The organism is Streptomyces sp. NRRL S-31 (genome assembly GCF_000718775.1).
Taxonomy (GTDB): Bacteria; Actinomycetota; Actinomycetes; order Streptomycetales; family Streptomycetaceae; genus Streptomyces.
Genome location: NZ_JOCB01000025.1, coordinates 1 through 57671 on the forward strand (window position 1 = coordinate 1; position 57671 = coordinate 57671).

The following is a 57671-nucleotide window of genomic DNA, read 5'->3' on the forward strand; positions in this document are numbered from 1 at the left end:
CTCCCCCGCCGACCCGACCCAGCCCGAGGACGCCCGATGAGCACCCACCAGCCCCCGATGCCGCAGGCCCCGGCAGCCTCCCCCGACTGGCAGGCGGCGCCCGGCGGGCCGTACCCCGGCTACACCTCGCCCATCCCGGTCGTGCGCACCCACCTCGGCCACGCGCTGGCCTCCGAGTGGACGAAGATCAGGTCGGTGCGCTCCACGATCTGGACGCTCGGCGTGTTCGTGCTGCTGGTCGTCGGCATCGGCCTGCTGGCCGGCGCGGTGGTCAGCCGGTCCTCCTCGGAGATGGACGGCCAGAGCCCGCTCCAGCTGGGCTTCTTCGGGCTGCTCCTCGGCAGCATGTGCATCATGACCCTCGGCGTGCTGACCACGGCGTCCGAGTACGGCACCGGCATGATCCGCACGACGATGACGGCGTGCCCGTCCCGCGGCCGGGTGCTGGCGGCGAAGGCGATCGTGTTCTTCGCCGTCGCCTTCGTGATCACGCTGGCCGCCGTCTCCTTCGTGGCGATGGTGCAGAACTCCATGGTGCGGGGCAACGGCGCCGGCACGCCGACCGGCGCCGAGTGGTTCAAGGCCACCGTCGGGGTGAGCCTCTACATCGCCCTGCTCGGGCTGCTCTCGCTGCTCATCGGGTCGGTGATCCGGCACTCGGCGGGCGCCATCACCATCATGATCGGCGCGCTGCTCGCTCCTCTGGTGATCGCCCTGTTCATGTTCTCCGAGTCGCTGAACAAGGTCCGCGAGTGGCTGCTGGAGTACTCGATCCCCAACCAGCTGAGCGTCTTCTACGCGAACTCCCTCAGCGACTCCGGCCCGTCCGGCTGGGACCCGCTGTGGATCATGATCGGCCTGACGGCGGTGGCCTACGCCGGCGCCTACGCGCTCCTGCGCAGCCGGGACGTCTAGCGGCCGGGGCGTCCGGGGGCCGGGACATCCGGGGCGTCCGGGCGTCCGTGCCCGCAGAGCCCCCAGAGCCCCCAGAGCCCCCAGAGCCCTCAGAGCCCTCAGAATCTCGGCGCGTTACGGGACCGCTGCACCCGCGTGGTGCGGCGGTCCTTCGCGTTCCAGCACGCCTTGTGCCAGTGCCGGCGGTCGTCGACGCCCGCGTGCTCCGGCCAGGCCACCACGTGCGGGACGCCGGAGGGGATCAGCTGGTCGCAGCCCGGGCAGCGGTAGGTCTTGCCCTCCGCGCCGGCCCCGGCGACGTGCCGCACGCTCCAGTCCTCGCCCTGCCAGCTCTCCGTGGACTGCCAGCCGCCGTACCGGCCGGCGCGGTCCTCCTCCGCGCTCCGGTCCGGTGATCCGGCTGCCTTCGGTCGGTTGCGGCGCGGGGACACGGGACACCTCTCGGGGCTATACAGGGGGCACGGGACGCATCCAGCCTACGCGCCGCCGAGCGGGGTACGCGTAGGGGACCAACCCTCCCAAGTCCCCCACCGCCGCGAGCCATTCTGTAGACAATCCGCCAATCCCTCCGCCCGACCGTGTCCTGGGCACGTGTCAGACGGTTATGCCGGGCGGGGAGCTCCGGGTCGGAGCCAAGGAAGCAGGAAGAACGCGATGGACGTAGGAAGTTTTGTGCTGGCCGCCCAGTTCCCGGGCCAGGGCCCGGGCGAGGCGCTGCACCGGGCGGTCCGCGCGGCCGAGGTCACCGAGCAGGCCGGCCTGGACGCGGTGTGGCTGGCCGAGCACCACTTCGTGCCCTACGGCACCTGCCCGTCCGCGGTCACCCTGGCCGCGCTGCTGCTCGGCCGCACCCGCCGCGTCCGGGTCGGCACGGCGGTCAGCGTGCTGCCCACCGCCCACCCCGTCGCCCTCGGCGAGCAGGCGGCGCTGCTCCACCTGACCAGCGGCGGACGGTTCACGCTCGGCGTGGGGCGCGGCGGTCCCTGGGTGGACCTGGAGGTGTTCGGCGCGGGCCTGGCGGCGTACGAACACGGGTTCCCGGAGTCACTCGATCTGCTGCTGCGCTGGCTGGGCGAGCCGTCCGTGGCGGCCTCCGGCGAGCGGTACGCCTTCCGCGAGGTGCCGGTCGTACCCCGCCCGTCGGAGGCCCTGACGGAGACGCCCGGCCCCGAGGTCGTGCTCGCCTGCACCTCACCGGCGAGCGTCCGGCTGGCCGCCGAGCGCGGACTGCCGATGCTGCTCGGCATGCACGTCGGGGACGAGGAGAAGGCCGAGATGATCGCCCTGTGGCGGCGCTGGGCCCGCACGGCGGGCCGGCCGGCCGAGGAGATCGCGGACGCCGCCCATGTCTCGGCCGGGGTCTGCCAGCTCGCCGACCGGCGCACCGACGCGGCCGAGACCCTGCTGAAGGCGATGCCGGGCTGGCTGAAGCAGGGCCTGGAGGCGCATGTGACGGTGGACGGACGGGCGCGGGCCATGCGCGACCCGCACGCCTACACCGAACTGCTCTGCGGACTGCACCCGGTGGGCACCCCGCGGCTCGCCGCCGACCGGCTCGCGGCCACCTCGGAGCGCACCGGCATCTCCCGGTTCGCCCTCCTGGTGGAGGGCTCGGGCGACCTCGCGGCCACCGAGGAGAACCTGCGGCGGCTCGGCGCCGAGGTGCTGCCCCAGCTCCGCTGACCGCGCCCCCCCCGCGCGCGAGCCGGCCGGGGGCTTGCCGCCCCGGTGACGAACGCCACCTCCCGTCCGTGGAGCGGCAAGCCGACGGCTTCGTGTCCCGGTCCCGGGCGTACCCGGCCGGGCCTCAGCAGTCCCGGAGCTCCGGCGACTGGTTCAGCAACTGGTTGCGCGCCGACGTGAAGCGGGCCAACGTCTCGTCCACCGAGGCGTCCAGCGGGAACACCGCCACGCGGTGGCAGTTCTGGAAGGCCAGCCGCACACCGAAGTGCCGCTGAAGCGCGCCGCGTATCGCGTCACTCGCGAGCGCACGCAGCAGCTGACCGCGTGCCTGCTCGTCCGGCGGGGGCGTCTGGTTGTCGGCGAAGGGTCCGCCGTCCACCTTCAGCCGGGCCACCAGGGAGCTGATCATCTCCCATGCGTAGGGCAGGGAGGTCCGGACGCAGTCGACGAAGGCTGCTTCGTCGACCTCGCCTCGCTCGGCCTGTTCGAGTAGGGCCGGTGAGACGTCGAGCGACATGGGTTCTCCTCTCGCACCCCCGAGGCGCAGGGGTTGCCGGACAGATAGGGGAGTTCGCGGCGCCGGACACGCTCGGTACCGAGGCCGCAACCTCCCGTTCTCTACGGTAGGCAACGGTCGGTGACCACACCAGCAGAATGCGTATATGGAACGGTCGCCTCATGCTCACTATCGGCCAGGGATGAACAAGAGTTTCCATGGACAATTGGGACGATTCATGGGGAGCGTGATGGGCGGATCGCGGGCACCCGCGCGCGTCGAGTAGCGTTGCCGACCATGCGTCTCGTCATTGCCCGGTGCTCGGTCGACTACGCCGGCCGGCTCACCGCCCACCTGCCCTCGGCGCCCCGCCTGATCCTGGTCAAGGCGGACGGCAGCGTCTCCATCCACGCCGACGACCGGGCCTACAAGCCGCTCAACTGGATGTCGCCGCCCTGCACCCTGAAGGAGGGGACGGGCGAGGACGCGGGCGTGTGGACCGTCGTCAACAAGGCGGGCGAGAAACTGATCATCACGATGGAGGAGATCCTCCACGACTCGTCGCACGAACTCGGCGTGGACCCCGGCCTGATCAAGGACGGCGTGGAAGCACACCTCCAGGAACTGCTCGCCGACCGCATCGAGACGCTGGGCGAGGGGTACAGCCTCATCCGCCGTGAGTACATGACCGCGATCGGCCCCGTGGACATCCTGTGCCGGGACGCCGACGGCCGGACGGTCGCGGTGGAGATCAAGCGCCGGGGCGAGATCGACGGCGTCGAACAGCTCACCCGTTACCTGGAACTGCTCAACCGCGACCCGCACCTGGCGCCGGTCCGCGGTGTCTTCGCCGCGCAGGAGATCAAGCCCCAGGCCCGCGTCCTCGCCACCGACCGGGGCATCGACTGCCAGATCCTCGACTACGACGCCCTGCGCGGCATCGAGGACGACAAACTCCGCCTGTTCTGACGGCACCGCACCACGGCGGGACGATCCGCCCGGCCTGATCCGGCGACCGCCGCCGTGGTGCCCGCGGTCGTCAGATCAGCCCGCCGGCCGTTCCCGGAGGGCTCTGCGGGGCCGACGCGCTGCTCGACGTCCCCCCGGCGGAGCCGTCCGTGGTGCCGGTGTCGCCGCCCGTCGTACCGGTGTCGCCACCCGTGGTGCCGGCGTCCGTCGTGCCGCCGGCCGGGTCGGTGGAGCCGCCGGTGTCGGTGCCCGTCGAGGTGCCCGTGGAGGCGCCCCCCGTGGACGTGCCGCCGGTCGGGCCGCCGTTCGTCGTGCCGCCGGTGGTGCCGCCCGTCGAACCGCCGGTGGTGCCCCCGGTGGTGGTGCCGCCCCCGGTGGAGCCGCCCGATGTGCCCCCCGTCGTCCCGCCGCCGGACGAGCCGCTCGACCCGCCCGGCTTCGGCGACTTGGACGGCGTGGCGGAGGACGAGCCGGAGCCGGACGGTTCGGCGGTCTCCGACGGGCCGGAGGGGTCCGCGGAGGGTTCCGGGTCGTCCGCCGTGCCGTACGTGCCGTCGGGCCCCGGCGAGGTGGGCAGGACCACGGCCGCGCCGGCGCCGCCGTCCCCGTCGCCGGTGTCGGTCGGGCCCACGCCCTCGTCCCCGTCGTCCAGCCCCTGGCTCGCGGACGGGTTGGCGTCGACCTTGCCGGCCGGGTTGCGGTCGGCGTCGTCGGGGGAGGTCATGCCGAGCGCGACCACCGTACCGAGTACGGCGGCGAGCAGGGCACCGGAACCGGCCGCCACCAGGTTGCGCCGGACCGGCCGCCGGACGCCTCCGCCGGGCTTGGCCGGCCGCGGGAGCTGCCGGGTGGCGGCGGTGTCGTACGGCGAGGGCACCCGCACCTCCAGCCGTTCCGTCGGCGGCTCCTGACCCGCCGGCACCGGCGGCCCGGGCACCTCGCCGGCGCGGTCGGCGAGCAGGGCGAGGGCCCGGCGGCCGGCCACCGTGCCGCGCTTGTCGGCGAGGGCGCCGCGCAGCCCGCCCGACGCCTCCAGTTCGGCCCGGGCCCGGTCGAGCTGTCCGGTGCAGAGCGCCAGGATGCCCAACTCGTGGTGGAAGTAAGCCTGTTCGGGCACGTCACCGGCCAGCCGCGAGGCTTCCGTGCCGGACCGCAGGGCCCGTTCCCAGGCGCTCCAGTGGAGTCCGGCGGCGAAGGCGGGCGCGGCCGTGCGGGCCAGCCGCACCGCGCCGCTCTCCTCGCCCTCGACCGGCGGGGACGTCCGCGGCGCGAGGGTGGTCAGCGCGGCCAGCACCGCGTCGGCCTCCGCGCACACCCGTTCCGGGGTGACCGAGGGGTGCCCGGCCCACCAGGCGTAGTGCCGGGCGGCGGTGAGGGCGTGGTCGGGGGCGTCGTCGGCGTATCCGGCGGCCTCCAGCTGGGCGAGCACGCCCGCCGCGAGCCGGTAGCGGGCGCCGGCCGGGGAGATCAGGCCGCAGTCCGCCAGCTCGCCGAGGGCGGCGTCGGCGTGGGTGTCCCCGACCAGGGCGGGCAGGTGCGCCTGGTGGGGCAGCTCACCGCCGAGGGCGACCGCGAAGCGCAGGGTGGTCCGGGCGGAGGAGCTGAGCCGGGAGGCGAGCAGCGGGGCGGGGGCCGCGGCCTCGCCGAGGCTGGGCAGCGGCACGCCGTCCTCGGGGTCCAGGGGTGCCTCCGCCGGGCGGCGCACGTCCTCGAAGACGCCGTACTCGTCCACCGCCTCGGTGCCCGCCCGCGACTCGTCGCGCTGCCGGAGCAGGGCGCCGGCCTGGACGAACCGCAGGGGCAGCCCCTCGGACTCGAACCACAGGTCGCCGGCCCAGTTGGCCTCCTCCTCGGTGAGCACCCGGCCGACGGCGCGCTCCAGGATCTCGGCGCCGGCGGCGCGGTCGAGCCCGGCGAGGAAGACCTCCTCCACGTCCGCCCCGGCCGAGGGGGCGGGCACGTCGGGGGTGGCGCCGAGGAGGAACGCGCACTCGGGACCGGCGTCGAGCAGTTCGTCCAGGGCGGCGCCGCCGAACTCCAGGTCGTCCAGGACGACGACCGCGCCGATCTCCCTGGTGCGGGCGAGGAGTTCGTCCCGGTCCGGGCGCCGGCGGGGGGCGTCGTAGACCGTGTGGAACAGCTCGTGGAGCAGGTCGTCGGCGGTGCGGTGCAGGCCGTTCAGGCGGACCACGCCGTCGGGGGCGAGGTCCGCGCAGTCCTCGGCGACCAGGTCGAGCAGGGCGGTGCGGCCGGAGCCGGCCGGGCCGGTGAGGCGGACGGAACGCCCGCGGGCGAGGAGGCGGACCAGGCGTTCGCGTATCTCCTGGCGTTCCAGCAGGGCGGTCGCGGGCCGGTCGGGGCCGGGCGGTACCGGCGGCCGGGCGGCGCGTTCGGCCTCGGCGCGCTCGTCGGCGGCGCGCTTGGACGGGGTGCCGGGGTGCCGGGCGGGCGGGCAGGGCTCTATCTCGCTGCCGTCGACCGGGTTGACGGTCAGCTGGAGGTCGCCGCAGACGATCCGCGCCATGCGTGCGGGTGCGGGCGTGCCCGGAGTGAAGTCGGAGGTGAGCAGGTCCCGGGGCGGGCGTCGGCTGTGCGCCTGGCCGTGCTGCTCGGGACCGGGGTTGATCGGGTCCATGGGTTCAAGCCCCCAAAAGCGTCGTGTGCCCGCGTAGCGGCCCTCCCGGCCTTGTCGCACACCGCGCTGTCGCTTCTGGTCCGGGCCCGCTCGGTCGAGGGTTGCGAGGTGGCGGGCGACCGCACCCTAAACCGTCACCCTGGGTCCGCGACAGGGCGGGGTGCCCCGTGGTCCGAGACGTCACGGTCTTGTGAGGATTGCCCCCGACGTGCGCCCCGATCCCGTACGGCGTCCCGGTCCCCCCTCCGCGCACACCTTCAGACCCGGGGCAGCGACTCCACGCCGATGCCGCCCTCGATGGCGAGGATGCGGTGCAGTCGGGTGGCCACCAGCAGGCGCTGCATCTGCGGGGGCACGCGGCGCAGCACCAGCCGCCGCCCGCAGCGGCCGGCCCTCCGGTGGGCACCCATGATCACCCCGAGCCCGGTGGCGTCCCAGGAATCGAGTTCGGACAGGTCGAGCACCAGGTCGCCGACTCCGGTGTCGACGGCCGAGTGCAGGGCTGTACGGGCGTCCGCCGCGCTGCGGACGTCGAGGCGGCCCCCGACGACCAGCTCGGCGTGGTCGCCCCTGATGTGCATATGCGCTCCCCGTTGAGTGCGGTTGGCGTACTCGGTGACGGTGCTGTGCATCGTCTGACTGTGCGGGTGGCGGTGCGGTTGCTGTTTGTGAGCGAACCGATACCTGATTCACCCCGGGGGGTGATGTTCCCGGGGTGAGGGTGCCTGGACGGTCGGGTCAGGCGGGTCAGTACCTGTAGAAGCCCTGCCCGCTCTTGCGGCCGATGTCACCGGCGTCCACCATCCGGCGCATCAGCTCCGGCGGGGCGAACTTCTCGTCCTGGGACTCGGTGTAGATGTTGCCGGTGGCGTGCAGCAGGATGTCCACACCGGTGAGGTCGGCGGTGGCGAGCGGGCCCATGGCGTGACCGAAGCCCAGCTTGCAGGCGAGGTCGATGTCCTCGGCGGTCGCGACGCCGGACTCGTAGAGCTTGGTCGCCTCCACCACGAGGGCGGAGATCAGCCGGGTGGTGACGAAGCCGGCCACGTCGCGGTTGACGACGATGCAGGTCTTGCCGACGGACTCGGCGAACTCCCGGGCGGTGGCGAGGGCTTCGTCGCTGGTCTTGTAGCCGCGGACGAGCTCGACGAGCCGCATCATCGGCACCGGCGAGAAGAAGTGCACGCCGACGACCCGCTCCGGGCGCTCGGTGGCGGCGGCGATCTTGGTGATCGGGATGGCGGAGGTGTTGGAGGCGAGCACGGCGTCCTCGCGCACGAGCTTGTCGAGCGCCCGGAAGATCTCGTGCTTGACCTCCAGCTTCTCGAAGACGGCCTCCACCACGAGGTCGGCGTCGGCGGCGGCGTCCAGGTCGGTGGTCGGGGTGATGCGCGCGAGGGCGGCCTCGGCGTCCCCGGCCGCCAGCTTGCCCTTGCTCACGAACTTGTCGTACGAGGCCTTGATGCCGTCGGTGCCGCGCGTCAGCGCCTCGTCGGTGACGTCCCGCAGGGTGACCTCCCAGCCCGCCTGCGCGGCGACCTGAGCGATGCCGGACCCCATGAGACCGGCCCCGATGACGGCGAGCTTCCCTGCCACTCCGACTCCCTGAAGGCTATGGACATATGCTTCTCCGGCGGACCATAGCGCTCCGGCGCCGCTGTGTGACCGGTAAGTAACGCGCGTCACGTCTCATTTGACGGACATCACACCGGCAGGGGTCATTGCACGCCTCGGACGGCGTAGTTGAGCACCTTTTCGCTCAACAGGTCCTCGATGTCCTCCGCCAGGACGAGTACCTCTCGTGACACTTCGGCCGGTTTGCGACCGGCGAGCATCTCGCGGCCGATGCCGAGGAAGACGGTCTGGTGGGTCCAGCGGATCTGACCGGTCGCCAGACCGGGCGGCGGGCCCCCGGCGGCGCCGGTCTCCTCGCGCAGGGCCGTCTCCAGGCTGTCGTGATCTCCTGCCGGGGGCTCCACGGCCGGGAGCGCGGCGGCGGGGCCTCGTCGATGACGCGCATGAAGCGGTCGCAGCCCTCCATCGGGCCGAGCCGGGGCAGACGGCCTCGACCTCGCCGCACGGTTCCCGCAGGACGGCTCCGGCGGACTCGCCCGCGTCCCGGCCCCGGACCCGGCGGGGCGAGCCGGTCGGTCACTCCGGCCGGGCGGCCGGAGAGTGCCTCGCCCGCGCCTTCCGGACGAGTACCGGTCCCGTCGACGCTGTCCGCGGCATCGACCTCACCGTCCGCGAGGACGAGATCCTCGGCTCCCTCGGCCCCGACGACATCGGTGGGACGAGCACCCTGCGGATGCTCACCACCTTGGCGGCGCCGACCGGCGTCGACCCGGGGCGCCGTCGCCGCCGGGGGCACCCCGAGCGTGCCCGAGCCGCGCCACGGCGGCTCGCTCGACGCCCCCCTCCAGGACACCTACCTCGCCGTCACCGGCCGCCGGCCCGCCCCCGCCGACTCCGCCCCCGTAGCCGTAGGGACACACACATCGCCCTCGCGCCGGCCGTGACGGCGGGCACACGGGTGTTCCGGACGGCCGGGGCGTAACTACGCTGGCCGTATGGTCAATCTGACACGTATCTACACCAGGACCGGCGACCAGGGCACCACCAGCCTCGGTGACATGAGCCGGGTGGCCAAGACGGACCTCAGGATCTCCGCCTACGCGGACGCCAACGAGGCCAACGCGGTGATCGGCACCGCGCTCGCGCTGGGCTCTCTGGCCGAGGAGGTCGTCGCCGTCCTCACCCGCGTCCAGAACGACCTGTTCGACGTGGGCGCGGACCTGTCGACGCCGGTGGTGGAGGACCCCGAATACCCGCCGCTGCGGATCGAGCAGTTCTACATCGACCGGCTGGAGGCGGACTGCGACCGCTTCAACGAGCGGCTGGAGAAACTGCGCTCCTTCATCCTGCCGGGCGGCACGCCGGGCGCCGCCCTGCTGCACCAGGCGTGCACGGTGGTCCGCCGGGCCGAGCGCTCCACCTGGGCGGCCCTTCAGGCGCACGGCGAGACGATGAACCCGCTCACCGCGACCTATCTGAACCGCCTCTCGGACCTGCTGTTCATCCTCGCCCGCACGGCCAACCAGGACACCGGCGACGTGCTGTGGGTGCCGGGCGGGGAGCGCTGAGCCCGGCTCCCGGCCGGGTCAGGAGCCGGTGCGGCCGTCGGCCATCTCGCGCAGGATGTCGAGGTGGCCGTTGTGCCGGGCCGTCTCCTCGATCAGGTGCAGCAGGATCCAGCGCAGGTCGAACACGCTGCCGTCGGCCCGCTCGCGCCGCGCCTTGGTGTCCAGGTCGTGTGCGGCGATCAGCTCGTTGTGCCGCGCGCTCTCCTCGGCGTACTCCTCCAGCAGCCGCGACACCGGGAAGTCGACGGCGATCCGCATCTCGCGGTCGGGGTCCTCGTCGGTCCAGGGACCCTCGTCCTCCTCGCCGAGGAAGACGACCCGGAACCAGTAGTACTCCACCCAGCGCAGATGGTTGATCAGGCCGCTCAGGGTCATCAGCGGCGAGCCGGGCAGGGGCGCCTTGCGGGCGTCCTCGTCGGAGAGTTCCTCGCACTTGGCCCGCGCGGTGGCGCGGACGTAGTCGAGGAAGGTGGTCAGCTGTGTCCGCTCGTCCCAGGCGGGAGGCGTGTCGGTGCGCGTCATCGCCGGGATCGTCTCCCGGTGTCCGCCCCGGTGTCGAGCGATTTACCGGGGGCCCCGCCCTCGGGCACCCGTTCGGGGAAGAGGATGCAGCTCGCGGCGATGACCAGGTCGAGGCCGGCCACCCAGAGCACACGGCTCCGCCCCGCGCGCAGCGAGCCGTGTCCCCGTGGCCGCCGACGTACCGGACGGCGGCCTGGAGCAGGGCGAGGGCGACGGCCGAGGCCGGGATCAAGCGGCCGGCGACCTTCCACTCGTGGACCGCGCGGGCCCGGCCGTACCTGGGCGGGCGCACCGGGGGCGGGCCGCCGCGCTGAAGAACACCGAGGCGGTCGATCCGCTCCGGGCGGTGCGGACCGTGGCGCGCGGGGAGGGAATCGTCGCGCCGGCCGTGACCCGGCGGCTGATCGCGGAGTTCGCCGCGGCGCCGGCGCGGGCGGGCGGGGCCGATCCGGCGGTGCAGGAGGGTCTCACCCCGCGGGAGCGGGGGTGCTCGGCCGGGTCGGCGAGGGGCTGTCGAACGCGGAGATCGCGGACCGGCCGGACATGGCGGAGGGCACGGTGAAGACGCACGTCAGCCGGTTGCCGGCCAAGCCGGGGCTGCGCAGCCGGGTGCAAGCCGCGGTGCCGGCTCGCGAGTTGGGGCGGCAGCCGGACCGCTCCCCAGAATGGTCCAGACCTATTGACCTGTGGTCCAGACCTTTCTACCCTCGCAGCACCGTGGGGCGTGAAGGCTCAGTCACACCCCAGACACCCCCGATGACGAGGGAGGCGCAGCATGCGCTTCAGACACAGAGCCGCGGCGGCGTTCGCGACCCTGTTGCTCCCCATGGCCGGCGCGGTCGGTCTCGCGAGCCCCGCCCAGGCCGCGGGCAACGCCACGGCCACCTTCACCAAGACCAGCGACTGGGGCAGCGGCTTCGGCGGCCAGTGGACCGTAAAGAACACCGGCACCAGCAGCATCAGCTCCTGGACCATCGAGTGGGACTTCCCCTCCGGCACCAAGGCCACCTCGGCCTGGGACGCCACCGTCACCAACTCCGGTGACCACTGGACCGCCAAGAACGTCGGCTGGAACGGCACCATCGCCCCCGGCGCCTCCGTCTCCTTCGGCTTCAACGGCTCGGGGCCCGGCGCCCCGTCCAACTGCAAGCTCAACGGCGACAGCTGCGACGGCGCCACCGTCCCGGGCGACGCCGCCCCGTCGGCCCCCGGCACCCCGACCGCCTCCGCCGTCACCGACACCTCGGTGAAGCTCTCCTGGAGCGCGGCCACCGACGACAAGGGCGTCAAGAACTACGACGTCCTGCGCGACGGCAAGAAGGTCTCGACGGTCACCACCACGTCGTACACCGACACCGGTCTGACCGCCGGCACGGACTACTCCTACACCGTGCAGGCCCGCGACACCGCCGACCAGACCGGTCCGGTCAGCGGCGCCGTCAAGGTGCACACCACCGGTGGCGGCGGCACCCAGCCGCCCACCGGCGACAAGGTCAAGCTCGGCTACTTCACCGAGTGGGGCATCTACGGCCGGAACTACAACGTCAAGAACCTGGTGACGTCCGGTTCCGCCGCGAAGATCACGCACATCAACTACGCCTTCGGCAACGTCACCGGCGGCAAGTGCGCGATCGGCGACTCCTACGCCGACTACGACAAGGCATTCACCGCCGACCAGTCGGTCAGCGGCGTCGCCGACAACTGGGACCAGCCGCTGCGCGGCAACTTCAACCAGCTGCGCCAGCTGAAGGCCAAGTACCCGAACATCAAGGTGCTGTGGTCCTTCGGCGGCTGGACCTGGTCCGGCGGCTTCGCGGACGCCGCCAAGAACCCGGCGGCCTTCGCCCAGTCCTGCTACGACCTGGTCGAGGACCCGCGCTGGGCCGATGTCTTCGACGGCATCGACATCGACTGGGAGTACCCGAACGCCTGCGGTCTCACCTGTGACACCAGCGGTGCCGCGGCCTACAAGAACCTGATGGCCGCACTGCGCGCCAAGTTCGGTTCCAACAACCTGGTCACCGCCGCCACCACGGCCGACGGCTCCGCCGGCGGCAAGATCGAGGCCGCGGACTACGCGGGCGCCGCCCAGTACGTCGACTGGTACAACGTGATGACGTACGACTTCTTCGGTGCCTGGGACGCCAAGGGCCCGACCGCCCCGCACTCCCCGCTCACCTCGTACAGCGGCATCCCGAAGGAGGGCTTCACCACCGCCGACGCGCTGGCGAAGTTCAAGGCCATCGGGGTTCCCGCCAAGAAGCTGCTCATCGGCATCGGCTTCTACGGCCGCGGCTGGACCGGCGTCACCCAGGACGCCCCCGGCGGCACCGCCACCGGCCCCGCGGCCGGCACCTACGAGCAGGGCATCGAGGACTACAAGGTCCTGAAGACGTCCTGCCCCGCCAACGGCACCGTCGCCGGCACGGCGTACGCGCACTGCGGCAGCAACTGGTGGTCGTACGACACCCCCGCCACCATCAAGTCGAAGATGGCCTGGGCCAACAGCCAGGGCCTCGGCGGCGCGTTCTTCTGGGAGTTCTCCGGTGACACCGGCAACGGTGAACTGGTGAGCGCCATCAGCGACAACCTGTAGGAGAACGCCTAAGCGACATTGACGCGCTGACCGGGCGGGGCTGCCTCAAGCCACGCGAGGAATCCGGTCAGCGCGTCTTCGCTCATGGCCAGTTCCAGGCGCGTCCCCCGGTGCACACAGGTCAGCACCATCGCGTCGGACAGCAGCGCCAGCTCCTCCTCGCCCTCGGGCGGCCGGCGTCCGGCCACCTCGATCTGCGCCCGCTCCAGGACGCGGCGGGGGCGGACGGCGTACGAGAAGACGCGGTACCACTCGATGCGGTCGCCGTTGTAGCGGGCGACGCCGTAGGACCAGCCCTTGCCGCCCGCGTCCGGTTTCTCCGGCACGTCCCAGCGCAGCGAACAGTCGAAGGTGCCGCCCGAACGCTGGATCAGCCTGCGCCGCAGGCCGAACAGGAACAGCCCCACCACCACGAGCGCCACCACGATCCCGCACACAGTCAGAGCGAGGACCATCGGCACCGACCTCCTCGTCTCCTAGGTAGGGGAACTGCTTCTGCCACTGGGTAATGAAACGGAAAAGACACCCACATCTGCCTCAGCCGCGACCAGCACCGGATTGCTCCGGGCCGGCCGCGGCTGAGTGACGTCAACGTACCGCGCGGCTGGTTCAGCGCGCCGTCGCAGCACGCAGTCGGACGTCCGCGCGGCGCTCGGCGGCGGCGTCGCCCTCCGCCTTCGCGCGCTCCAGCTCCCGCTCCGTGCGCTGGACGTCGATCTCGTCCGACAGCTCGGCGATCTCGGCCAGCAGGGAGAGCTTGTTGTCCGCGAACGAGATGAAACCGCCGTGCACCGCGGCGACGACCGTTCCACCTTCACTCGTACGGATGGTCACCGGGCCCGACTCCAGCACACCGAGCAGCGGCTGGTGACCGGGCATGACGCCGATGTCGCCGGACGTGGTGCGCGCGACGACCAGGGTGGCCTCGCCGGACCAGACCTGGCGGTCGGCGGCGACCAGCTCGACGTGCAGCTCAGCAGCCAAGGGTGGCTCCTCGGGTCACCACCCGGCAGGGGCGCCGGGTGTTGGGGTCAATTCTAAGGGGCGTGGGTGAGGGGGCGGGACCGCGCCCGCCCCCTCGGTCAGAGCACGGGGCTCAGGAGACGCCCAGCTCCTTCGCGTTCTTCTTCAGGTCCTCGAGACCACCGCACATGAAGAACGCCTGCTCCGGGAAGTGGTCGTACTCGCCGTCGCAGATCGCGTTGAACGCCGCGATCGACTCGTCCAGCGGCACGTCCGAACCGTCCACGCCGGTGAACTGCTTGGCGACGTGGGTGTTCTGGGACAGGAAGCGCTCCACGCGACGGGCACGGTGGACGACGATCTTGTCCTCCTCGCCCAGCTCGTCGATACCGAGGATCGCGATGATGTCCTGGAGGTCCTTGTACTTCTGGAGGATCGTCTTCACGCGCATGGCCGCGTTGTAGTGGTCCTGCGCGATGTAGCGCGGGTCCAGGATCCGGGACGTGGAGTCCAGCGGGTCCACGGCCGGGTAGATGCCCTTCTCGGAGATCGGACGGGACAGAACCGTCGTCGCGTCGAGGTGGGCGAAGGTGGTGGCCGGGGCCGGGTCGGTCAGGTCGTCGGCGGGGACGTAGATCGCCTGCATCGAGGTGATCGAGTGACCGCGGGTCGAGGTGATGCGCTCCTGGAGGAGACCCATCTCGTCGGCCAGGTTCGGCTGGTAACCCACCGCGGACGGCATGCGGCCGAGCAGGGTGGAGACCTCGGAACCGGCCTGCGTGAAGCGGAAGATGTTGTCGATGAAGAACAGCACGTCCTGCTTCTGGACGTCACGGAAGTACTCGGCCATCGTGAGGCCGGCCAGCGCGACGCGCAGACGGGTGCCCGGGGGCTCGTCCATCTGACCGAAGACCAGCGCGGTCTTGTCGATGACGCCCGAGTCGGTCATCTCCTCGATGAGGTCGTTGCCCTCACGGGTGCGCTCACCGACACCGGCGAACACGGAGACACCGTCGTGGTTGTTGGCGACACGGTAGATCATCTCCTGGATGAGCACCGTCTTGCCGACGCCGGCACCACCGAACAGACCGATCTTGCCGCCCTTGACGTACGGGGTCAGCAGGTCGATGACCTTGACGCCGGTCTCGAACATCTCGGTCTTGGACTCGAGCTCGTCGAAGTTGGGCGCCTTGCGGTGGATGGACCAGCGCTCGCCCTCGTAGGACTCGTCGACGTTCAGCACCTCACCGAGGGTGTTGAACACCTTGCCCTTGGTGAAGTCGCCGACCGGCACGGTGATGCCGTCGCCGGTGTCGGTGACCGGGGCCTGGCGGACCAGACCGTCGGTCGGCTGCATGGAGATGGTGCGGACCAGGCCGTCACCCAGGTGCTGGGCGACCTCCAGGGTCAGCGTCTTCTTCTCGCCCGCGTTGGCCGGGTCGGCGACCTCGACGTGGAGGGCGTTGTAGATGTCCGGCATCGCGTCGACGGGGAACTCCACGTCGACGACCGGGCCGATGACCCGGGCGACGCGGCCCGTAGCCGTCGCGGTCTCAACAGTGGTGGTCATTTATCGGTCACTCCCCGCGGTCGCGTCGGCCAGGGCGCTCGCGCCACCGACGATCTCGCTGATTTCCTGGGTGATTTCGGCCTGGCGGGCCGCGTTGGCAAGACGGGAGAGCGTGTTGATCAGCTCGCCCGCGTTGTCGGTGGCCGACTTCATCGCGCGCCGCGTGGCGGCGTGCTTCGAAGCGGCCGACTGGAGCAGCGCGTTGTAGATGCGGCTCTCCACGTAGCGCGGCAGCAGGGCGTCGAGGACGTCCTCCGCCGAGGGCTCGAAGTCGTACAGCGGAAGGATCTCGCCCTGGGGGGCGGTCTCCTCCGCGACCTCGTCGAGGCGCAGCGGCAGCAGCCGGGCATCCAGCGCCGTCTGCGTCATCATCGAGACGAACTCGGTGAAGACGATGTGGAGTTCGTCCACACCACCCTCGGCCGTGTCCTTCTCGATGGCCTCGATCAGGGGCGCCGCGACCTTCTTGGCGTCCGCGTACGTCGGCTCGTCGGTGAAGCCCGTCCACGACTCCGTGACCGTGCGCTCACGGAAGTTGTAGTGGGCGACACCGCGCCGGCCGACGATGTACGTGTCGACCTGCTTGCCCTCGCGCTCCAGGCGCGCGGTCAGCTGCTCCGCGGCCTTGATGGCGTTGGAGTTGAAGGCGCCGGCCAGACCGCGGTCGCTCGTGAGGAGCAGAACCGCGGCGCGGGCCGGGTTCTCCGCCTCCGTGGTGAGCGGGTGCTTGGTGTTCGAACCCGTGCCCACCGCCGTGACCGCGCGCGTCAGCTCGGTCGCGTACGGCGTGGAGGCCGCCACCTTGCGTTGCGCCTTGACGACGCGCGAGGCGGCGATCATCTCCATCGCCTTGGTGATCTTCTTGGTCGCGGTGACGGATCGGATGCGACGCTTGTAGACCCGGAGCTGGGCTCCCATGAGTCAGGTCCCTTCCTTACGTCACTTGGCGGCAGCGGCCGGAGTGTCCTCGCCGAGCAGCTTGCCGTCCGAGGTCTCGAACTGCTTCTTGAAGTCCGCGATCGCGTCGGCGACGGCCGTCAGCGTGTCGTCGGACATCTTGCCGCCCTCGCGGATGGAGGTCATGAGGCCCTGCTCCTTGCGGTGCAGGTACTCCAGCAGCTCCTTCTCGAAGCGGCGGATGTCGACGACCGGAACGTCGTCCATCTTGCCGGTGGTGCCGGCCCAGACGGAGACGACCTGGTCCTCGGTGGACATCGGCTGGTACTGGTCCTGCTTCAGCAGCTCGACCATGCGCTGACCGCGCTCCAGCTGGGACTTGGAGGCGGCGTCCAGGTCGGAACCGAAGGCGGCGAACGCCTCCAGCTCACGGAACTGGGCGAGGTCGACGCGGAGGCGGCCGGAGACCTGCTTCATCGCCTTGTGCTGGGCGGAACCACCGACTCGGGAGACGGAGATACCGACGTTCAGCGCGGGGCGCTGACCGGCGTTGAACAGGTCCGACTCCAGGAAGCACTGGCCGTCGGTGATGGAGATGACGTTGGTCGGGATGAACGCCGAGACGTCGTTGGCCTTGGTCTCGACGATCGGCAGACCGGTCATCGAGCCGGCACCCATGTCGTCGGAGAGCTTGGCGCAGCGCTCCAGCAGACGGGAGTGCAGGTAGAAGACGTCACCCGGGTAGGCCTCACGGCCCGGCGGGCGGCGCAGCAGCAGCGACACGGCGCGGTAGGCGTCGGCCTGCTTCGACAGGTCGTCGAAGATGATGAGGACGTGCTTGCCCTCGTACATCCACTGCTGACCGATGGCCGAACCGGTGTACGGCGCCAGGTACTTGAAGCCGGCCGGGTCGGACGCCGGGGCGGCGACGATGGTCGTGTACTCCAGGGCGCCGTTCTCCTCCAGCGAGCGGCGCACGCCGGCGATGGTGGAGCCCTTCTGGCCGATGGCGACGTAGATGCAGCGGACCTGCTTCTTCGGGTCGCCCGAGCGCCAGTTGTCGCGCTGGTTGATGATCGTGTCGACGGCCAGGGCGGTCTTGCCGGTCTGGCGGTCACCGATGATCAGCTGACGCTGACCGCGGCCGATCGGGGTCATCGCGTCGACGGCCTTGTAGCCGGTCTCCATCGGCTCGTGCACCGACTTGCGCTGCATGACCGTGGGGGCCTGAAGCTCAAGGGCGCGGCGGCCGGACGTCTCGATCTCGCCGAGGCCGTCGATCGGGTTGCCGAGCGGGTCGACGACGCGGCCGAGGTAGCCCTCGCCGACCGCGACGGAGAGGACCTCACCGGTGCGCTGCACCGGCTGCCCCTCCTCGATGCCGCTGAACTCACCGAGGACGATGGCACCGATCTCGCGCTCTTCCAGGTTCAGCGCCAGGCCGAGGGTGCCGTCCTCGAACTTCAGCAGTTCGTTGGCCATGGCCGAGGGCAGGCCCTCGACCTTCGCGATGCCGTCGCCGGCAAGGGTGACCGTACCGACTTCCTCGCGCGAGGCCGCGTCCGGCTTGTACGACTGGACGAAGTTCTCCAGCGCGTCCCGGATCTCCTCCGGCCGGATCGTGAGCTCCGCCATCTGGGTTCCCTGCTCTCCTTGTTGGGCCCGAAGTTTCACTTTGGGGGGATGGGGACTCCCCCCAACAGGAGGTGAATCCTCTGCACGGCCCAACCAGGGCCGTAAGTACGTACTGCTTTTCTCGAGATGTCGAGTTGCTGCTAGCTCGCCATGCGGCGGGCGGCCTCGTCCAGCCGGTCCGCGATGGAGCCGTTGATGACCTCGTCACCGACCTGCACCCGGATACCGCCGACGACCTCGGGGTCGACGTCGAGGTTGAGGTGCATCCGACGACCGTAGAGCTTGGTCAGGGCGGCGCCGAGGCGCTGCTTCTGTCCGTCGCTCAGCGGCACCGCCGAGGTGACGACGGCGACCACGCGGTCGCGTCGCTCCGCGGCGAGCTTGGACAGGGACTCCAGTCCCGCTTCCAGGCTACGTCCACGCGGCGCGGTCACGAGGCGCGTCACCAGGCGCTCGGTGGCCGGCTTGGCCCGTCCGCCCAGCAGCCGGTGCAGCAGCTCGGTCTTGGCCGAGGCGCCGGCGGCGCGGTCGGTGAGCGCGGCGCGCAGCTCGGTGTTGGAGGAGACGATCCGGCCGAACCGGAACAGCTCGTCCTCGACGTCGTCGAGGGTGCCGGTCTTCTCCGCGGCCGTGAGGTCGGCGATGTCCGCCAGCTCCTCCAGCGCGTCCACCAGGTCGCGGGGCTGCGACCAGCGGGACCGGGCCATTCCGGACACCAGGTCGGCGGTGGTGCCGCTGACCTGGCCGCCGATCAGGCGCTGGACCAGCTGGGCCTTCGCCTCTCCGGGCTGCGCCGGGTCGGTGAGGACCCGGCGCAGGCCGGCCTCGCGGTCGAGCAGCGCGGTGACGGCCGCCAGCTCGCCGGCGAGCTGCGCGGCGTCCACGGACGTGGAGTCCGTCAGCGCGTCGAGGCGCTCGCGTGCGGCTGCCAGGGCCTCGCGGCTCGCTCCGTTCATCGCGTGGCCTCGGCCTTCTCCTCAAGCTCGTCGAGGAAGCGGTCGATGACACGGCTCTGGCGGGCGTGGTCCTCGAGGGACTCGCCGACGAGCTTGCCGGCCAGTTCGGTGGCGAGCTTGCCGACGTCCTGACGCAGCGCGGACGCGGCGGCCTTGCGGTCGGCCTCGATCTGCGCGTGGCCGGCGGTGACGATCTCCTCGCGCTGACGCTGGCCCTCGGCCCGCATCTCGGCGATGAGCGTGGCACCCTGCTCCTGCGCCTCCTGGCGCAGGCGCGCGGCCTCGTGCCGGGCCTCGGCGAGCTGGGCCTTGTACTGCTCAAGGACGCTCTGGGCCTCGGTCTGCGCGGCCTCGGCCTTTTCGATACCGCCCTCGATGGCTTCGCGACGCTCTTCCAGAACCTTGTTGATGTTCGGGAGGAGCTTCTTGGCGAGGAAGCCGAAGACGATGACGAAGGCGATCAGGCCGATGACGAGCTCTGGGATCGGCGGGATGAGGGGGTTCTCGGCCTCCTCAGCCGCCAGCTGAACCAGGGGGCTCATATCAGTGCCTTTCGTCTATTGGTGCGCGGCGGTCGGGTCAGGAGGCCGGGTAGACGAACGGCATGACCAGACCGATCAGGGCGAGCGCCTCACAGAAGGCGAAGCCGAGGATCTGGTTGGCGCGGATCAGACCGGCCGCCTCGGGCTGGCGGGCGAGAGCCTGCGTGCCGTTACCGAAGATGATGCCGACGCCGACGCCCGGGCCGATGGCGGCGAGACCGTAACCGATGGAGCCGAGGTTGCCCTTGATCTGGACGCCGGCGGCAAGGGTTTCGAGAGCGGACATGCCGGTTCTTCCTTCTCTTTCAATGACCGGTGGGGGTTGGCCACCGGATGTCTGGGTGGGTGGTCGGGAGGCTCAGTGGTGCTCGGCGAGCGCGCCCTGGATGAAGCTGCACGTCAGGAGTACGAAGACGTACGCCTGGACAGCCTGGATGAAGAGCTCGAAGGCCGTCATCACGATGACCATGACGAACGAGACGGCGGAGTAGGCGATGCCGATGCCGTTCAGCATGTACCAGCTGGCGATCGTGAAGAGCAGCAGCAGGGTGTGGCCGGCGAACATGTTCGCGAAGAGTCGGACGGCGTGGGTGAACGGCCGCACGAGGAGGTTCGAGAACAGCTCGATCGTCATCGACAGCGGGAGGACCGCGCCGAGGGACTTGTCGTAGCCGGTGAAGTTCTTGAAGGCGCCGACGAAGCCGTGCCGCTTGAAGGTCAGCCCGACCCAGAGGACGTAGACGATGGCGGCCAGGATGGCGGGGTACGAGATGATCGAGGTCACCGGGAACTGGGCGACCGGGATGACGGACCAGAGGTTCATCATCCAGACGAAGAAGAAGAGCGAGACGACCAGCGGGACGTACTTCTCGCCTTCCTTCTTGCCGATGGTCTCGTAGACGACGCCGCGGCGGATGAAGTCGTATCCGGACTCGGCCACCAGCTGGAGCTTGCCCGGGACGACCTTCGGCTTGGCGAAGGCGGCCCAGAAGAAGCCCACGACGATGATGGAACCGAGCAGCGCCAGCAGCATCGTCTTGTTGAAGTACAAGTTGCTGTCCGCGTCGCCCCAGAGCGGCTTGAACAGGAACGAGTGCAGGCCCGGAGCCGGGAAGCCGCACCCGTCGAACAGGTGGCAGCTCGTTTCGAAAGCGAGCGTCTGCGTCGGGTCAGCACTCACCGCGGGCTCCTTCATCGTGGCGCATAGGTACGGCAACCTCGTTGTGTCGGCGCGGCGTGCGGCCGCGGGTCGGCACGGGACTGGTGTTACGGATGTGGGGGCGGCTGAGGGGCATCTCGCCTCGCGATCGAACAGGCGTCAGCTCGGATGCCCGCGCCCGCGATGCCGCAGTTGGCACCGGACGATAGCAGCAACTCTCGTGCGCCTTTATCCCGGCCCTACCTCTCACGACGAGTGCCCTGTCTTCTCGGGCTTGTCGCCCTTCGACGAGGCATCGGGATCGACGTAGAGGATCTTGGCCTTCATGTGTGCCCGCGCCTGCGCGGCGATCCACGTCAGGGTGGCGACCACGAGGGTGATGGCGAAGGCACGCGGGTTGAACAGCGTGGTGTTCTTGAACAGGGCGACGAAGATGACCAGCAGCAGCAGCTGGGCCGCGTAGAGCATCAGGCCCATCATCTGGAACAGCTGGGGAAAGGATTTGGCGGTGCGCTGGAGCACGTAGAGCCCGAGCCCCATGAACACGATCACCACGAGCGTCCCCACGACGGCCCCGATCGCTCCCTTGCCGCCGGCGACCACACCGCTGACGACGGCGGCGATCGCGCCGACGGCAGCCGTGGGCACGGCGGCCTGGGCAAGGATCCGGACGTCATTGGACGGCATGGCGGCAACTCCGCTTTCACAGGGGGGCAGGGTGTCGTCATGGACGAGCGTAGTCCCGGGCTGAGTGATCGAGACCTCACACCAATGGACCGACGCACTCGGTCCTTCGGCTCTATCCGGGGTTCTCGTGAACCGTATCACAAACTATTTGATGAGGTCTTTACCTGTAGGGTGTGCTTGCTGTCACACATGAGAGTGACAGTGCCCGTCTGTGCAAAAACCGCGCCCACTTGTCTGGTATTGGGGTGCTTCGCTCCCCCACGAGTTGGCAATGCTCTAGTCAGATTCTTACCTTGGCCGTCTTACGGACGGTCCGCGAAACGCGATCGGGCGCCGATCGCGGTCGCTCCGTTGACGCCCGGGACACCGGCGCCGACCGGTGCCCGCTCCCCCGTTCCGGCCGCCTCCCCGGTGGCCCCGGCGGCCTCCGTCTCCGCGGTCCCGGCCGTCCCGGCTGCCTCGGCGACACCGCCCCTCCTGCGGTACCGCGGCGGCACGAACCGCTGCGCCCACACCGGCACCCGCGGTGTGAAGCGCGGGAGCAGCAGCAGGACCAGGCCGACCGCGCTCAGGAAGACCACGCCGAGCACGATCCACATCGACGCCGAGTTCACGGAGTAGGCCAGCGCTCCGAAGGCGATCAGCGCCGACCAGAAGTACATGATCAGCACCGCCCGGCTGTGCGAGTGGCCGATCTCCAGCAGCCGGTGGTGCAGGTGCCCGCGGTCGGCGGCGAACGGCGACTGGCCGCGCCAGGTGCGGCGGACGATCGCCAGCACCAGGTCCGCCGTCGGCACCGCGATGATCGTCAGCGGCAGCAGCAGCGGGATGTAGACCGGCACCGTCTGGTGCACCGCCGCCTTCTCCGAGCCCGCGTACAGGTTCAGCGCGTCCGGGTCGAGCTGGCCGGTGATCGAGATCGCGCCGGCCGCCAGCACCAGCCCGATCAGCATCGAGCCGGAGTCGCCCATGAAGATCCGCGCGGGATGCATGTTGTGCGGCAGGAAGCCCAGGCACATGCCCATCAGGATCGCCGCGAACAGCGTGGCGGGGGCGGCGGCCTCGATGCCGTACGACACCCAGACGCGGTACGCGTACAGGAAGAACGCGGCCGCCGCGATGCACACCATGCCGGCGGCGAGGCCGTCGAGGCCGTCCACGAAGTTGACCGCGTTGATCGTGATGACCACCAGGGCCACCGTCAGCAGGGTGCCCTGCCACTGGGTCAGCGCCACGTTGCCGACGCCCGGGATGGGCAGCCACAGGATCGTCAGACCCTGCATGACCATCACGCCGGCCGCGATCATCTGACCGCCCAGCTTGATCAGCGCGTCGATCTCGAACTTGTCGTCCAGGACGCCGATCAGCCAGATCAGGGCCGCGCCGGAGAGCAGCGCCCGCGGCTCGTTGGACTTGGTGAAGACCTCGCTGAGGTTGGTCAGGTGGTCCGCGACCAGCAGGCCCGCGCACAGGCCGAAGAACATCGCGATGCCGCCGAGCCGCGGGGTGGGTTCCCGGTGCACGTCACGGGCCCGGATATCCGGCATCGCCCCGGCCACGATCGCGAACTTCCGTACCGGCCCCGTCAGGAGGTACGTCACCGCGGCCGTGATGCAGAGCGTCAGCAGGTATTCACGCACGGGCTTCCCCACAGGTCTCGCTGGCCATCACAGCCACACACCCTAGCGACGGACGCATACGGATGGAGACTGCCGGGTAGCGACGATGGTTGCACGCCTCGCCGTGTGCTCCGTCCCGCGGTGGCACCACAGGCGCCCACAACGGGACACACCGGGGTGTACGGATCGGCGGCTACCCCCGGTCAGCCGTGTCAGCCGCGTGCGGCCCGGATACGGCGGGATACGGCGGAAAACGGCCGGTGAGCGCGCGCACCTCCTCCCGGGCCGCGACCGGCTCGGCCTCCCCGCGCAGCACGGCCCCCAGCAGCGCGGCGATCCGCACCATCTCCGGCTCGCCCATGCCCTGCGTGGTCACCGCGGCCGTCCCCAGGCGCAGCCCGCGGCCGTCGCCGTGCGGCAGCACGCAGCAGTCCAGCACCAGACCGGCCGCGAGCAGCCGCCCGCGCGCGGTCCGGCCGTCCACACCCAGCGGAGCCGGGTCCGCGGTGATCAGATGGGTGTCCGTGCCGCCGGTGGTGACGGCCAGCCCCTCGGCGGCCAGATGACCGGCCAGCACCCGGGCGTTGGCGACGACCTGGTGCGCGTACACGGTGAAGGCCGGGGTCGCCGCCTCGCCGAACGCGACGGCCTTGGCGGCGATGGTGTGCATCTGGGCGCCGCCCTGGGTGAAGGGGAAGACGGCCCGGTCGACGCGCTCGGCCAGCTCGGCACCGCACAGGATCATCCCGCCGCGCGGCCCGCGCAGCACCTTGTGGGTGGTCGCGCACACGATGTCCGCGTACGGCACCGGACTGGGCGCCGCTCCCCCGGCGACCAGGCCGATCGGATGGCCCGCGGCCGCGATCAGATAGGCCCCCACCTCGTCGGCGACCTCCCGGAAGAAGGCGTGGTCGAAGTGGCGGGGGTAGGCGATGGAACCGCAGACGATGGCCTTGGGCCGGTGGTTGCGCGCCAGATGGCGCACCTGGTCGTGGTCGATCAGCCCGGTCTCGGCGTCGACGCCGTAGCCCACGAAGTCGAACCAGCGGCCGGAGAAGTTCGCCGGCGAGCCGTGGGTGAGGTGGCCGCCGTAGGGCAGGCCGAGGGCGAGGACGGTGTCGCCGGGGCGCAGCAGGGCCGCGTAGGCGGCCAGCACGGCCGAGGAGCCGGAGTGCGGCTGGACGTTGGCGTGCTCGGCGCCGAACAGGGCCTTGGCCCGCTCGACGGCGGCGCGTTCGGCGGCGTCCACGATCTCGCAGCCGCCGTGGTGCCGGGCGCCCGGGTAGCCCTCGGCGTACTTGTTGGCGAGCGCCGAGCCGAGGGCGGCGAGCACGGCCGGCGAGCAGAAGTTCTCGGCGGCGATCAGCTGGAGCGTCGTGGACTGCCGCGCCAGCTCCCCGGAGAGGATGTCGGCCATCGCCGGGTCCTGCCACCGCAGGACGTCGGCCTCGTGGGCGGTGCTGACCGGCATGGCGGGCTCCGGGCGGTCGACGGTGACGTATCCCCAATGTAGGCCCGGGGTGCGGCGGACGCGCGGCCGTGACGGCCGTTCCCGCCCGCCGTGCGGCCGCGCGGGCGCCCGTCCACCCGGAAGGGGGCCGGCCGGGCCGCGGTCGCGCGCGTACGCCCGTCAGGTGTGCGCGGGGACGCCCGTCAGCGCCGTGACGACCGGGTCCAGCGCGTCCCGTATCTCGTCGCCGATGGACCGGAAGAAGGTCAGCGGGGCGCCGTACGGGTCGTACACCTCGTCCGCCTCGGCGGTCGGGGCGAGCAGCCAGCCGCGCAGCGCCGCCGCCGCCCGCACCAGCGCGCGGGCCCGCATGACCACACCGTCCTCCAGCGGCGGCAGGGTGGCCGGATCTATCGCCCGGACCAGGCGGGTGAACTCCTTCAGGGTGAAGGTGCGCAGGCCCGCCGAGTGGCCCATGGAGATCACCTGGGCCCGGTGGTCACGGGTGGCCGTCAGCACCAGGTCGGCCCTGATCACGTGCTCGTCCAGCAGCTCCCGGCCGACGAAGCCGGCGGCGTCCGCCCCGAACTCGGCCAGCACGGTCTCGGCGTGGGACTCCATGGGCGCGCCCTCGTGGCCCCAGGTGCCCGCGCTCTCCACGATCAGCCCGCCGCCGAGCACGCCGAGCCGCTCCGCGACGAAGTGGCGGGTCAGCCGCTCGGTGATGGGCGAGCGGCACACGTTGCCGGTGCTGACGTGCAGGATGCGGAAGGTGTCACGGGGAAACCCGAACGTCGTCGTCTCCTCCGCGCTCCAGCCTCCAGCGCCTATGCCACGCCCCGCTTCAGGGGCCGTCAATTCGCCACCTCGAGGTCGGGTACGACCTTCCGCAGCTCGTCCGCGGAGATGGCCCCCGCGCGCAGCAGCACCGGCGCCTCGCGGGAGACGTCCACGATGGACGACGGCACGTTGCCCGGGGTGGGGCCGCCGTCGAGGTAGACGGAGACGGAGTCGCCGAGCATCTCCTGGGCGGCGTCGCAGTTCTCCGGCGCCGGGTGGCCGGTGAGGTTGGCGGAGGAGACGGCCATCGGGCCGAACTCGGTGAGCAGCTCGATGGCGACCGGGTGCAGCGGCATGCGCACGGCGACCGTGCCCCGGGTGTCGCCGAGGTCCCACTGGAGGGACGGCTGGTGCCTGGCGACGAGCGTCAGGGCCCCCGGCCAGAACGCGTCGACCAGTTCCCAGGCCAGCTCGGAGAAGTCCGTGACGAGGCCGTGCAGGGTGTTCGGGGAGCCGATGAGGACGGGGGTGGGCATGTTGCGCCCCCGGCCCTTAGCGGCGAGCAGGTCGGCGACCGCCTCCGAGGAGAACGCGTCGGCGCCGATGCCGTACACCGTGTCGGTCGGCAGCACCACCAGCTCGCCCCGGCGGACGGCGGACGCGGCCTCGCGCAGACCCGTCACGCGGTCGGTCGCGTCGTTGGTGTCGTATCGCCGTGCCATGTCTAGCGGGCCTCCTCGTACACGTACTGCGGGATGGAAGTCGTCGGGGCGGTCACGGCAGCGCCTTGCGGGCGGTGGCGAAGCGCGGCCGGTTGTTGAGGTCGGGGTGGTCGGCCGCGTCGGCCCAGCCCCGCTCCTCGGTGAAGATCCACGGCACCTGGCCGCCCTGGGTGTCGGCGTGCTCGATCACGACGACGCCGCCCGGGCGCAGCAGCCGGTGCGCGGTGCGCTCGATGCCGCGGATCAGATCGAGCCCGTCCTCGCCGGAGAACAGTGCCAGCTCCGGGTCGTAGTCGCGGGCCTCGGGGGCGACGTACTCCCACTCGGTGAGCGGGATGTACGGCGGGTTGGAGATGACCAGGTCGACCTGGCCGTCGAGGTCCGGGAAGGCGTCGAGGGCGTCGCCCTGGCGCAGGTCGACCCGCGAGCCGGCCACGTTCTTCCGGGTCCACACCAGGGCGTCCTCGGACAGCTCCACGGCGTGCACGCGGGAGCGCGGCACCTCCTGGGCGAGGGCGAGGGCGATGGCGCCAGAACCGGTGCACAGGTCGACGATGGCCGGTTCCACGACGTCCATGGCGCGCACGGCGTCTATGGCCCAGCCGACCACCGACTCGGTCTCCGGGCGCGGCACGAACACCCCGGGCCCGACCTGGAGTTCCAGGTAGCGGAAGTAGGCCCGCCCGGTGATGTGCTGGAGCGGCTCGCGCTGCTCGCGCCGGGCGATGACCTCCCAGTACCGGGCGTCGAAGTCGGCGTCCTTCACGGAGTGCAGTGCGCCGCGCTTCACACCGTGCACGAACGCGGCCAGCTCCTCCGCGTCGTTGCGCGGCGAGGGCACGCCGGCGTCGGCCAGCCGCTGGGTGGCCTGGGCCACCTCGGCGAGCAGCAGGTTCACGCGAGTCCTCCGTGTCGTACTGGTGCGGACGGGGTCTTACGCGGCGGCGAGCTTCGCCGCCGAGTCTGCGTCGACACAGGCCTGGATCACCGCGTCGAGGTCGCCGTCCAGGACCTGGTCCAGGTTGTACGCCTTGAAGCCGACGCGGTGGTCCGAGATGCGGTTCTCCGGGAAGTTGTAGGTGCGGATCTTCTCGGAGCGGTCGACGGTGCGGACCTGGCTGCGGCGGGCGTCGGCGGCCTCCCGCTCCGCCTCCTCCTGCGCCATGGCGAGCAGCCTGGAGCGCAGGATGCGCAGCGCCTGCTCCTTGTTCTGGAGCTGGCTCTTCTCGTTCTGGCAGGAGGCCACGACACCGGTCGGCAGGTGCGTGATACGCACGGCGGAGTCGGTGGTGTTCACGGACTGGCCGCCCGGGCCGGAGGACCGGTAGACGTCGATGCGGAGGTCGTTGGGGTTGATCTCGACGTCGACCTCCTCGGCCTCGGGCGTGACCAGGACGCCGGCCGCCGAGGTGTGGATACGGCCCTGCGACTCGGTCGCCGGGACGCGCTGCACCCGGTGCACCCCGCCCTCGTACTTCAGCCGGGCCCAGACGCCCTGGCCGGGCTCGGTCTGCCCGCGGGTCTTCACCGCGACCTGGACGTCCTTGTAGCCGCCCAGCTCCGACTCGGTGGAGTCGATGATCTCGGTCTTCCAGCCGACGCGCTCGGCGTAGCGCAGGTACATGCGCAGCAGGTCGCCGGCGAACAGTGCCGACTCGTCGCCGCCCGCGCCCGCCTTGATCTCCAGGATGACGTCCTTGTCGTCACTCGGGTCACGCGGGACGAGCAGGAGGCGCAGCTTCTCGGTCAGTTCCTCGCGCTGCTTCTCCAGGTCCTTGACCTCGGCGGCGAAGTCCGGGTCGTCGGCGGCCAGCTCGCGCGCGGTGTCGATGTCGTCGCCGGTCTGCTTCCAGGAGCGGTACGTGGCGACGATCGGGGTCAGCTCGGCGTAGCGCTTGTTCAGCTTGCGCGCGTTGGCCTGGTCGGCGTGGACCGACGGATCGGCGAGCTTCTTCTCCAGATCGGCGTGCTCGGCGACGAGTTCCTCGACGGCCTCGAACATCTTTCGGCTCCTGTACTGCGGTGAGGGGAAGGGCGGGCGACCAAAAACGCCGGTCCCGGCGCACACCCGCGAAGGCGTACGGCCGTGGACCGGCGAAATGGGGCTCGCTACTTCTTGGAGCCGGCGGCCTTGCCGAAGCGGGCCTCGAAGCGGGCCACACGGCCACCGGTGTCGAGGATCTTCTGCTTGCCCGTGTAGAACGGGTGGCACTCGGAGCAGACCTCGGCCCGGATGGTGCCGGACTCGATGGTGCTACGGGTGGTGAACGACGCGCCGCAGGTGCAGCTGACCTGCGTCTCGACGTACGCGGGGTGAATGTCGCGCTTCAAGGTGTCTCCTAGGTTGCGGGAGGGCGCCGGGTCGCGGACGCGGGATGCGGACGCGTGAACCGGGGCCGACGTACCAGTCTGCCAGGACTGGGGCCATCCTCCCAAACCGGGGGTACGGCCGTTCTATTCCGCCGGGTGCGCGGGGCCCGCGCGGTCAGCTCACGACGCCCTTGGCCTCGCCGGTGGCCGTGCCCTCCGTGGCCGTCCCCGGGATCGGCTCGTCGTTCTTCAGGGCGTCCCAGACCAGCTGGGCCTTGGCCTTCTCCGGCAGGACCCGGTTGGGGTTGGCCGGGTCGTACCGCACCGGCATCGTGACCATCTTCATGTGGGACGAGCTGATGCCCTTGAGGCCGCCGGCGAAGTCGATCAGGGAGTTGACCGAGCCGAGGTCGGAGTCGGTCGTGACGGACTTGGTGGCGGTGTCGGCGAGGTTGTAGAGCTTCTTCGGGTCGGAGAGGACACCGACGTGCTTCACCTGGTCGATCAGCGCCTTGATGAACGCCTGCTGGAGCTGGATGCGGCCGAGGTCGGAGCCGTCGCCCACGCCGTGCCGGGTGCGGACCAGGCCGAGCGCCTGTTCGCCGTCCAGGGTGTGCGGGCCGGCCTTGAGGTCCAGGTGGCTCTGCGGGTCGCGGATGTCCCTGGTGGTGGTGACGTGCACGCCGCCGAGGTCGTCGATGAGCCGCTGGAAGCCCTCGAAGTCGACCTCCAGATAGTGGTCCATGCGGATACCGGTGATCGACTCCACGGTCTTCACCGCGCAGGCCGCGCCCCCGGTGGAGTACGCCTCGTTGAACATCACGCCGGAGGCGGCCGGATGCACGGTGCCCTTGGTGTCGGTGCACTGGGGGCGGTCGACGAGGGTGTCCCGGGGCACCGAGACCACACTGGCCTTCTTGTGCCCCTGGTACACGTGGACGATCATCGCCGTGTCCGAGCGGGCGCTGCCGTCGTCCGCGCCGCCGCCGAGCTTCTTGTTCTTGCCGGAGCGGGTGTCCGAGCCGAGGACCAGGATGTTCTCGGAGCCGTTGTCGATCTTCGTGGGCCGGTCGGTGCCGAGGGCCTGGTTGATGTCGACGCTGTGCAGGTTGCCGTTGAGCTTGAAGTAGACGAACCCGGCGCCGGCACCGCCCAGCACGACGACGCCCGCGGCCGTCCAGACACCGGCGCGCACGGCTCTGCGGCCCGCGCCGGGCGCCTTGCGGCGGCGGCCCTTGCCCCGGCGGCGGGGTCCTGTCGTGCCCGGCTCGGTTATGGCGGGCGTGCTCTCGGCGGCCACATCGCTCCTAGGTCTAGGCGGTCGGATACCCCCTGCGGTCGGGGTCGGGAGCGGTCGTCACCGCTCCATCGTCGCTCCGCCCGGTCAGACGGAGAAACTCGGGAAAGGGTTGCACGACACAGCGTGGCCACCGTGTCCGGCAGAGGTCACGCAGCGTAGCCACTCACGACCTGCACACCGCGACTCACCTGCGGTTTCGGCCACCCTGGCCGGGCGGTCGCGAGCCGGTGCCCGCCGGCGCCCCTGTGGCCAAGGTCTCGCCCGCCCGCGCCCCGCGGCAACGCGAAAGGGCCGTTCCCCGTCGTCTCTCGACGGGGAACGGCCCTTCCCGCGGCGTTCAGCCACTCAGACGCTCAGGTCCTCGGACGTACGAGGCGCTCAGTCGCCGTTGCCCGGGGTCGGCGTCGTCTTCTGGATCTGCATCAGGAACTCGACGTTCGACTTGGTCTGCTTCATCTTGTCGAGCAGCAGCTCGATCGCCTGCTGCTGGTCCAGCGCGTGCAGCACCCGGCGGAGCTTCCAGACGACCGCCAGCTCCTCGTTGCCGAGCAGGATCTCTTCCTTACGGGTGCCGGACGCGTCCACGTCCACCGCCGGGAAGATGCGCTTGTCGGCGAGCTTGCGGTCGAGCTTGAGCTCCATGTTGCCGGTGCCCTTGAACTCCTCGAAGATCACCTCGTCCATGCGGGACCCGGTGTCCACGAGAGCCGTGGCGAGGATGGTCAGCGAGCCGCCGTCCTCGATGTTCCGCGCCGCGCCGAAGAACCGCTTCGGCGGGTACAGGGCGGTCGAGTCGACACCACCGGACAGGATGCGGCCGGAGGCCGGCGCCGCCAGGTTGTAGGCACGGCCCAGACGCGTGATGGAGTCGAGCAGCACGACGACGTCGTGGCCCAGCTCCACGAGGCGCTTGGCGCGCTCGATGGCCAGCTCGGCGACCGTGGTGTGGTCCTCGGCCGGACGGTCGAAGGTCGAGGAGATGACCTCGCCCTTGACCGACCGCTGCATGTCGGTGACCTCTTCCGGACGCTCGTCGACCAGGACGACCATCAGGTGGCACTCGGGGTTGTTGTGCGTGATCGCGTTGGCGACCGCCTGCATGATCATGGTCTTGCCGGTCTTCGGCGGGGCCACGATCAGACCGCGCTGGCCCTTGCCGATCGGCGAGACCAGGTCGATGATCCGGGTGGTGAGCACGCCCGGGTCGGTCTCCAGGCGGAGCCGGTCCTGCGGGTAGAGCGGGGTCAGCTTGTTGAACTCCGGTCGGCCACGGCCGTGTTCGGGCGCCATGCCGTTGACGGAGTCCAGCCGGACCAGCGCGTTGAACTTCTCGCGGCGCTCGCCCTCCTTCGGCTGGCGGACCGCACCGGTGAGGTGGTCACCCTTGCGCAGGCCGTTCTTGCGGACCTGGGCGAGGGAGACGTACACGTCGTTCGGACCGGGCAGGTAGCCGGAGGTCCGGATGAAGGCGTAGTTGTCGAGGATGTCCAGGATGCCCGCGACCGGGATCAGGACGTCGTCCTCGGTGACCTGCGGCTCGGCGATCTCGTCGCGGCCACGACGGCCACGGCGGTCGCGGTAGCGGCCACGACGGCCACGGCGGCCGCCCTCGAAGTCGTCGTCGTCCTGCTGCTGGCGGTCCTGCCGGCCACCCTGCTGACCCTGCTGGCCCTGCTGCTGACGCTGCTGGCCGCCCTGCTGCTCGTCGCCCTTGTTGCGGCGGTCCCGGTCGCGGTCCCGGCCGCGCTCGCGGCGGTCCCGGCGGCCACGGCCCTCGCCGTCACCGGCGTCACCCTTGGCGTCGCCCTGCTGCTGCGTCTCGGCCTTGGGCTCGGCCTTGGCCTCCGCGGCGACGGTCTCGGCCCCGCCCTGGCCGGGGCTGCCCGCCTCGGCGGTGGCACGGCGACGACGGCGCTCGACGGGGGCGTCGTCGCTGGCGGGCTGGCCGGGGATCTCGATCTGCTGCTGGGCCGCGGCCTTGTCGGCGGGGGCCTCCCCGGCCTTGTCCGCCTTCTTCTCGGCGGCCTCGTCGCCGGTGCGGGCCCGCGAGGTGGCCCGGCGCTTCGGCTTGGTCTCGGCGGTGTCCCCGGCGGAGGAGGACGCCTTGGGGGCGGCGCCTCCGGCGGCCTGCGCCTCCTTGATGACCTCGATCAGCTGGCTCTTGCGCATACGCGCGGTGCCCCTGATCCCGAGGCCCGAGGCGACCTGTTGCAGCTCGGCCAGCACCATGCCCTCGAGGCCGGTACCGCGGCGCCGCCGGGAGCCGGCACCGGTGGCAGGCGCGGAGGCGTCCGTGGCGGGCGCGGCAGCGGTCTCCTCGACACGTGCGCCCATCAGATCGGTGGTGTCGCTCACGAAGGGTCCTTCCCTGGAGCGGACGTCGGCCTGTCTGGCTCGGCGACCGGTTGTGCTGTCCGGCTACGGTCCTGTCTTCGGTGAACCGTGCCGGGGCGGTGGTCCGCCACAGCGGCGGAGGAAATGTGCGGTGATGGCGCTGCCGCGAGTCGTGGCACCCTGTGTCACGTGGCGTGGTAGCACCGGTTCCGGAGCTCCCCCAGAGGGGGTACCCCCACCGGCGGCCCGCTCAGTGTCCGCATACGACGTACTGCCCAGATACGGCGCAAGGAACACGGAGTGGCGCGGGAGGCTCCCGGAAGAATGTCTGTCCCGGACGGGGACACGAGGCACCTCGCCATGGTGGGGTCGGGTGCAGACTTGAGATTAACACTACCGGATCCAACAAACATTCCCCCTCTCCAAATCCGGCAACCGTGTGTCAGGGCGCAAGCGGCAGCACGCTCGCTCCCGGGACATCGAGGTCAAGCCGGTTGGCGGCCCAGCCCTCGCCCGCGAGGTGCGACACCTTGTCGGCGCTGTCGGCGTCGGCGAGGGCCATGACGGTGGGTCCGGCGCCCGAGATGACGGCCGGGATGCCGTCCGAGCGCAGCCGTTCCACCAGCGCGGCGCTCTCCGGCATGGCCGGCGCGCGGTACTCCTGGTGGAGGCGGTCCTCGGTGGCGGGCAGCAGCAGCTCGGGGCGCCTGGTCAGGGCCTCGACGAGCAGGGCGGCGCGGCCCGCGTTGGCGGCGGCGTCCACGTGCGGCACGGTACGCGGGAGCAGACCGCGCGCGGTCTCGGTCAGTACCGGCTTTCCGGGCACGAAAACCACCGGAACGATGGAATCGTGCGGCTCCATCCTGATGGCCCGGGCGTTGCCGGCCTCCATCCAGGACAGGGTGAAGCCGCCGAGGAGACACGCGGCCACGTTGTCCGGGTGGCCCTCGATCTCGGTGGCCAGTTCCAGCAGCGCCGCGTCGTCCAGACGGGCTTCGCCGCCTATGGTCACGGCACGCGCGGCGACGATGCCGGCGCAGATGGCGGCGGAGGAGGAGCCGAGGCCCCGGCCGTGCGGGATCCGGTTGGCGCAGACGATCTCCAGGCCCCGGGGCTGTCCGCCCAGCAGGTCGAAGGCGGTCCGCAGGGAGCGGACGAGGAGGTGGCTCTCGTCCCGCGGCAGGGTCTCGCTGCCCTCACCCGCGATGTCGATGTGCAGCCCGGAGTCGGCCACCCGGACGACCACGTCGTCGTAGAGCCCCAGCGCGAGGCCCAGGGCGTCGAAGCCGGGGCCGAGGTTGGCGCTGGTGGCGGGGGTGCGCACCCGGACGGCGGCGGCGCGGAAGGCTGGACCGGCCATCGCTCGAAGACTCTCCTTGAGCTGCGTTGACGGTGAATGACGCTCGATGGATTCGATGGTCATTCGGTGGACTGCCGATGACTGACGTACGAGGACCCGTGGCCGCGGAGACGGCACGGCACCGCGCCCTACGCGAGGGCATATGCGGCAGGCGGGTTCGCTACAGCCTATCGAAGGAAGGTTCTGTGGCGACATAGGGCGCACGGGAGGCGCACGATGCGTGTCGCAAGCCCCCCGTGCAACCTGTCCGGGATCCACCGCTTCCCCGGCGCTCGGCCGGGGCCGGGGGTCGGTTGCCGGCGCTCGGCGAGGCCGAAGGTCGGTTGCCGGCGCTCGGCCAAGGCTCAGGGCCGTTCCCCGGCGTTTCGGCCGAGACCGAGGGCCTCCCCCGGCACTCGCCCGAGACCGAGGGTCGGTTACGGACGCTGGGCCGAGGCCGAAAGCCGGGGCTGCGGGCTGCGGGCTGCCGGACTGCCGGACTGTCGGTGCTGAGACAAGGCCGAGAACCGCGGCCGTCGGCGCTGGGCCGAGGCCGAAAACCGCGATCGTCGACGCTGGGCCAAGGCCGAAAACCGCGGTCACCGACACTCAGCCGCAGTGGCGCTCAGCCGAGGCCGAGACACTGCGCCGCGGTGGCCGACGCTCAGCCGAGACCAAGACGCTCCGCCGCGGTGGCCGCGTCGACCGGGACGGTGACCGGCTGCGGGGCACCGGCCACGGCCCAGTCGGGGTCCTTCAGGCCGTTGCCCGTGACGGTGCACACGATGCGCTGGCCCGGGTCGACCTTCCCCTGCTCCGCGGCCTTGAGCAGACCGGCCACCGAGGCGGCGGAGGCGGGCTCCACGAAGACGCCCTCCTGCGCGGCCAACAGGCGGTAGGCGCGCAGGATCTCACGGTCCGTCACCTCGTCGATGGCACCGCCGGACTCGTCCCGCGCGGCCAGGGCGTACTGCCAGGACGCGGGGTTGCCGATGCGGATGGCGGTCGCGATGGTCGACGGGTCCTTGACCACCTCGCCGCGCACGATCGGGGCGCTGCCGGACGCCTGGAAGCCCCACATCCGCGGGGTCCGCGCGGCGATGCCGTCGGCGGCGTACTCCCGGTAGCCCTTCCAGTAGGCGGTGATGTTGCCCGCGTTACCGACCGGCAGGACATGGATGTCGGGCGCGTCGCCGAGCATGTCCACGATCTCGAAGGCGGCCGTCTTCTGGCCCTCGATGCGCACCGGGTTGACCGAATTCACCAGCGCCACGGGGTAGTTCTCGCTCAGTTCCCGGGCGAGGGTGAGGCAGTCGTCGAAGTTGCCGTCGACCTGGAGGATCTTCGCGCCGTGCACGAGGGCCTGGCCCATCTTGCCGAGGGCGATCTTGCCCTGCGGCACCAACACGGCGGACACCATGCCCGCGCGCACCGCGTAGGCGGCGGCGGAGGCGGAGGTGTTGCCCGTGGAGGCACAGATGACCGCCTTGGCGCCGTCCTCCTTGGCCTTGCTGATGGCCATGGTCATGCCGCGGTCCTTGAAGGACCCGGTGGGGTTGGCGCCCTCCACCTTCAGGTGGACCTCACAGCCCGTGCGCTCGGAGAGCACCTGCGCGGGCACGAGGGGCGTGCCGCCCTCGCGGAGCGTCACGACCGGCGTGGTGTCGGATACCGGCAGCCTGTCCCGGTACTCCTCGATGATTCCGCGCCACTGGTGGGTCATTGCTGGTTACTCTCCTTCAACCCGCATGATGCTGGCGACACCCCGCACGGTGTCGAGCTTGCGCAGTGCCTCGACGGTCCCGGAGAGGGCGGCGTCGAAGGCCCGGTGGGTGACGACGACGAGGGAGGCCTCGCCGTCCTTGCCCTGCTGCCGAACGGTGTCGATGGACACCCCGTGCTCGGCGAAGACGGTGGCGACCTGGGCGAGCACGCCCGGCTTGTCGGCGACGTCGAGGCTGATGTGGTACCGCGTGACGACCTCGCCCATCGGGGAGACGGTCAGGTCGGCGTAGGCCGACTCGCCGGGCCCGGTGGTGCCGTTCAGCCGGTTGCGGCAGACGGCGACCAGGTCGCCGAGCACGGCGGAGGCGGTGGGCGAGCCGCCCGCGCCCGGGCCGTAGAACATCAGCTGTCCGGCGGCGTCGCTCTCCACGAAGACCGCGTTGTACGCGCCGCGCACGGAGGCGAGCGGATGACTCAGCGGGATCATGGCGGGGTGCACGCGCGCGGTGACGGACGTACCGTCGGCGGACCGCTCGCAGATGGCGAGCAGCTTGATGGTGCAGCCCATCTCCTTGGCGGAGCGGAAGTCGGCGGCGGTGACCTCGGTCATGCCCTCGCGGTGGACGTCGTCGAGGCGCACGCGCGTATGGAAGGCGATGCCGGCCAGGATGGCGGCCTTGGCGGCGGCGTCGAAGCCCTCGACGTCGGCGGTCGGGTCGGCTTCCGCGTACCCGAGGGCGGTGGCCTCGTCCAGGGCCTCCTGGTAGCCGGCGCCCGTGGAGTCCATCTTGTCGAGGATGAAGTTGGTGGTGCCGTTGACGATGCCGAGCACCCGGTTGACCTTGTCGCCGGCGAGGGACTCGCGCAGCGGCCGGATCAGCGGGATGGCGCCGGCGACGGCGGCCTCGTAGTAGAGGTCCTTGCCGTGCTGCCCGGCGGCGGCGTGCAGGGCGGCCCCGTCCTGGGCGAGCAGGGCCTTGTTGGCGGAGACGACGGAGGCGCCGTGCTCGAAGGCGGCGCTGATCAGCGTCCGGGCGGGCTCGATCCCCCCGATGACCTCGACCACGACGTCGATGTCCCCGCGTTTGACGAGGGCGGTCGCGTCGGTGGTGACCAGCGCGGGGTCGATGCCCTCGCGCGCCTTGCCGGTACGCCGTACCGCCACGCCGGCGAGCTCGACCGGGGCGCCGATGCGGGCGGCGAGGTCGGCGGCGTGCGTCGTCATGATGCGCGCCACCTCTGAGCCGACCACTCCACAGCCCAGTAGCGCCACCTTCAGCGGACGCGTACGCATCATCCGACCTCGTTTCCTCATACCGTCTACGGTTGGTCCAGTCTCACTCACCGGACGGGAGTTTCTACCCTTGGTCCGGATCGTGAGACATCTATTTCATTTGTACGGGGGTGGCGGACCGCAGATCTTCCACCCCCGCTGTTCCCGGCGGGCGGATCACCCCACGTCGAGACGGAGGAGGTCCTCCTCCGTCTCCCGCCGGACGATCACCCGGGCCTCGCCGTCCCGCACGGCGACGACCGGCGGCCGGAGCACGTGGTTGTAGTTGCTGGCCATGGACCGGCAGTACGCGCCGGTGGCCGGCACGGCGAGCAGGTCACCCGGTGCCAGGTCGGACGGCAGGAACGCGTCCTTCACCACGATGTCCCCGCTCTCGCAGTGCTTGCCCACGACCCGGGCGAGCATCGGCTCGGCGTCGGAGGCGCGCGAGACGAGCGCGACGCTGTACTCGGCGTCGTACAGCGCCGTCCGGATGTTGTCCGACATGCCGCCGTCGACGGAGACGTAGGTGCGCAGCCCGTCCAGCGGCTTGACCGTGCCGACCTCGTACAGGGTGAACGCGGTGGGCCCCACGATGGCCCGTCCGGGCTCGACGGAGATCCGCGGCGTCCGCAGCCGGGCCGCCTCGCACTCCCGGGTGACGATCTCGGTCAGCGCCTTGGCGATCTCGTGCGGCTCACGCGGGTCGTCGTCGCTGGTGTAGGCGATGCCGAGGCCGCCGCCGAGGTCGATCTCGGGCAGTTCCACGCCGTGCTCGTCGCGCACGTCCCGCAGCAGTCCCACCACGCGGTGGGCGGCGACCTCGAACCCCGACATGTCGAAGATCTGCGACCCGATGTGGGAGTGGATGCCGATCAGTTCCAGCCCGTCGAGCTGGAGGGCCCGCCGCACGGCCTCCGCGGCCTGCCCGCCGGCGAGCGGGATGCCGAACTTCTGGTCCTCGTGGGCGGTGGCGATGAACTCGTGCGTGTGCGCCTCCACCCCCACGGTGATCCGGATCTGCACCGGCTGCCGCCTGCCCAGCGACTGCGCGATGTGGGCGACCCGCACGATCTCCTGGAAGGAGTCGAGGACGATCCGGCCCACCCCCGCGCTCACCGCGCGGTGGATCTCCTCGACGGACTTGTTGTTGCCGTGGAAGGCGATGCGCTCCGCGGGCATCCCCGCGCTCAGCGCCGTGGCCAGCTCGCCCCCGGAACACACGTCCAGATTGAGCCCCTCCTCGTTCAGCCACCGCACGACGGCACGGGACAGGAACGCCTTCCCGGCGTAGAACACGTCGGCGTCCGGCCCGAACGCGGTACGCCAGGCACGCGCCCGGGCCCGGAAGTCGTCCTCGTCGAGGACGTAGGCGGGGGTTCCGAACTCCTCGGCCAGCCGGGTCACGGACACCCCGCCGACGGTGAGGACCCCGTCCCCGTCCCGGCCGACGGTCTGGGCCCACACCTTCCGGTCCAGGGCGTTGAGGTCGGCGGGCGGCGCGGAGTAGTGCCCCTCAGGCAGGACGTCGGCGTGACGGGGTCCTGCGGGGTGGGCGGAACGGCTCATGACGTGACTCTCAGACTCTCTGTCTCTCTCCGGGACGCTTCTGCTCTCGGGCGTCTCAGAGATGTTCGGGTGCGTCGATGCCGAGCAAGGACAGGCCGCCGGCCAGCACCGTCCCGGCGGCTTCGGCGAGCGCCAGCCGGGCCTGGTGGGCGGCCGAGGGTTTCTCCTCGCCGACGGGCAGCACGCAGGGCAACAGGGCCAGCACGGCATCGGCGACGGTGACGAGATGCCGGGCGAGCCGATCCGGGGCACGGTGGGTGGCGGCCGCGGCGAGGATGCGGGGGTGATCGGCCAGGGGGGTCAGCAGGGGGTGGGACGCGTGGGGGGTGAGCGGGCCGGGCTCGGCGGCGAAGCCGAGGCGGGCGGCGTTGCGGCTGAGGGAGCGGACGCGGGCATGCGCGTACCGGACGCGGAAGAGGGGGTTGCCCTCCCGCTGGACCAGGTGGTCGGCGGTGATCCGGGGCCGGTCGTGCGGGGCGGGGTGCAGCAGCGCCCACCGGGCGGCGTCGGGACCGAGCGGGGCGGGGTCCTCCGGCGCGGGCACCGGCCGCAGGTTGACGGGCTCGCCGTGCTCGACGGTGGCCCGCCCGCCCTGGGTGCCCACGATGCGTACGACGGCGTCGGCGACGACCTCGGCCCGCACCTCGTACGGCACCCGCAACGCGACGACCTGCCCGGCGAGGGCGTCCCCGTACCCGTACCGGGCGCCCTTCTCCCGCACCTCCCGCACCAGCCCGGTGACGGGATCGGCCTGCGCGTCGAGGCTGATGTTCAAGAACCCGGGCCCGGTCACGACGACGTCCCGGATACCGGCGGCACCGACGAGACGCGGCACCAGGATCTCGGCCACCCTGGCGGCCGGCTGCCCGGCCGGCCGGGCGAGCTGGAGCGCGATGGTGGTGGCGAAGTCCCCGCACCCCCCGGGCCCCGGCTCGGTCACCACGGCCCGCTCGGGCACGGTCACGCTCAGCTCCCCGTCATCGACAGCACGACGCACCGCGCGCAGCACGGTACGGGACAGCTCGACGGGGGTCACGGGACAAGCGTAGGGGAGGAGGGGGGTGGGCAGGCGAACCGGTTATCGCGACGGGGGCGGCGCGCGGGCCGTCCGGGTCGGGGGGCATCGCGGTTGGCTCGGCGCGCATCACGGCCGGCTCGGCGGGCATCACGGCCGCCTCGGCGGGCATGCGGCCCGGCTCGGCGAACTCACCCGCCGCAGGACATGCCGCCGGGGACGCCGTCGGTGAGTTCGGGGGCGGGGGCGGCGGGGGGACCGGGCTTGGCGGGGAGGTCCGGTTCGGTGGGGAAACCGGGCTCCGCAGGACGAACCGACTCGGCGGGGAGACCGTCGCGCCGGGGTGCGTCGGATCCATCGTCGGAGTCGCCCTCGCGGGAGGCCGGGCCAGGATCAGGGGAACGGTCATCGTGACGGACGACGCCGAGCTCCCCGGAACCCGAGTCACAGCGGGAAACCCCAGGACCACCGGAGGAAGGAGGGCCACCAGCGACTTCCCCGCCCTCATCCCCGCTCGGGTCTCCTGACCCCTCTCCCCCAGGCTGCCCGGACCGCTGCCCGTGCCCGGGCCGGCGCTCCATGAGGCCCTTGACGAGCCGCACCAGCTCGGCGGGCTCGAAGGGCTTGGCGAGGAAGGCGTCCACACCGACGTCGAGGCCGGTCTCGACCTCGTACTCCGTACACGCGCTGATGATGGCGAGCGGAAGGTGGTGCGTACGGGGATCGGCGCGGAGCCGGGCGGCGGTGCGCAGGCCGTCGAGCCGAGGCATGGCGACGTCGAGCGTCACCACGTCGGGCTGCACCTCGTGCACCACATCCAGACACTCGGCACCATCGGCCGCGGTCACGACCTCGAGCCCTTCCAGCTCGAGGTTGACCCTGATCAGTTGCCGGATGACCTTGTTGTCGTCCACAACAAGCACCCGACCCGAGGCGCCTGACACAAGTCGAGAGTAGGTCGGCACCGGCCACCGCGTCCGGGTTTTCCCCACTTCCACCCCCTACAGGGGGCCGGCTCACCCCGACGTGGGGAAACGGGTTCCTGATCACCCCTCCGGACCTGCTAGTGTTCTACCCGTCGCCGCAAGCGAGAAGCACAGCGGCGGACACGCCCCCGTAGCTCAGGGGATAGAGCAACGGCCTCCGGAGCCGTGTGCGCAGGTTCGAATCCTGCCGGGGGCACTCTGTATGAGGTGCCCAAAGACCCCGTCACCAGCGGAAGCGCTGAGGCCGGGGTCTTCGCGTTTGTGCAGGCGTATGTGGCCCGGGGCGGCCGTATGTCGGGGTCTGTGGAGGCGGCGTGGACGGGATCTTGGAGCCTTGTCCCAGGTGAGTCGTGCTGTCTGCGGGCCTTCGGGTTCGGTGCGACAGTGACCTGCGGGCAGGAAGCTGATGTGTCGGATGCGTGCGCTTGGATGAGCGGGTGACCGTTCATGACGTTGCCCGACACCTGCCCGAGATAGCAGTTCTCCGTGAGCACTGCCGCTCCATGGCCGTCCTGGAGGCGGTCCTGAGCCCTGAGTGGGAGAGCCGTCGCCACTGCTTCGACGACCACTGGTCCGAGACGGAGTCGTTGGCCTCGATGCGGAGCGGGTCGGGCGACGAGTACTCGATCGTTTTCTCAGCCGCCGGCGCCTATGTGCGGGGATTCGATCACGAATCGCCCATGAGCCCTTATGCAGAGGACGGGCCCTGGCCCGGAGTGCTCGACGAGGTTCCTGAGGTCTTCCGGCCGTACGTCGAGGAGCCGGCGTTTTCGGACGAGGACGGGATGCCCATCGTCACTGCCTGTATGTGGCGGGAGACAGTCGACGACCGCTGGAAGGCGGGAACGATCGATTTCCCCGATGCGACAACAGAGGATCCGGACGGTGCCGGATACCTCTTCCAGTTGTTGGTAAATCGCACCCCGGAAGCGTTTCAGCGATGGGCCGAGGACTACTACGAGGTTCCGGTCGATCTGGAGGCCATCCGTCACGTCTTCTCTTCCCGCCCCCTGACCGAAGAAGTGGTCCGCACGTTGAACTCGGCAATCGTCCTGGCGGATCTCTCGGAGGACATCGCGGAGACCGGCTATCCGACGAGCTGAGACGTAGAGCACCAATGAGCCCCCTGGACGCGATGCCAGGGGGCTCGACAGGGGGCAGGGATGCCTACTCGTACTCGCGCAGCAAGCCTTCGATACGCCGATTGGCGACGTCCTGTCGTCCGTCGCGGCACTTCGCCCAGCGTGGGAGGATCGAAGGTAGGATGAGTAGCGTGGGTGATCTTACCGGTAAGTACTCAATCACCATGCCCCGCGATATCGCGGAAGCCGCCAAGGCGCGCAGCGGCCCTTCGGGGCTGTCCGCCTATGTCGCCGCCGCCGTTGCGCGCCAGATCGAGCGGGACAATCTCAACGAGCTCATCCAGGTCGCCGAGGCCGAGCACGGGCCTGTCACCGACGAAGAGGTCCAGGCCCTGCGCGACCAGCTCCACCAGGCCCGTCAGCAGCAAACGCGAGGAGGGGCGGACGCCGCGTGACCCGCCCCTTTCCCGCCACCCCGGGCGGCACCCTGGTCCTGGACAACGAAGGGCTCGCCAAAGCCGTCCTTCGCGACCGCACCGTCACCGGCTGGCTCGCCCTGGCTCGCGCCGACGATTTGCGGGTGACCACTTCCGCGGCCACCCTCGTGGAAGTGGTCCACCCCCGGATCAACCGCCCGGCCCTGGAGTGGACCCTCTCCCGCCTCGTCATCGAACCGGTCACCGAGCCCATCGCCCGCCACGCCGCCGCCCTCCTCGCCGACGCCGGCCTGCACGGCCACAAGTACGCCATCGACGCCATACTCGGCGCCACCGCCCTCGCTGCCACCGGTCCGACGACCGTTCTCACCTCGGACCCCGAGGATCTGACCGCCCTGTGCGGCTCTCGCGTCACCGTCATCAAGGTCTGAGCGTCGATTTCTCGCCTGCGGTACCGATCACCTTCGGCGTGCTCCTGGACGCATGGCGTTACGGGTGCCTCACGGGCGACCTCGACATGGCGGGAGCCAACGCGTGCCGACGGTGACGTCCCGGCGACCGATCTTCGTCGGCCGACCGTCGCGTCCCGGGGTCCGGTGGGCGGGGAGTGGTCCGACACCTTGCCGTCCGGGAGGAGCTGTCGCATCCCTGTCAGTCACGCGGGGGTTCACCTGTGGACTGGGTCCCAGGATTCGTGGGCGTAAGGGCCGGGGTGTCGCTCTCCCGGTGAGCCCGGCTTCGGACGAACTCCGTGAGCCGCGCGCCCCATGTTCAACGCCGGCCGGGCACCTCACAGCCCGTGTTCGTCCATCAGCCGCATCAGGTTCCGCTTGCGCTTCTGGGTGGCGCGGAGGGCGGTGGCGTACGTGGTGAAGTCGTCCGGCGTGTTCAGGTTGCGGTGGCATTCGCGCATGCTCAACAGGAGGCTGGTGAGCTGCTCGTAGACGTCGTTTCCTGTCTGGTGGAGGAGGGGCTCGATCAGGCGTCGGTACACCGCGAGCGCGTCGGCGGGGCGGGTGGTGCGGGACTGATCGGCGAGGGTGAGCCACTGGCTGTCATGGGCGCCGAACTCCGTGGCCGCCTGCCAGGCCGCCGCGGTGTCCTTGTCGTCGAGCAGGGCGTCGACCAAGGGCCGGCTGTCGTCGTGTCCCTTCCGTTCGGCGGCGGTGCGCAGCAGTGACAGGGCGCCTTCGCGCTCGGTGGGCCAGGAATCGGTTAGGTGGGCGGCCGCGCGGAGCTGACGGTAGGTGAGCAGGGTGCGGCGGGCGGTGAAGTGGTCGCGGCGCAGGGTGACGGCGTCGGCGGTCCGGTCGGCCTGCGTGTAGCGGTCGCAGAGGTGGTCGACGAGGGCGGTGTCGACCTCGGCGAGGTTTTCGCTGTCCCTGATGCCGCGCTCGGCCCACTCCAGGGCCTCGTCAGGGCGGCCGGCGGTCTCCAGTTCGCGGGCGATGACCAGGTGGGTGTGGCCGTTGGGGGCGAGGTCTGCGGCGTGCACGGCGATCACCGTGTCGATGTCCCGCCCTGCCTTCGCCAAGCGCTGCATCAGGTGCTTCTCGGCCCAGCCCGTGCGGTTCGCCTCCCATGCCTCGACCGCTCGCCGGCGCAGTGCGCTCATCCCCTGCGCCCCGAGCAGGTCCTCGTAGTCCAGCGGGTCGATGCCGGTCAGGTCGGCCGCGTCGTCGAGCGTGTGCGTGATCAGCCAGTGCGCAAGCTCCTCCGGATCGGGGCGCGCGGCACGACAGGCATCGCGATGGGCGTCGGCGAGGTCGCTGCCGATCCCCACGAGCCATCCGTCGGAGTCGTCGACGCTCTCCACCACCCCGGCCAGCAGCTCGATCGCCTCCCGCGCCAGCACCACCGCGTCGGCGACCCGGTCCGGGCCGGTCAGCGACCTGATCACGGACACCGCCTGCCCGGCCTGCTCCGCGTAAGCGCGAGCGTCGGCGTACTCGACGTAGCCGTACCGGGCGAAAGGACCGGTGTCGAGCAGCTCATGGAGGTGGGACCGGATCGCCGCCAGGTCTCCACGGGCACCCGCCGCGCGCGACTCCAGACGACGGCGCACGTTCCGGTCCACGGCGATCTCGTCCCGTACGAGAGCGAGTAGTTCACCTGCGGAGAGGCTGGACAGCCAGGCGTCCAGGTCCTTCTTCCGCTCCCTGGCCGTTTTCCTGAGGTGCGGCAGATCGTCCTGCCGGGCGATGACCGCGAGGCCGAGGGCCACCAAGTGCTTGCAGAAGTTGCCCTCCTGGCCGTACGGGCAGTCGCATTCCCCCGCCGGCCCCGCACGTCCACCGAGCACCAGTTCCACCGTGTAGCGCTCCGTGCCACGCACCGAGGCCCTGATCCGGTCCTCGCCGACCTCGATCCCGGACACCGCGGCCAGATAGCCGACTCCGCGCTCGAACGAGCGGGCCCCGGCCAGCGTCTTCAGCTTCGCCTCGGTGAGACCGTCCACGATTCTCCGTAGTCCAAGTGGGCCGAGTGAATGATGCGACCCGGGCTTCGTGCGGCGGCCCACACCGTAGCGGCTGCCCGTCGGGCGGGGCGAGCGGGCGGTGCGCCTACGGGGCTTCTTCAGGGCATGGCGTCGAACGGGAGCGGACCATGTGCTCGCTCCCGTTCGGTCCGTCAGGCCGACGGGTTGACGACCACCTTCGCCGTGTTGTTCCTGGTGTTCGGGTCGAAGGGGAACGTGGTGCCGTAGTCGGGGCGGGCCGTGATGGTGCCCGCGGCGTCGGGGACCACGCGGTCGATGCGGAGCTGGAAGGGGAAGGATGCCTTCAGGTCCGGCTTGGCCCAGGTGGGCAGGGTGCAGGCGTAGTGGCCGATGGCCGGGTCGTCGCCGGACTTCCAGGCCGTACGGCAGGTGTCGGGCACCGACGTGGCGGTGGTGCCCTCGGGGAGGTAGAAGTCGATCACGGCGGCCGGGTCGCCGGAGCTGACGTTGCCGACCCAGGCGGGGCCGCGGTTGGTGAAGTCGAAGGCGGCGGTGACGGTGTCGCCGGCCTTGCCGGTCACCTCGGTGCCGTGGACGGCGAAGTCGGCGGTGTTGCGGACGTCGACGCGCCAGGAGCGGCCGTTGTCGGAGCCGTTGAGGTCGGTGGCGTCGCCGGCGGGCTGGACCTCGTAGTCGAACCGCTCGTACAGCGCGTGTTCGGTGGCGGTGAGCCGCAGCGGCTCCGGCAGCTCCACGGTGGCGCCGGGTGCGACATCGGTGTCGAAGGAGCAGGTCACGTAGGTCATGGGGGTGTACTCGCCGCCGTCCTCCGGCCCGGTGTAGGTGCACTGCGGGTAGCGGGTGGCGATGTCCAGGCCGTACGTCGCCCACATCTTCACGCTGAAGCCGTGGGCGGTCTCGTTGCCGGTGTTGGTGATGGAGAACGGCACGGTGAGGCTGGTGCCGGGCGCGACGTCGTCGATGTCCTGCGGGGTGCTGATGCCGAGGTCCGGGCCGGAGCCGACGGTGACGAAGGTCTCCGTGCCCTCCGGGGCGACGAGCGTGCCGTCGGGGCCGCCGGTGGCCTCGGCGGAGTACTCGATCGCGCCCTGCGCGCCGGCCGTGGCGCCGGCGGCGGCCCGTATTCGCAGCTGCACCTGTGCGCTGTAGCGGGTCGGTACGTCGCCGGTGTCGCAGACGGCGACGGTGCCGGCATCGTTCGGCGCGCAGTTGTCGGGCCAGGCCACCTCGGCGACGCCCGCGAGCCCGGAGGTGTCGACGGTCAGCCGTCCGCCGGTCACGGTGAAGTTGTCGTTGTCGTGGTACAGGCCGAGCGCCAGCGAGCGGTACTGCGCGGCGCCACCTTCCGCGGCGGTGGTGACCGCCTGCTCGTACGGTGCCTGGATCCACAGCTGATCCGTCTGTGTCTCGCCGTCGGCGAAGGCGACCCCGCTGCCGAGGCCGGCGGCGAACAACGCCCCCGCGGCGCCGGCGCACGCCCCGCGGCGCACCACGCGCCCGATGGAGACAGAACTCATGACATCCCCCAGGTGGGACAGGAAAGGACCCCGGTACATGATCAATACCGGGCGCCAGTTGGACGGTCCGCCGGGACGGATGGTTGTAGGGGGAGGCGAGGGGTGTCCGGGGCGTTTCCGGGGCGGTTCGGAGGCCGGGATAGGGTCCGCGTGTGACACCGCCGACGCCCCCGACGCCGCCGACACCGGGTGCGCCCCCCGCCGCCGAGATCCCCGCGGAGTCCGTCAAGCACGGTGAGGTGTTCACGCGGCGCTGGGTCGTCGACATGATCCTGGACCTCGTCGGCTACACCCCGGACCGCGATCTCTCCGCGCTCACCATCACGGATCCGGCGTGTGGCGGCGGGGCCTTCCTGGTCGCCGTCGTCGAGCGGCTGAGCCGGTCCTGCCGTGCGTTCGGCCGCGCGCTTCCGCCGGCGGGCGTCCAGTCGTTCGACCTGCTCGGGCACAACGTGGAGATCAGCCGGGGCAAGGTCGAGGAGACGCTCGTACGGGAGGGGTGGGAGCGGGCGGCGGCACGGGAGCTGGCGGCCGACTGGGTGCGGCAGGGGGACTACCTGCTGCAAGAGCGGCACGCCCCCGCGGACTTCGTCGTGGGCAATCCGCCGTACCTCCGCATCGAGGACGTTCCCGCGCCGCGCATGGAGTCGTACCGGCGGCGGAACCGGACCATGACCGGGCGGTCGGACATCTACGTCGGCTTCTACGAGCAGGCGCTGAGAGCGTTGAAGCCCGGGGGGAAGCTGGGGTTCATCTGTCCCGACCGGTGGATGCGCAACCAGTACGGGCGCGAGCTGCGGAGGCTGATCTCGGAGCGCTACGCGGTCGACGCCCTGATCGTGATGCATGACGTCGACGCCTTCGAGGACAAGGTGTCGGCCTACCCGGCCATCACGGTCGTCCGCAACGGTCCGCAGCGGGCCGCCGCCGTCGTGGACGCGGCGAGGGAACTGCGGCAGCGCCATGCCGGGGAGCTGGTGTCGTGGACGCGGGACGCCGGGAGCGTGAGCCGGGAGCACCTGGCGTTCCGCGCCGCGCGCCTGCCGCACTGGTTCGAGGGTACGCAGTCCTGGCCCACCGGCAGCCCCGACCGCCTCGCCCTGCTGGAGGAGCTGGGCGACCGGTTCCCGACGCTGGAGGAGACCGGTGTCAGGGTCGGGATCGGGGTCGCCACGGGGGCGGACTCGGTCTTCGTGACCACCGACGACGACCTGGTGGAGGCGGACCGGCTGCTTCCGCTGTCCTTGGTCAAGGACGCCCGGACCGGCGAGTTCGCGTGGACGGGGCACTACCTGGTCAACCCGTGGACCGAGGACGGGGATCTCGTCGACGTCGAGGAGTACCCGCGCCTCGCCGCGTATCTGGAGGCCCACCGGGCGGTCCTGGAAGGCCGGCATGTGGCCCGGAGGAACCCGCGGCGCTGGTACCGCACCATCGACAAGGTCGACGCCCGGCTGGCGGACCGGCCGAAGCTGCTGTTCCCGGACATGAGGCTCGAGATCCACCCCACGCTGGAGCGCGGCGGGCACTATCCGCACCACAATCTCTACTACATGGTCTCCGGGGAGTGGGACCTCGAGGTGCTCGGCGGGATTCTCCTCTCGCGCCTGGCCCAGATGTTCGTCGAGGCGTACGCGGTGCGGATGCGGGGTGGGACGCTCCGGTTCCAGGCGCAGTACCTGAGGAGGATTCGGGTCCCGCGTCCGGACGCGTTGCGTCCCGAAGCGAAAGCGGCCCTGGCGGATGCCTTCCGGCGGCGCGATGTCGAGGGGGCCACCCGGGCGGCGCTCCGCGCCTACGGCGTCCGGCGGCTTCCGGACCGCTGAGACGACGCCGGTCGCGGCCAGGGGGTGGCGGACCTGAGACCCGAACCCCGGCCCGCAGCCCCCTGCCCCCGGCCCCCGGCCCCGGAGGTTCTTCGCCTCACCGGCGGGGAGCGGTTCGGCATCGGCCGCGAGTCGGCGGGCGGTGGGAGGTGGGCGGTAAGCCGTAGGCGGCGGGCCCTGGGCGGTGAGCCGTGGGCCGTGAATGGGTCAGAGGGTGCCGCGGTCGCGGTCCGCGGCGGCCGAGCGGGCCGGCTTCCCGGTCGGCCGGTCCGCTCGCTCCGGCCCGTTCGTTCGCTCCCGCCGGTCCGCTCTCTCCGGCCGGTCCGTTCGTCCCGGTTCCGCCCCCGGGTCCGGCTGACCTTTCCTGCCCGCCGTACGCATGCGGCCGTACCTGGTCTCCCGGGTCACCCCACAGCCCCAGGTCGGACAGCGTCACCGGCATCGTCGGCGTGATGGGCGGCCTGGGCGAAGACCGAGCCGCTGGCGGTGCCGAGGCCCGCCGCCGTCAGCAGCAGCAGCAGGCAGATCGTGGCCGTGGAGCCGCCGAAGCCGATCGCATAGAGGGCGGACAGTTCCCAGGTCACCCGGAGGCGCGCGGCCTGGGGAGGCGAGTGAACAGCGGGGTGTCCGGGACCGGGCGGCCGGGGCGGTCGTTGATCAGGAACGCGGCCAGCACGGCGTACGCGGCGAGGGCGATCGCGATGACCAGGAACGGCAGGTTCTCGCCCCGGTGGTACATGCGCGGGGTGAAGTAGCCGGAGAGGGCCACTCCGCCCATGCCCATGGCGAAGATGCCGAGCGCCGCGCCCCGGTGGGAGGGCGGGAACCAGGAGTTGACCAGGGGCACGCCGATCGCGAGCGTCGTGCCGCCGAGCCCCAGGAAGAGGCCCACCAGCAGCAGGACCGGGTACGACGCCTTCGCCGGGATCAGCAGCAGTACGGGGATGAGCGTCAGCGCGCTGGTCGGCGGGAACATCAGACGGGCGCCGTAGCGGTCGGTCAGCGCGCCGACCGGCACCCGGCCGAGCAAGCCGACCAGCACCGGGACCGCGACCAGGAGCGACTGGGCCGAGGCGCCCATGTGCAGCCGGTCGTCGAAGTCGGCCGCGAGCGGGGCGATCAGGTTCCACGCCCAGAAGGTGAGGGCGAAACCGGCGGTGGCCACCAGCAGGTTGCGGCAGGCTGCCGCGGGCGGTCTGTCACCGGGCCCGGTCATCGGCATACTCCCAGGGGGTCGGTCCCGGCTGTCCCTCCCCCTCGCGACGACTCCGATGATCGGGTCTCGGCCCGCCGCCCGCATCCGGAGCCGCCCGCATCCGGAGCGGCCCGCGTCCGGCGCCTCCCGCCGACCGGCCCGGTTCAGTCGCCGCCCGGCGGTGTCCAGGCGGCGACGAGGTCCAGCAGGCCGGGGAAGCGGTCGTTCAGGTCGGCGACCCGGACGTGGCTGCGGCGCTCCAGGCCGTACTGGCGCTGCCGGGTGACACCCGCCTCGCGCAGCGCCCGGAAGTGGTGGGTCAGCGAGGACTTGGGGCGGTCCAGGCCGAACCAGCCACAGGTGTGGTCGAACTCCTCCGACTCCAGGAGCAGTTTGCGCACGATCCGCAGCCGGAGCGGGTCGCTGAGCGCGCCCAGCACCGTCTCCAGGCGCAGGTCGGCGGCGGCCGGTTCGGGCAGCGGGTCGGGCAGGCCGGGGGGTTCCGGCAGTGCCTCGGTCTCCGTGACCGACTGAACGTCCGTGGTCCTTCGCCCGGTCAACTGGGGCTCCCTTCCGGCGATTTGCTGTACGAGTGCGATCGTACTGCATGCTAGGTTCGACTCCACACGTACAAGTACGAGTTGAGTCGTACTGTCGCTTCGGGGAGGACTGGGCCATGACGGAGACCACGAGCGGTGCGCGCGGCACCTACCGCGCCTGCCGCACCTACGGCGGTGACGTGCCCGTCCGGTGGGTCTGGCTCGCCGCCTGGCCCGTGACGGCGGTGTTCGTGCTGTCCAACGCGGCCACCCCGCTCTACGTGCTGTGGCAGCGCGAGATGGGGTTCAGCGGGGGCACCCTGACCGTGGTCTTCGCCTGTTACATCGCGGGGCTGCTCGGCTCCCTGCTGGTGTCCGGGGTCGTCTCCGACCGGATCGGCCGCAAGCCCGTGCTGCTGCCCGCGCTGGGACTCGCCCTCCTGGCCTGCCTGGTCTTCGCGACCGCGGGCGGGGTGGCCGCGCTGATCACCGCCCAGCTGTGCACCGGGATCGCGGTCGGCGCCGTGGTCTCGGCGGGCATGGCCGCGGTGACGGACGTGGCGGGACCCGCCCGGCGCCGGCTCGCCGCGCTGCTCGCCTCCTGCGCGATGGTGTTCGGCGCGGGGCTGGGGCCCCTGCTGGCCGGTGTGCTGTCCGAGACGGCGCCCGGGCCGACGGTGACCGTGTTCGCGGTGGAGGCGGTGCTGCTGGTCACTGCCGTCGCGGTGGTGGTCCGGATGCCGGTACGGCGCCCTGCCGGGACCGGCACGGACATCGGTGCCGGTCCCGGTACCGGTATCCGTCTTCGTCCCCGGGCCTGGATACGGGTGCCGGGTGTGCCGCGCGGGGCCGGCCGGCAGCTCGGTCTCGGCCTCGCCGTGTTCGCCCCTGGCATCACCGCGACCTCGTTCGTGCTGTCGCTCGGACCTTCGCTGCTGGCGGGTCTGTTGGGGACGGGCAGCCGGATCGTGTCCGGGGCGCTGGCCTTCGGGATGTTCCTGAGCGCCACGGGCGTGCAGTTCGCGGTACGGCGGCTGCCCCGCCGCACGGTGCTGGTCACCGGCGCCGTCGCCACCGCACTCGGCATGCTCGCGCTCGTCACCGCGGTGCGCACCGGATCGGTGGCGGCCCTCGTCGCGGCGGCACCGCTGGCCGGGGCCGGGCAGGGGCTCGGTCAGCTCGGCGGGCTGTCGCTGCTGAACTCGACCGTGCCGGTGGAGGGGCTGGCCGAGGCCAACGCGGCTCTGAACGTGGGGGGTTACCTGCCCGCCGGGGTGTTGCCTGTCCTCGTCGGCTACGGGAGCGACGCGGTGGGGCTGACGGCGGCGGCGACGGCCTTCGGAACGGCGTTGGCCGTGGTGGCCGTGGTGGGGGGTGGGCTGGTGCCCCTGCTGGGGCGGCGGGGCTCGGTGGAGCCTGCCGGGTGACGTACGAATATCCGGCCGAGTGACGTACGAATGCCCGGCCGGGTGAACGTGCGGATGTCCGGTCGGGTGACGGTACGGGTGTCCGGTCGGGTGGTGACGGTACGCGTGCCTGCCGAGCGGCCGGCGCCAGGGTGGCGGGTGGCGGCACCTCACGCCGACCGCCTGCGAGAGGCCGCCTTCCTCGGCTCAGCCTTCTTCGCTCCCGCCTTCCCCGCCCCCGCCTTCCCCGCCCCCGCCTTCCCCGACTCCGCTTTCGCCGGTTCCGTCTCCCTCGACCCCGTCTTCCTCGACTCCGACTCCTCCTTCGCCGCTGCGGCCTTCTTCGCGGCCGCCCCCTTCCCCGTCGCCCCCTTCGCCGTCGCCGACCGCTTCGTCCCCTCCCCCGCCGCCTTGGACGTCGTCTTCCGGGCGGGCGTGGTCTTCTTCGCCGGGGCCGTCTTCTTCGCGGTGGACTTCTTGCCACCCGCCTCCTTGGGCGCCGTCCGCGCCCGGCGCAGCTGGGTGACCTCGGCGTCCGCGCCGGAGGCACCCCGGGACTCCCGGGCCGCGCGCACGCTCTTCTCCAGTGCGGCCATCAGGTCCAGCACCTTGCCGCCCTCGGCGGGGGCCGGAGCCTCGGGCGGGGCCTCGCCGGCCGCCTTGGCCGCGATGACCTCCTCCAGCGCCTCCCGGTACTCGTCGTGCAGGTCCTCCAGGTCGACCTCGCCGAGGGTGTCCATCAGGGCGTCCGCCAGGTCGAGTTCCTTGTCGCGGACGGTGACCTTGGCGTCGGGGGCGAGGCCCTCCGGGGCCCGGACCTCGTCCGGCCAGAGCAGGCCGTGCATGACGATGGCCTCGCCGACCACGCGCAGCATGCCGAGGCGCTCCCGGCCGCGCAGCGCGTACTTGGCCACGGCGACCTTGTCGCTGCGCTTGAGGGCCTCGCGGAGCAGGATGTACGGCTTGGCCGCGGGGGCGCCGCCGGTCGCGAGGTAGTACGCCGCGCCCATCTGGAGGGGGTCGATCCGGTCGGCCGGTACGAAGGCCACGATCTCGATGGTGCGGGCGGTCGGGATGGGCAGGTGGGAGAGGTCCTCGTCGGTGATCGGGATGATCGTGCCGTCGGCGTCCTCGTACGCCTTGCCGATCTCCGCCGGGCCGACCTCGTGGTCGTCCAGTTCGCACACCTTGCGGTAGCGGATGCGGCCGTTGTCCTCGGTGTGGATCTGCCGGAAGGAGATCGCGTGGCTCTCCGTGGCGTTCACCAGCTTGATCGGGATGTTGACCAGGCCGAAGGAGATCGCGCCGTTCCAAATCGATCGCACGTGCCGCACCCTTCCTCTCCCGGAACCTCCGGTTCGTCTGGGATTGTCATCGTATGACGCCTATCACAGAGGTGGAGGGGCGCCGGGTCGCGCTCAGCAACCTGGAGAAGGTGCTGTATCCGGAGACCGGCTTCACCAAAGGGGAGCTGCTGCACTACTACGCGACCACCGCCCACGCCCTGCTGCCGCACCTGCGCGACCGGGCGGTGTCCTTCCTGCGGTATCCGGACGGCCCGGACGGGCAGCTGTTCTTCACGAAGAACGTGCCGCCGGGTACGCCCGAGTGGGTCACGACCGCCGAGGTGCCCCGGTCGTCGGCGGACGGACCGGCCCGGATGGTGGTGGTGCAGGACCTGCCGAGCCTCGTGTGGGCGGCGAACCTCGTCACCGAGTTCCACACCCACCAGTGGCTGGTGCCCACGCCGGACGAGGCCGACCGGCTGGTCTTCGACCTCGATCCGGGGCCGCCCGCGCACCTCGTGCACTGCTGCGAGGTCGCCCTCTGGCTGCGCGACCGGCTCGCGGCGGACGGGATCGAGGCGTACCCGAAGACCGCCGGGTCGAAGGGGCTGCACCTGCTGGCGGCGGTGCGCGGTAGTTCCTCCGAACGCACGTCGGAGTATGCGAAGGCGCTGGCGGTGGAGGCCGAGCGGGCGATGCCCCGGCTGGTGGTGCACCGGATGACGAAGAGCCTGAGGCCGGGGAAGGTGTTCGTCGACTGGAGCCAGAACGCGGCCCGCAAGACCACGGCGGCCCCGTACACCGTGCGGGCCCGCCGGGTGCCGCTGGTGTCCGTGCCGGTGACGTGGGAGGAGGTGGCCGACTGCCGCAGCCCGGCGCAGCTGGAGTTCCAGGCGGACGACGTGCCGCCGCGCCTGAAGGACCTCGGGGACCTGCTGGCGCCGCTGCTGGAGCCGGGGGCTGCCGCGCCGCTGCCGTGACCGCGGGCCACCCCGGAGGCGGGCCGCCAGGCAGCGGAACGCCCCCGACCTCGCGGGCCACCCCGGAGGCGGGCCGTCCGTCGAGGCGGGCCGCCCCGGCAGCGGAACGCCCCCGCCCCTCGCCGCCCCGGAGAGGGCGCTCACGCGGCCCCGCTAAACCCTCCCCCACGTATTCCGGTCCCGGGCCATCCCGTGCAGTGCCTCCACGTCCGCCGGTTTGAGTACGCCGCCCAGCCGGGCCAGGTCCGCCAGCTCCGGGTCCCGCAGGACGCGCACGCCCCGCGGCTGTGCCGTCACGGTGACCTCCGCCGGTTCCACCAGGGCGAGCAGCGGGCGGACCTCGGCGGTCAGGGCGTAGGTGGCGCGGTCGGCGGTGGCCCGCAGCCGGCGCAGCAGCGGTTCGGCCTGGTGGCGGCCGAGGGTGACCATCGGGTCGGCGACCAGGACCCGGGTCCTGCGGGCGTACAGGGCGTGGACGGCGAACAGGCCGCCGGGGCCGATCACCAGGTGGTGGACGCGGTCGCCGCCGGGCAGCGGGACGGAGTGCAGGGTGTGCCAGCCGGCGCCCTCCAGCCCGTCCAGTGTGCCGCCGACGGTCTGCTCGGCGGTCAGGGCGCGTCGGCGGGGGTCGGGGCGCAGCCGGCGGGCGGGGCCGGGGTCGCGGTCGAGGGCGACGAGCAGGGCCTCGCCGGGGCGGTTCGGGGCCAGGTCGTCGTCCGGGTGCAGGGTCAGCCGGGCGAGTTCCGCGGCGGTGGGGACCGGGGGCGGGCCGACGGTCACCGGGCCGGTGAGGAAGGGTTTCAGGGCGTGCAGCACGGCGTCCGCGCCGTCCTCGGCGAGCAGGCTGACCCGGCCGGTCTCACGGTCGTACCAGGCGACGTTGTTCCCGTCCTCGCGGCAGACGTACAGCCGCTCCCGGCCGTGCCGGTAGGCCGGCACCACGCGCAGTCCGCTCATGCGCCATCACCCCTCGACCATGGGAACAGGCGGGCGCTGTCGGGGCAAGACCGGTTACCGTGGAGGGCGGCCCTGTGCGGGGGAGTTGGGGAGGCGTCGTTGCGGACCCGCGGAATGCAGCCCGACGTACCGGCTCCGGAGAGCCCGTGGGACGAGATAGTGCCCGGCCTGTGGATGGGCGGGCACGAGTTCCGGGGGCGGACCGGACATCTGGAGCCGGTCGTCGTACGGGACGAGTTCGACGTGGTGCAGACGCTGCTGCGGCTGCCGGGGCACGGGCCCGATCCGGGGGTGGAGCACCATGTGTGGCCGATCCCGGACGGTCCGCTGGACGGGACGCAGCTTGCGGGGGTGATCCGGCTGGCGCGCGCGGTGAACGAGGCGCTGGACGGCGGCCGCCGGGTGCTCGTGCGCTGTCACCACGGGTACAACCGCTCGGGGCTGGTCATCGCGCACGCCTTGGTCCAGCGGGGTGACTCGGCCGACCAGGCGGTCCAGCTGATCCGGGCCCGGCGTTCGGCGTGGGCGCTGCACAACGAACTGTTCGTGGAGTATCTGCGGGCGGGGCTGGCGACCGTACGGCTGTTGGAGGAGCTGGCCGAGTAGCCTCTCCCCCAGCACCCCGCCCGGTGCGCAAAGCACCCGAAACGCACTTCCTCCGGAATCCGAGAACACTTCCCTACTAACCGACGAATTAAGGTGTACGGGGCCGACCGACCCCGACGCCCCAGGAGCACCGTGCCAGCCCGTCGTCCCGCGCGCACCGCCCTCGCCGCGGTCGCCGTCGCCCTGCTGTCGGCGACCGCGACGGGCTGCGGGGACACCGGCGGGCTGCGCGGCGCCGGACCGACCCAGGCGGCCGCCAGCCCCGCCAGGCTGTGGCCGGACCTCAGGCCGGCGTCCAGCCCGGCCTATCCGTACGACGTGGCGACCCGGCGGACCGTGCGGGGCGTCACGGTCCCCGGCGACGACATCCGCGCGGCCGACCCGGTGGACGTCGTCGAGGCGGAGCTGAGGGCGCGCCCCGAGGACTACGGGTCCAAGGGCGCCTACCACGCGACCGTGGACCGGATGAAGGAGTGCCGGCCGGGCGGGGACCGGGCCCGGTGCCCGCTGCTCAAGCCGTACTACCGGGACCTCACCGGGGACGGCCGGGCGGAGCTGACCCTCGGCTTCCGGCTGTACCCGACCAACCAGACGGCGGTCCGGGTCTACACCGTGGAGGGGCACCGGCTGGTGCAGGTGCTGGCCGACAACGACGCGATCGTCGGGGTGGAGCTGGCGGGGCGGGCGCTGATCGAACGCTCGCCCGCCGACATCTCCGGTTACGAGTACCGCACCACCTGGGTGTGGGACCCGGGCCAGCGCGCGATGGTGTTCTCCCGTGACGAGTACCTGCACGTAGGTGACGGACGGCGTGCCAAGACGCCGGCCCCGTCGCCCTCCCCCACCGCTCCTTCGGCCGGCCCGGGCGCATGATGAGGCTCACGCTGCCCTCCTGGTCCGGGACCCTCGCCGTCAAGGCCGCCGCGTTCATCACGGTGATGTGCTGCGCGCTGGCCGCGCTGCTCGGCGTGCTGGTGCACGTCTCGGTGACCGACCAGACCGTCGGCCAGGCCCGCGACCTGGCGCTGTCCCGGCTCGCGGACGCCACCGAGGCGTACGAGGCCGGGGACACGCTGCTGCCGGGTGCCGGGGTGGACCCCGCGGGGCTGCCCGCGCCGCTGCGGTCGCTGGCGGCGGGCGGGCAGCGCGGCACGATGGTCGCCACCCACCGGGGGCACCCGGCGATGTGGGCGGCGGGGCCGGTGTCCGGGCACCGGGCGCTCGCCGTGGAGGTCGACTACGCGCAGCAGGCCCGCACCATCGCCGGTCTGGACCAGTCGATCCTGTGGTCGTCGGTGCTGGCGATCGGGGCGACCGTGTTGGTCGGCGCGTTCGCGGTGACCCGGGTGGCGCGGCGGCTGCACGACACGGCGCGGGTGGCGCGCAGGATCAGCGCGGGCGATCTGGACGCCCGGGTTAACGACCCGCGCGCGCGGGACCGGACCCGCCCGCAGGACGAGGTCGCCGCGGTGGCCGGCGCGCTGGACTCGATGGCCGCCTCGCTCCAGGGCAAGCTGTTGAGCGAGCAGCGGTTCACCGCGGACGTGGCGCACGAGCTGCGCACGCCCCTGACCGGGTTGCACGCGGCGGCCGAGCTGCTGCCCCCGGGCCGGCCGACGGAGCTGGTGCGGGACCGGGTGGCGGCGCTGCGCACGCTCACCGAGGACCTGCTGGAGATCTCCCGGCTGGACACCGGGCGGGAGCGGCTTGAGGCCGACACGGAGGAGCTGGGGGCGGTGGCCGCGCGGGTGGTGCGGGCCTCGGGCACCGGCACCGAGGTGCGGGTCGTGCGGGACGTCCGGGTGGAGACCGACCGGCGGCGGCTGGAGCGGGTGCTGGGGAACCTGGTGGCCAACGCGCACAAGCACGGGGCGCCTCCGGTGGTGCTGACCGTGGACGGGCCGGTGGTGACCGTCCGGGACCACGGGGGCGGCTATCCGGGCTACCTCCTCGCGCACGGGCCGCAGCGGTTCCGCACCGAGGGCGGGGCCCGGGGGCACGGGCTCGGACTCACCATCGCGCTCGGGCAGGCCGAGGTGCTGGGTGCCACCCTCACGTTCGCCGACGCGCCGGACGGCGGAGCGGTCGCCACCCTGACCCTGCCGCTGGCCGAGTAGCGGGCCGGAGGCGACAGCCGGGTAGCGGGCCGGAGACAGCCGCCGAGCAGCAGACCGGAGGCAGCCGCCGAGCAACAGGCCGGAAGCGGTGGCCGGAAGCGGGCCGGAAGCGGCGGGGCCCCGGCGGCCGACACACCCCGCCGAAGGCCAGGTCGGAGGCAGCCGCCGAGCAACAGGCCGGAGGCAGCCGCCGAATAGCGGGCCGGAAACGGCGGCCGGTAGCGGGCCGGAGACGGCGGGGCCCCGGTGGCCGACACACCCCGCCGAGGGCACGGCCGGGCACACCCCGCCGAAGGCACGGCGCACACCCCTCCGGGGGCACGGCCGGGAACACCCCGCCAGAGGCACAACCGGACACGCCCCGCCGGAGGCACGGCGCACACCCCTCCAGAGGCACGGCCGGGCACACCCCGCCGGGGGCGCGGCCGGGCGCGGCCCCGTGCTCCCCGCACGAGACGTCCGATTTAGGTAGGTTCCGGGCATGACGAAGGCCGGAACCACCGTGGCGGCGGCTCCCGCTCCGACGCGTGCCACGCGCCTCCCCCGGCGCCGGGGCGTGGAACTCTCCCTGCTCGTGCTGGCCGTCCTGCTGTCCGTGTACGGCTACTGCGCGGTGGGGCTGGCCAGGACCGGAACCGTCCCGCCCGGCGTCGCCGGCTACGGCGCCGGGCTCGCCGTGCTCGCCCTGTTCGCCCATGTCGTGGTGCGCGTCCGGGCGCCGTACGCCGACCCGCTGCCGCTGCCCATCGGCATCCTCCTCAACGGGCTCGGGCTGGTCCTGATCTACCGGCTGGACCTGGAGACGCCGGGCGACCAGGCGGCCCCCGCCCAGCTGGTGTGGTCCACGCTCGGGGTGGGCCTGTTCATCGGCGTCGTGCTGGTCCTGCGCGACCACCGGGTGCTCCAGCGGTACGCGTACGTCTGCGTGGTGGCCGCCCTCGTCCTGCTGGTGCTGCCGATCCTGTTCCCGGCGGTCAACGGCGCCCGGATCTGGATCCGGATTGCCGGGTTCTCCATCCAGCCCGGGGAGTTCGCGAAGGTGCTGCTCGCGGTGTTCTTCGCCGCCTATCTGGCCGCCAACCGCAGCGCGCTCGCGTACACCGGCCGCCGACTGTGGCGGATGCAGTTCCCGACCGGCCGGGTGCTCGGCCCGATCCTGACGATCTGGCTGGTCAGCGTGGGCGTGCTGGTGCTGGAACGGGACCTCGGGACCTCGCTGCTGTTCTTCGGGCTGTTCGTGGTGCTGCTGTACGTGGCCACCGGGCGCACCGGCTGGATCGCGGTCGGGCTGCTGCTCGCCGTGCTCGGCGCCGTCGCCGTCGGACGCCTGGAGCCGCACGTGGGCGGGCGGATCGAGGACTGGCTGCACCCGTTCGCCACCATCGAGGCCGGGCAGGGCCCCAACCAGCTCTCGCAGTCCCTGTTCGCCTTCGCCGCGGGCGGGGTGCTCGGCACCGGGCTCGGGCTCGGGC

General features: G+C 71.8%; 50 protein-coding genes, 1 tRNA gene and 6 pseudogenes (1 of these 57 running past the window's edge). 18 read left to right on the top strand and 39 right to left on the bottom strand.

Features of this window, described 5'->3' with window-relative positions:
* The first annotated feature begins 36 nt into the window (after positions 1-36).
* Positions 37-915 carry an ABC transporter permease subunit gene (locus IF37_RS0112450; protein ID WP_030740676.1) on the top strand — a complete coding sequence of 293 codons (879 nt, stop codon included), beginning with the start codon at positions 37-39 and terminating at the stop codon, positions 913-915.
* A 98-nt stretch (positions 916-1013) separates the two neighbouring features.
* Here the strand turns inward: IF37_RS0112450 and IF37_RS0112455 are convergent, their stop codons facing one another.
* A complete protein-coding gene (locus IF37_RS0112455; protein WP_030740678.1) occupies positions 1014-1346 on the bottom strand; it encodes a hypothetical protein in 333 nt (110 codons plus the stop codon).
* A 223-nt stretch (positions 1347-1569) separates the two neighbouring features.
* Between IF37_RS0112455 and IF37_RS0112460 the strand changes: the two genes are divergently transcribed.
* Positions 1570-2598, top strand: a complete 1029-nt coding sequence (locus tag IF37_RS0112460) for an LLM class flavin-dependent oxidoreductase (RefSeq protein ID WP_030740680.1) — start codon at positions 1570-1572, stop codon at positions 2596-2598.
* A 124-nt stretch (positions 2599-2722) separates the two neighbouring features.
* Here IF37_RS0112460 and IF37_RS0112465 read toward each other — a convergent pair whose 3' ends face one another.
* Positions 2723-3115 carry an SCO5389 family protein gene (locus IF37_RS0112465; protein WP_030740682.1) on the bottom strand — a complete coding sequence of 131 codons (393 nt, stop codon included), beginning with the start codon at positions 3113-3115 and terminating at the stop codon, positions 2723-2725.
* Positions 3116-3391: 276 nt separating this feature from the next.
* Here IF37_RS0112465 and nucS point away from each other — a divergent pair, with 276 nt between their 5' ends.
* The gene (nucS, locus tag IF37_RS0112470; protein WP_030740685.1) at positions 3392-4063 is read left to right on the top strand and encodes an endonuclease NucS; all 672 of its coding nucleotides are present in this window, start codon (positions 3392-3394) and stop codon (positions 4061-4063) included.
* 70 nt (positions 4064-4133) lie between these two features.
* Here nucS and IF37_RS0112475 read toward each other — a convergent pair whose 3' ends face one another.
* From IF37_RS0112475 to IF37_RS45715, 4 genes and pseudogenes are all read right to left on the bottom strand, one after another.
* Complete coding sequence (locus IF37_RS0112475; RefSeq protein ID WP_030740687.1) at positions 4134-6698, bottom strand: ATP-binding protein; 2565 nt, start codon at positions 6696-6698, stop codon at positions 4134-4136.
* Between the two features lie 257 nt (positions 6699-6955).
* Complete coding sequence (locus IF37_RS0112480; RefSeq protein WP_030740690.1) at positions 6956-7279, bottom strand: STAS domain-containing protein; 324 nt, start codon at positions 7277-7279, stop codon at positions 6956-6958.
* 166 nt (positions 7280-7445) lie between these two features.
* Positions 7446-8294, bottom strand: a complete 849-nt coding sequence (locus tag IF37_RS0112485; RefSeq protein WP_030740693.1) for a 3-hydroxyacyl-CoA dehydrogenase family protein — start codon at positions 8292-8294, stop codon at positions 7446-7448.
* Between the two features lie 122 nt (positions 8295-8416).
* Positions 8417-8856 (bottom strand): annotated as a pseudogene (locus IF37_RS45715) (TetR/AcrR family transcriptional regulator); the annotation flags it as partial.
* Positions 8857-8877: 21 nt separating this feature from the next.
* On the opposite strand from IF37_RS45715, the pseudogene IF37_RS46600 reads away from it, so the two are divergent.
* Positions 8878-9217: pseudogene (locus IF37_RS46600) on the top strand (hypothetical protein); the annotation flags it as partial.
* 51 nt (positions 9218-9268) lie between these two features.
* Positions 9269-9841 carry a cob(I)yrinic acid a,c-diamide adenosyltransferase gene (locus tag IF37_RS0112495; RefSeq protein WP_030740696.1) on the top strand — a complete coding sequence of 191 codons (573 nt, stop codon included), beginning with the start codon at positions 9269-9271 and terminating at the stop codon, positions 9839-9841.
* An 18-nt stretch (positions 9842-9859) separates the two neighbouring features.
* Here IF37_RS0112495 and IF37_RS0112500 read toward each other — a convergent pair whose 3' ends face one another.
* Both IF37_RS0112500 and IF37_RS45725 read right to left on the bottom strand, forming a co-directional pair.
* Positions 9860-10363: a DinB family protein gene (locus IF37_RS0112500; RefSeq protein ID WP_030740699.1), complete on the bottom strand. Its 504-nt coding sequence runs from the start codon at positions 10361-10363 to the stop codon at positions 9860-9862.
* Positions 10360-10670: pseudogene (locus IF37_RS45725) on the bottom strand (hypothetical protein); the annotation flags it as partial. The pseudogene IF37_RS45725 and the gene IF37_RS0112500, both read right to left, overlap by 4 nt.
* A 3-nt stretch (positions 10671-10673) precedes the next feature.
* Here IF37_RS45725 and IF37_RS39310 point away from each other — a divergent pair.
* Together IF37_RS39310 and IF37_RS0112510 are read left to right on the top strand one after the other, a co-directional pair.
* Positions 10674-11005 (top strand): annotated as a pseudogene (locus IF37_RS39310) (LuxR C-terminal-related transcriptional regulator); the annotation flags it as partial.
* Between the two features lie 133 nt (positions 11006-11138).
* A complete protein-coding gene (locus IF37_RS0112510; protein WP_030740701.1) occupies positions 11139-12959 on the top strand; it encodes a glycoside hydrolase family 18 chitinase in 1821 nt (606 codons plus the stop codon).
* An 8-nt stretch (positions 12960-12967) separates the two neighbouring features.
* On the opposite strand, the gene IF37_RS0112515 is transcribed toward IF37_RS0112510, so the two are convergent.
* The 25 genes and pseudogenes from IF37_RS0112515 to IF37_RS0112635 form a co-directional block, all read right to left on the bottom strand.
* Entirely contained in the window at positions 12968-13414 is a 447-nt protein-coding gene (locus IF37_RS0112515; protein WP_030740703.1) for a DUF2550 domain-containing protein, read from the bottom strand.
* Positions 13415-13568: 154 nt separating this feature from the next.
* Entirely contained in the window at positions 13569-13943 is a 375-nt protein-coding gene (locus tag IF37_RS0112520; RefSeq protein ID WP_030610105.1) for a F0F1 ATP synthase subunit epsilon, read from the bottom strand.
* Between the two features lie 112 nt (positions 13944-14055).
* The gene (gene atpD / locus IF37_RS0112525) at positions 14056-15492 is read right to left on the bottom strand and encodes a F0F1 ATP synthase subunit beta (RefSeq protein ID WP_030740704.1); all 1437 of its coding nucleotides are present in this window, start codon (positions 15490-15492) and stop codon (positions 14056-14058) included.
* Complete coding sequence (locus tag IF37_RS0112530) at positions 15493-16410, bottom strand: F0F1 ATP synthase subunit gamma (RefSeq protein ID WP_030740705.1); 918 nt, start codon at positions 16408-16410, stop codon at positions 15493-15495.
* Positions 16411-16431: 21 nt separating this feature from the next.
* Positions 16432-18024: a F0F1 ATP synthase subunit alpha gene (gene atpA / locus IF37_RS0112535; RefSeq protein WP_030740708.1), complete on the bottom strand. Its 1593-nt coding sequence runs from the start codon at positions 18022-18024 to the stop codon at positions 16432-16434.
* A 140-nt stretch (positions 18025-18164) separates the two neighbouring features.
* Positions 18165-18980, bottom strand: coding sequence for a F0F1 ATP synthase subunit delta (locus tag IF37_RS0112540; RefSeq protein ID WP_030740712.1), 816 nt, complete (start codon positions 18978-18980; stop codon positions 18165-18167).
* A complete protein-coding gene (locus IF37_RS0112545) occupies positions 18977-19522 on the bottom strand; it encodes a F0F1 ATP synthase subunit B (protein ID WP_030740714.1) in 546 nt (181 codons plus the stop codon). Before IF37_RS0112545 ends, IF37_RS0112540 begins: the two co-directional genes overlap by 4 nt.
* Before the next feature lie 37 nt (positions 19523-19559).
* Positions 19560-19808, bottom strand: coding sequence for an ATP synthase subunit C (locus IF37_RS0112550; RefSeq protein WP_018544514.1), 249 nt, complete (start codon positions 19806-19808; stop codon positions 19560-19562).
* A gap of 72 nt (positions 19809-19880) precedes the next feature.
* Positions 19881-20717, bottom strand: a complete 837-nt coding sequence (gene atpB / locus IF37_RS0112555) for a F0F1 ATP synthase subunit A (protein WP_030740720.1) — start codon at positions 20715-20717, stop codon at positions 19881-19883.
* A gap of 210 nt (positions 20718-20927) precedes the next feature.
* Positions 20928-21368: a hypothetical protein gene (locus IF37_RS0112560; protein WP_030740724.1), complete on the bottom strand. Its 441-nt coding sequence runs from the start codon at positions 21366-21368 to the stop codon at positions 20928-20930.
* A gap of 302 nt (positions 21369-21670) precedes the next feature.
* A complete protein-coding gene (locus tag IF37_RS0112565; protein WP_030740726.1) occupies positions 21671-23008 on the bottom strand; it encodes an MraY family glycosyltransferase in 1338 nt (445 codons plus the stop codon).
* A gap of 172 nt (positions 23009-23180) precedes the next feature.
* Complete coding sequence (gene glyA / locus IF37_RS0112570) at positions 23181-24458, bottom strand: serine hydroxymethyltransferase (RefSeq protein ID WP_052845143.1); 1278 nt, start codon at positions 24456-24458, stop codon at positions 23181-23183.
* Positions 24459-24617: 159 nt separating this feature from the next.
* Positions 24618-25295, bottom strand: a complete 678-nt coding sequence (locus tag IF37_RS0112575; protein ID WP_030740733.1) for a low molecular weight phosphatase family protein — start codon at positions 25293-25295, stop codon at positions 24618-24620.
* Positions 25292-25939, bottom strand: coding sequence for an L-threonylcarbamoyladenylate synthase (locus IF37_RS0112580; protein WP_030740736.1), 648 nt, complete (start codon positions 25937-25939; stop codon positions 25292-25294). Before IF37_RS0112580 ends, IF37_RS0112575 begins: the two co-directional genes overlap by 4 nt.
* 52 nt (positions 25940-25991) lie before the next feature.
* Entirely contained in the window at positions 25992-26837 is an 846-nt protein-coding gene (prmC, locus tag IF37_RS0112585) for a peptide chain release factor N(5)-glutamine methyltransferase (protein WP_030740739.1), read from the bottom strand.
* Positions 26838-26873: 36 nt separating this feature from the next.
* A complete protein-coding gene (prfA, locus tag IF37_RS0112590; RefSeq protein WP_030740742.1) occupies positions 26874-27941 on the bottom strand; it encodes a peptide chain release factor 1 in 1068 nt (355 codons plus the stop codon).
* Positions 27942-28048: 107 nt separating this feature from the next.
* Entirely contained in the window at positions 28049-28270 is a 222-nt protein-coding gene (gene rpmE, locus IF37_RS0112595) for a 50S ribosomal protein L31 (protein WP_030740744.1), read from the bottom strand.
* 154 nt (positions 28271-28424) lie between these two features.
* Entirely contained in the window at positions 28425-29549 is a 1125-nt protein-coding gene (locus IF37_RS0112600) for an LCP family protein (protein ID WP_030740747.1), read from the bottom strand.
* A gap of 378 nt (positions 29550-29927) precedes the next feature.
* Positions 29928-31904, bottom strand: a complete 1977-nt coding sequence (gene rho / locus IF37_RS0112605) for a transcription termination factor Rho (protein WP_030740750.1) — start codon at positions 31902-31904, stop codon at positions 29928-29930.
* 421 nt (positions 31905-32325) lie between these two features.
* Positions 32326-33243, bottom strand: coding sequence for a homoserine kinase (thrB, locus tag IF37_RS0112610; RefSeq protein WP_030740753.1), 918 nt, complete (start codon positions 33241-33243; stop codon positions 32326-32328).
* Between the two features lie 643 nt (positions 33244-33886).
* Positions 33887-34945 carry a threonine synthase gene (thrC, locus tag IF37_RS43550; protein ID WP_030740756.1) on the bottom strand — a complete coding sequence of 353 codons (1059 nt, stop codon included), beginning with the start codon at positions 34943-34945 and terminating at the stop codon, positions 33887-33889.
* 6 nt (positions 34946-34951) lie between these two features.
* Positions 34952-36244: a homoserine dehydrogenase gene (locus IF37_RS43555; RefSeq protein WP_173456782.1), complete on the bottom strand. Its 1293-nt coding sequence runs from the start codon at positions 36242-36244 to the stop codon at positions 34952-34954.
* Between the two features lie 153 nt (positions 36245-36397).
* Positions 36398-37789, bottom strand: a complete 1392-nt coding sequence (gene lysA, locus IF37_RS0112625) for a diaminopimelate decarboxylase (RefSeq protein WP_030740759.1) — start codon at positions 37787-37789, stop codon at positions 36398-36400.
* A gap of 55 nt (positions 37790-37844) precedes the next feature.
* On the bottom strand, positions 37845-38825 hold the full coding sequence (gene nrtL, locus IF37_RS0112630) for an ArgS-related anticodon-binding protein NrtL (RefSeq protein WP_030740760.1): 981 nt from the start codon (positions 38823-38825) through the stop codon (positions 37845-37847).
* Between the two features lie 551 nt (positions 38826-39376).
* Positions 39377-39796, bottom strand: a pseudogene (locus IF37_RS0112635) (PleD family two-component system response regulator); the annotation flags it as partial.
* A 118-nt stretch (positions 39797-39914) separates the two neighbouring features.
* Here IF37_RS0112635 and IF37_RS0112640 point away from each other — a divergent pair.
* The 4 genes from IF37_RS0112640 (at position 39915) to IF37_RS0112655 (ending at position 41740) form a co-directional block, all read left to right on the top strand.
* A tRNA-Arg gene (locus IF37_RS0112640) sits at positions 39915-39986 on the top strand.
* Between the two features lie 241 nt (positions 39987-40227).
* On the top strand, positions 40228-40893 hold the full coding sequence (locus IF37_RS0112645) for a hypothetical protein (protein ID WP_037856403.1): 666 nt from the start codon (positions 40228-40230) through the stop codon (positions 40891-40893).
* Between the two features lie 170 nt (positions 40894-41063).
* Complete coding sequence (locus IF37_RS0112650) at positions 41064-41327, top strand: hypothetical protein (protein WP_030740768.1); 264 nt, start codon at positions 41064-41066, stop codon at positions 41325-41327.
* Positions 41324-41740, top strand: a complete 417-nt coding sequence (locus IF37_RS0112655) for a PIN domain-containing protein (RefSeq protein ID WP_030740771.1) — start codon at positions 41324-41326, stop codon at positions 41738-41740. Before IF37_RS0112650 ends, IF37_RS0112655 begins: the two co-directional genes overlap by 4 nt.
* Positions 41741-42099: 359 nt before the next feature.
* Here the strand turns inward: IF37_RS0112655 and IF37_RS0112660 are convergent, their stop codons facing one another.
* Together IF37_RS0112660 and IF37_RS0112665 are read right to left on the bottom strand one after the other, a co-directional pair.
* Positions 42100-43767, bottom strand: coding sequence for an SWIM zinc finger domain-containing protein (locus tag IF37_RS0112660; RefSeq protein ID WP_030740774.1), 1668 nt, complete (start codon positions 43765-43767; stop codon positions 42100-42102).
* A 173-nt stretch (positions 43768-43940) separates the two neighbouring features.
* Positions 43941-45287, bottom strand: coding sequence for a hypothetical protein (locus IF37_RS0112665; RefSeq protein ID WP_030740776.1), 1347 nt, complete (start codon positions 45285-45287; stop codon positions 43941-43943).
* 152 nt (positions 45288-45439) lie between these two features.
* Between IF37_RS0112665 and IF37_RS0112670 the strand changes: the two genes are divergently transcribed.
* Positions 45440-47113 carry an N-6 DNA methylase gene (locus tag IF37_RS0112670; RefSeq protein WP_253915745.1) on the top strand — a complete coding sequence of 558 codons (1674 nt, stop codon included), beginning with the start codon at positions 45440-45442 and terminating at the stop codon, positions 47111-47113.
* A gap of 539 nt (positions 47114-47652) precedes the next feature.
* Here the strand turns inward: IF37_RS0112670 and IF37_RS39315 are convergent.
* A pseudogene (locus IF37_RS39315) lies at positions 47653-48335 on the bottom strand (MFS transporter); the annotation flags it as partial.
* Between the two features lie 137 nt (positions 48336-48472).
* Complete coding sequence (locus tag IF37_RS0112680) at positions 48473-48868, bottom strand: helix-turn-helix transcriptional regulator (RefSeq protein ID WP_216725838.1); 396 nt, start codon at positions 48866-48868, stop codon at positions 48473-48475.
* Positions 48869-48984: 116 nt separating this feature from the next.
* Here IF37_RS0112680 and IF37_RS0112685 point away from each other — a divergent pair, with 116 nt between their 5' ends.
* Entirely contained in the window at positions 48985-50274 is a 1290-nt protein-coding gene (locus IF37_RS0112685; protein WP_052845145.1) for an MFS transporter, read from the top strand.
* Positions 50275-50423: 149 nt separating this feature from the next.
* On the opposite strand, the gene IF37_RS39320 is transcribed toward IF37_RS0112685, so the two are convergent.
* Positions 50424-51578: a Ku protein gene (locus IF37_RS39320; RefSeq protein WP_079165707.1), complete on the bottom strand. Its 1155-nt coding sequence runs from the start codon at positions 51576-51578 to the stop codon at positions 50424-50426.
* Between the two features lie 53 nt (positions 51579-51631).
* On the opposite strand from IF37_RS39320, the gene ligD reads away from it, so the two are divergent.
* Positions 51632-52519: a non-homologous end-joining DNA ligase gene (gene ligD / locus IF37_RS0112695; RefSeq protein WP_030740788.1), complete on the top strand. Its 888-nt coding sequence runs from the start codon at positions 51632-51634 to the stop codon at positions 52517-52519.
* 153 nt (positions 52520-52672) lie between these two features.
* On the opposite strand, the gene IF37_RS0112700 is transcribed toward ligD, so the two are convergent.
* Positions 52673-53476, bottom strand: a complete 804-nt coding sequence (locus tag IF37_RS0112700) for an NERD domain-containing protein (RefSeq protein ID WP_030740791.1) — start codon at positions 53474-53476, stop codon at positions 52673-52675.
* 99 nt (positions 53477-53575) lie between these two features.
* Between IF37_RS0112700 and IF37_RS0112705 the strand changes: the two genes are divergently transcribed.
* The 4 genes from IF37_RS0112705 to IF37_RS0112720 form a co-directional block, all read left to right on the top strand.
* Positions 53576-54082 carry a dual specificity protein phosphatase family protein gene (locus tag IF37_RS0112705; RefSeq protein ID WP_030740794.1) on the top strand — a complete coding sequence of 169 codons (507 nt, stop codon included), beginning with the start codon at positions 53576-53578 and terminating at the stop codon, positions 54080-54082.
* A gap of 132 nt (positions 54083-54214) precedes the next feature.
* Positions 54215-54955 carry a hypothetical protein gene (locus tag IF37_RS0112710; protein WP_030740797.1) on the top strand — a complete coding sequence of 247 codons (741 nt, stop codon included), beginning with the start codon at positions 54215-54217 and terminating at the stop codon, positions 54953-54955.
* Complete coding sequence (locus IF37_RS0112715; protein ID WP_030740800.1) at positions 54955-56199, top strand: HAMP domain-containing sensor histidine kinase; 1245 nt, start codon at positions 54955-54957, stop codon at positions 56197-56199. Before IF37_RS0112710 ends, IF37_RS0112715 begins: the two co-directional genes overlap by 1 nt.
* A 481-nt stretch (positions 56200-56680) precedes the next feature.
* Positions 56681-57671 carry the 5' portion of an FtsW/RodA/SpoVE family cell cycle protein gene (locus tag IF37_RS0112720; protein ID WP_030740802.1) on the top strand. It continues 371 nt past the right edge of the window, so only the first 991 of its 1362 coding nucleotides appear in the window; it begins with the start codon at positions 56681-56683; its stop codon lies beyond the right edge, outside the window.

Bases quoted from the DNA above. Each gene is read 5' to 3' on its own strand.
- IF37_RS0112450 (WP_030740676.1), top strand. From the start codon at position 37: ATGAGCACCCACCAGCCCCCGATGCCGCAGGCCCCGGCAGCCTCCCCC.
- IF37_RS0112460 (WP_030740680.1), top strand. From the start codon at position 1,570: ATGGACGTAGGAAGTTTTGTGCTGGCCGCCCAGTTCCCGGGCCAGGGC.
- IF37_RS0112465 (WP_030740682.1), bottom strand. From the start codon at position 3,115: ATGTCGCTCGACGTCTCACCGGCCCTACTCGAACAGGCCGAGCGAGGC.
- nucS (WP_030740685.1), top strand. From the start codon at position 3,392: ATGCGTCTCGTCATTGCCCGGTGCTCGGTCGACTACGCCGGCCGGCTC.
- IF37_RS0112475 (WP_030740687.1), bottom strand. From the start codon at position 6,698: ATGGACCCGATCAACCCCGGTCCCGAGCAGCACGGCCAGGCGCACAGC.
- IF37_RS0112480 (WP_030740690.1), bottom strand. From the start codon at position 7,279: ATGCACATCAGGGGCGACCACGCCGAGCTGGTCGTCGGGGGCCGCCTC.
- IF37_RS0112495 (WP_030740696.1), top strand. From the start codon at position 9,269: ATGGTCAATCTGACACGTATCTACACCAGGACCGGCGACCAGGGCACC.
- IF37_RS0112500 (WP_030740699.1), bottom strand. From the start codon at position 10,363: ATGACGCGCACCGACACGCCTCCCGCCTGGGACGAGCGGACACAGCTG.
- IF37_RS0112510 (WP_030740701.1), top strand. From the start codon at position 11,139: ATGCGCTTCAGACACAGAGCCGCGGCGGCGTTCGCGACCCTGTTGCTC.
- IF37_RS0112515 (WP_030740703.1), bottom strand. From the start codon at position 13,414: ATGGTCCTCGCTCTGACTGTGTGCGGGATCGTGGTGGCGCTCGTGGTG.
- atpD (WP_030740704.1), bottom strand. From the start codon at position 15,492: ATGACCACCACTGTTGAGACCGCGACGGCTACGGGCCGCGTCGCCCGG.
- IF37_RS0112530 (WP_030740705.1), bottom strand. From the start codon at position 16,410: ATGGGAGCCCAGCTCCGGGTCTACAAGCGTCGCATCCGATCCGTCACC.
- atpA (WP_030740708.1), bottom strand. From the start codon at position 18,024: ATGGCGGAGCTCACGATCCGGCCGGAGGAGATCCGGGACGCGCTGGAG.
- IF37_RS0112540 (WP_030740712.1), bottom strand. From the start codon at position 18,980: ATGAACGGAGCGAGCCGCGAGGCCCTGGCAGCCGCACGCGAGCGCCTC.
- IF37_RS0112545 (WP_030740714.1), bottom strand. From the start codon at position 19,522: ATGAGCCCCCTGGTTCAGCTGGCGGCTGAGGAGGCCGAGAACCCCCTC.
- IF37_RS0112550 (WP_018544514.1), bottom strand. From the start codon at position 19,808: ATGTCCGCTCTCGAAACCCTTGCCGCCGGCGTCCAGATCAAGGGCAAC.
- atpB (WP_030740720.1), bottom strand. From the start codon at position 20,717: ATGAAGGAGCCCGCGGTGAGTGCTGACCCGACGCAGACGCTCGCTTTC.
- IF37_RS0112560 (WP_030740724.1), bottom strand. From the start codon at position 21,368: ATGCCGTCCAATGACGTCCGGATCCTTGCCCAGGCCGCCGTGCCCACG.
- glyA (WP_052845143.1), bottom strand. From the start codon at position 24,458: ATGCCGGTCAGCACCGCCCACGAGGCCGACGTCCTGCGGTGGCAGGAC.
- IF37_RS0112580 (WP_030740736.1), bottom strand. From the start codon at position 25,939: ATGGCACGGCGATACGACACCAACGACGCGACCGACCGCGTGACGGGT.
- prfA (WP_030740742.1), bottom strand. From the start codon at position 27,941: ATGTTCGAGGCCGTCGAGGAACTCGTCGCCGAGCACGCCGATCTGGAG.
- thrB (WP_030740753.1), bottom strand. From the start codon at position 33,243: ATGGCCGGTCCAGCCTTCCGCGCCGCCGCCGTCCGGGTGCGCACCCCC.
- thrC (WP_030740756.1), bottom strand. From the start codon at position 34,945: ATGACCCACCAGTGGCGCGGAATCATCGAGGAGTACCGGGACAGGCTG.
- IF37_RS43555 (WP_173456782.1), bottom strand. From the start codon at position 36,244: ATGATGCGTACGCGTCCGCTGAAGGTGGCGCTACTGGGCTGTGGAGTG.
- lysA (WP_030740759.1), bottom strand. From the start codon at position 37,789: ATGAGCCGTTCCGCCCACCCCGCAGGACCCCGTCACGCCGACGTCCTG.
- IF37_RS0112665 (WP_030740776.1), bottom strand. From the start codon at position 45,287: ATGAGTTCTGTCTCCATCGGGCGCGTGGTGCGCCGCGGGGCGTGCGCC.
- IF37_RS0112685 (WP_052845145.1), top strand. From the start codon at position 48,985: ATGACGGAGACCACGAGCGGTGCGCGCGGCACCTACCGCGCCTGCCGC.
- ligD (WP_030740788.1), top strand. From the start codon at position 51,632: ATGACGCCTATCACAGAGGTGGAGGGGCGCCGGGTCGCGCTCAGCAAC.
- IF37_RS0112700 (WP_030740791.1), bottom strand. From the start codon at position 53,476: ATGAGCGGACTGCGCGTGGTGCCGGCCTACCGGCACGGCCGGGAGCGG.
- IF37_RS0112715 (WP_030740800.1), top strand. From the start codon at position 54,955: ATGAGGCTCACGCTGCCCTCCTGGTCCGGGACCCTCGCCGTCAAGGCC.